Genomic DNA, 56546 nt, shown 5'->3' with positions numbered 1-56546 from the left:
GCCTCCTCCAGCCGCCGCAAGGCGGGCCGCCGTCGCTCCCTGGCCCTGCGCATCAGCGCCGCCCCGTGCTCGCGGGCGGGGTCGCGTCGTCCGGGCCGCCGACCGCCCCGCTGCCCAGCAGAAAGGCGCCCACCGGGATCTCGGTGTGCGCGGCGAGGCCGAAGGCGCGTACCGGGGTCTCGCTGTCCCCGCCGCCCACCGCACAGCCCGACAGGCCCATCGCGGTGGCGACGAGGGAGAGGGTCTGGAGCAGGACGCCGGTGTTCTTGAGGGTCAGCGCGTACGAATGCGCCGCGTACTTCCACGACAGCCGCTTGATACGGGACACCAGCGTGAGGTGCACATCGGGCGGGGGCGCGGCGCCGGTGGCGGCGGAGGACTCGCGCAGCAGGTCGTCGACGGCTCCGGGGGCGCCGGGCAGGGCGGTCAGGGCGTGGCCCAGGGGGTCGTAGTGGTACAGGCCCCGGTCCAGCCCGTGGCAGCGGTGGACGGCCGCGTACAGCTCCAGTTCGTAGGCGGAGCCGGCGCTCGGGTAGGGGCGGCTGGTGACCGCGTACGGTCGGTCGTCCTCGGGGCGGGCGGCCAGCACGGTGCGCACCCGCGCGGCCCGATACAGCAGTTCCCCCAACTGGTCGCGAGTCACGGGCCGTTCGCCGTACGTACGCCGGGAGGTCCGCGATTCGAGTACGGCGGTGAAGGTGCGGTCCTCGCGGGCCGCCTTGTCCAGGTCCGGGCGGCGGAGTGGGATCGTACGTCCCGTGGCGGGCCGGGTGACCGGCGGAGGCGGTGGCTCGGTGTCGCGCAGCGGGAAGACCGGCCCGTACACGCGGTCGCGCGGGCCGGCCCGGGCGCCGTCGTAGGCGAGCAGTTCGTGGAAGCTCCAGCCGGGCGGGAGGTCGGCGGTCTCGGCACGCCTCGCATCCTGGACAGGGTGCAGGAAGCCGGTCGAGTGCAGGAGGGTCAGGAGCGCGGTCAGGGCGCCCTCGGGCAGTTCGTGGCAGTGGCGGCTCAGCTCCGAGCGGGATGCGGGGCGGGCGAGAAGCGCGAGCGGCGTGGCGGCGCGGGGGGCCTCGACCCGGACCCGAAAGCGTGACCGCGGTGACTCCAGGGAGAGTTGGCCGTCGACCGGCCGCAGATGGGCGGCGCGGTCCAGGGTGAGCGGGGTGTCGGGGACGGGTCCGGGGCGCGGTGCGGCTTCGGGGGCGAGTGGCACGGCGGTCGCCAGGGGGCGGGAGCCGTGGGTGGCATGCCGTTGCAGGGTGTGCCCGAGCCGGTCCAGGCAGTGGTGGAACAGGGCGAGTTGGGGTTCCGGTGGCAGCCCGCAGCTCCGCGCCGTGGCATTGATGCGGTCCGCCACCTCGCCGACGGCCGTGGGGCCCGCCGCGAGGGTGTGCAGCGCTTCGGCCAGGGGCGGGGTGTACGGGCCGAGCGGTGTACGGCCCCAGCGGTGGCGGACGGTCAGCAGGCCCTGGTCGTCGTGGAGGGCGGTGCCGGGGTGCAGGGAGAGAAGCAGCGGCGGGCTCATGGCCGGTGGGCCCCGCTCCCGGCGGTGTGCAGATCGGCCGCCGCGCGTGCCGCGAAGTGGCGCAGCAGCGCTTCCTGCGGTCCGTACAGCCCGAGTCGGTTGCACATCAGATGGGCGCAGCGGTTGGCGGTCAGTGCGGCGCGCGGGCTGGGGAGGTCGAGCAGGGACGGATCGTCGCGCAGCGCGCTCAGGTCGGGCGTGAACTCGCCCTCCCTCTCCAGGGCTTCGAGCGAGGCATACAGCCGCGAGACGCTGTGGCGCCAGGCCGCGATGGGCCCCGTGGGACCGTCGGAGCGGGGCCGCGGGTCGGGGGCGAGAAGGTGTCCGGCCCGGCGTACGAGGGCTCCTCGGCCGCTCTCGTAGGCGCGGTCGAATGCCTCGGTGTCATACGCGGGCCCGAGCATACGGCGCCACGCCTCGGCGCCGGTGCGCAGCGCGTCGAGCCGTCGGCGTGGGTCGGGCTCCACCACGGCCCAGGTCAGCAGGGACACCGCGAAGCCTGCCGAAAGCCGCTCGGCGGGTCCGGGACGCCTGGCGAGAACGGCTTCGGCGCAGCGGCTGGCCTCCATGAAGTGCCGTTCCACCGCCGCGAGTGAGGCGCCGCTGCCGTAGCGGTCGTGTTCCGGCAGATAGCCGCGCACCTCCGCGCGGTCGTGCAGGCCACGCCACGGCTCGTAGCCGGGCAGCCCTTCGCGGGTGGCGGCCTCGGTGGCGAAGCGCAAATAGGCCGCCTCGTCGACGGAGCGCGGCGAGGGGTGGTCGCCCAGCCATGCGTTCCACCGGTCGGCAAGCTCGGTGGCGATGTCCTGGGAGCCGTTGTGTACGGGTTGCACGGGTTGCGCTGGTTCGCCGGAGAGGACACGTACCCGCAGATGAGGACCGCCCTCCCAGTAGCGCAGAAAGAAGTGGCCGTGGATACGGCCGGCCTGGGCGAGGCCGGTCAGGGCGGGGGCCACGGCGTCCAGCAGCAGCGTGTCGAGGTCGCCCTGGTGGAAGAGGTGCACGGCCGCCCACTGCCCGGGCGGGCTGGGCGGGTCAGACGGCCGGCTCATGGAAGTCTCCCGGGAGTTCGATGACGAATTCGCTCGTGTACGGGGTCTCGCCGTCGGGCGCGGCCGGGTCCGGCAGTGCCTCCTCGATGTGGACGACGGTGTCCGGGTCGCCGAGGGAGCGGGTGAAGGCGGTGGTCAGGAGGGGCGAGGCGAAGTCGATGTACGCGGGTTTGTAGCCCTTGTCGGTGAAAGCGTCCGCGCCGTGGCTCCCGGGTGCGCGGGTGCGGGCGAAACAGGAGGCGGGAAGGCCCAGTTCACGGCGCCAGGCCAGCAGCCTCAGAAAGTGTTCGTGGTCGCGCTCGCCGGGCGTACGGCGGGGCACCGACCCGGCCCGGGTGAGCCAGGAGCGGCGGCGCAGCACCACGCGCCCGGCCTCGATCCGGGGCAGGCTCACCACACCCCGGTCCGGCACACCGTCGGCGAACGGCCCCGGCAGCAGCGGGTGTCCGGTGCGGAAGAGCGTATGCGGGTCGCCGAAGAGGCGCAGCAGGGTCGCCAGTGGCGGTGGCAGCAGCAGCGGGCTCATCAGGCCGAGGTGGACGGGCACCAGATCGGCGTCGCAGCGAGGTGAGCGGAGGGCGGGCAGCCCGGTGGCCCGGTCGAGGCGCACGGTCACCTCGCCGAGCGGAATGCGCCCGGGGCCGTTCCGGGCGCCGCGGGTGAACGGGTGGTCGAAGGCGTGGGGCAGGGTGGGGTGCCGGAGGTTGGTGTTCGAGGCGTACAGACCGCCGATGTCGACGGGGACGCGGCCCTGGCCCGTAGCGGGGGCCGGGGGCACGGGTGGGGGCACGGGGCCGTCGGTGGCGCGGGCCCGCATCCGGTCCAGGCGGCCCTGCCAGTGTCCATGCCCGACGGTGACGGAGTTGAGCACGGCGCGCGGCCGTCCGTCCGGGCCGGTGAGCGGCTGGATGTAGTGGGCGAGGCTGAGTGGCGGGCGGGGCGCGATGACGTCGGTGGGCGGTTCACCGGCTCGTAGGGCCTGGAGGACGGTGGCGCGATGGTCGGCCAGGCGCCGGAGTGCGGGCAGCGGACTGTCCCGCAGAAGCGTGTCATCGACGCCGAAGCCGGGCCGCAGCAGGGCCCGGACGTGCTCGGCGGCGGGCGACGGGTCCTCACGTAGTTCGTGCAGGACGAGCAGCAGCGGCACCTGGGGGTGCGGGCCGTGCCGTTCGGCGAGCCATGCGGCCGCGGCGTACCGGGCGGGCAGATCGCGGTCGAGGGCGGCCAGGGCCCGCCCGACCGAGGCGAGGTCGGCGAGCAGCGGCCGCCAGGGGCCGTGGCCGAGGGTGACGGCCGTGCCGTCGAGTACGGAGTCCTCGTGGACGGGGCGGCGTTCGTACGGCTCGCCGGGGGCCGGGAGGCGCAGGGCGCGTTCCACGGCGAGCAGCCGGTCGCGGGCCGTGCGGGCCCGGTGGCGGCGCTCGGCGTGGTCGGCAGGGCGGGGGCTGCGTAGCAGCGCGGAGCGCAGGGCAGTCAGTGCACCGAGCGTGTCACCGAGCGCGGCAGGGCCGTTGTCAACGCGGCTGTTATCGGTGAGCCAGGCGATGAGCGCGTCGAGGTGGCAGGGCTCCAGATCGTCAAGGGGAAGGTCCTGCTGGAGAATTCCGGCCGCCACAAAGCGCCGGACTCCCGGCCCCGCGTCGGCCGCCGTGGCTCCGTCGAGGTTGCTCAAGGTGTCCAGGAGTTGCGGAGCCCGGTCCACGGCCGGGAAGGCGGTGACGCGGGCCCCGGGGCCGGGGGCGATCAGGCGGAGGGTGCCGTCGGCGACGTTCAGCGCCGGGTTGAGGCGCAGCCGCAGGATGTCCCGCAGGGCCGGATGGGCGCGCAGCAGCCCGTCGGCGATGCGGCGCAGCCGGGCGAGGTTGAGTTCGGTGGTCGTGGCGCGCCGCTCCAGGTCTCCGGTGTGCAGCCAGGGGCCGTCGGCGGTCCAGCGGCCTTGGCCGGTGGCGGTGAACGTGCCCTGCGGGCTGGTCTTCACGGCCGCCCGGGACAGATAACGGGCCAGGCTCACCAGGGCCTTGGTGCCGGGTGGCGGATGGCCCGGGGCGGCGATCCAGCGGTCCAGGACGTCGTCGAGCTCGGGGGTGGCGTGCAGCAGCCCCTGTCGGAAGCGAGGGTGTGCGAGGGCTTCCCGCAGGGCGGCGAGTGAGCCGTGTGTCTCTTCCTGGAGTACGGCGGCCAGGGACTCGACGTGTTCCCCGCACTGTGCGCGCCGGTCGATCCAGCGCCGGATCCGGACGGCGAGCGGGCCGGGCAGCGCGGCCCGTACGGCCGTGTCCCATTCGGCGGCCCTCGGGGCGCGGCCCTGATGGGCCGCCCGGCGCAACCCGATGACCCGGGGCCTGAGGGCGGGTTCGGGCAGTGCCCCGATGACCGGGTGCAGGGCGTCGGCGATACGGCGGCCTTCCTCGGTGACCTGTTCCCGCGCCTGAAGGATGTGCTCGGCGAGCTCGAAGCTCTTGGGCGTGTTCAGGACGGCCAGCGCGGAACGGGGCACCCCGGCGACGCGCACCACCGGGTCGGGCGGGGTGTTCATGGCAGCGCTCCAGAGGTGGCGAGGCGGACGGGGATACGGAGGCGGGGTTCGGGCTGTCCGTGGCCGATGGTGATGTGGCACGCCACGTCATCCACGCCGGGAATCAGCCCAAGGAGCGCGGTTGCGGCCTGAGTTGGCGCATCGTCGCACCACGCGGTGAGCCCCGCGGCTGACGCGGCGACCCGCACGCGCAGCGCTTCCGCGGCGCGCGGGGCCCCGTGCCCGCCGACGAGGTGCACGATGGCCGCCGCGGCGGCGAGAGCCGCGGCGGCGGGGTGTCCGCCACGGGTGAGGACATGGGCGTACGGCGCGGTGGGCCCGCGCCACACGGGTTCGAGCGGCCCCTGAGCGGTGTCCGCCCGGTACACACCGGGGTCCATACCGCCCACGGAGCGTACGGTCAGGCGGTAGGGCGGCTGGGGCGCAGCCTCGCGCAGCAGGGTCAGCAGATCGGAAGCGGTGAGTCGGCCGGGTGCCGCCGTATAGACGGGAGGCTCGACGGGCAGGGCGTCCAACGCGTCCTCCATGCCCCCAGGGGTGGGGGCGGTGGCGGAGGAGGCGTACAGAAGCAGGGTGTCCGGCCCGGCGGCATGGGCGCACAGGCCGCACGCCGCGGCGACGAGCCGTACGCATGCGGCCGTCTTCCCCGCGCCGTCGCCCAGATGCAGCGCGAGCGCCCCGTCGTACGCCCGGGCCTGGTCGATACGGATGGGGACGAGCCGGTGTGCCACCGGTTCGTACGCGTAACTCCCGGGCGTTACGGGCGTGTTGGCCCCGGCCGACAGCCGCGTCTCGGCCATGTGTCCAAGCAGGCGGGGGCGTTCACCGGGCCGCGCCTCGAAGGGGCCGATGCCGCGGGCGTGGCCGAGCACGGCGGCCCAGCGCGAGAGGGACACCAGGCGCGGGGTCCCGGTGCGGCAAGTGCAGCGGCGGGCGGCCCACAGGGCGTGGTCGACCGTGCCCAGAGCCGGTGGCGGGGGCAGTTGCACGGCGCCGGGGTGGTGGCCGGTCATGGGAAGGGGTGGGGGTCGGCGGACAGGTCACCGGTCAGTCGGGGCAGCCCTTCGGTGCGCCGCATGAGTGGCCCGTAGGTGACCGCGGCGGTGCCGGGGACGACGACCTTGGCCGCAGCCAGGTCCAGCGCGGCCACTTCGGCGGGCGTCTGGTCGACGGCGATCACATCGAGTCCGGTGTCCAGGTATCGGCTGATCAGATCCCGCAGATCGTCCGTGAGGTCCTGGTGGTGTCGCGGCAGGTGCCGGCCGCGGTGCACCTCGGTGAACGTGCGGGGCGGCTTGCCGTCGAGCAGGAAGGCGAGCCGTGCGAACGCCTCGGGCGCGGCGGCTGCCAGGGCGTGGTCGGCGGGGTGCGCGATGAGCGAGGGGTCGAGCGCGAGCCGGCGGGCCCGTTCCCGTTCGGCCCGGTAGCGGGAGGTCAGCAGGGTCAGATGGGGCACGAGCTCCATCAGGGCGCGTACGGCGGCCTGTTCCGGGTCGGGGTGGGCGCCGGCCGCGACGGCCGCGCGGGGCGTGTCCGGCCGCTCGCCCTCGTCCACGGCGAGGGCCACGACGCAGGGGATGTGCTGTTCCTGGGTGGCGTCGAGGAGATGGACACGGTGTCCGGTGAGCTGGGTGAGGTGTTCGACGAGGAGTGGTACGGCGCGGTCGCGGGCGCTGTCCGGGTCGATGGCGTCGAGCGGGGTGCGCCGGTACCAGGTGGTGAAGAAGGCGTCCCGTTCGGCCACTTCGAGCAGCCCGTGCAGCTGGGCCTCCTCAAGGCAGCTGCCCAGCGCGCAGCCGTTGGACACCTCGAAGACGAAGGCGGGGTCCCGCTGGGTGGCGGACAGGAAGTAGACGTAGGACTGCGGCAGCAGCACGGGCCGGGCCCGGCCGTACGACCAGCCCCACACCCACTCGGTCACCGCCGTCTCGTCGAAGCGGCGGAAGGGGAACCCGGGCAGGTCGTAGTGGCCGTCCGGGTGGAGCCCCAGTGTGCGCGGGTCGACGGCGTCCTCGCGCACCTCGGCGTACGCGGCCCGTACCGCGGCCCGCCGCGCCCGCGGCCGTACGCTCGCATACCGCTCGACGCCTTCCAGCAGCGCCGCCGCCTGCGCGGCGCCCCAGTCGTCGCCCGTGCCCAGGCCCGCCTCGAACTCGCCGCCTCCGGGCAGCGTGAGCGGAGCCCGCGCGAGGGGCACCCCGGCGGACACCGCGCTCACCTCGCGCAGCAGCCCGGTCTCGGGGTCGGCGAGCGCGGTGCGCAGCCGGGTGGCGTCGGGGCGGCGCAGCCGGTGGCCCGGGCGGGGTTTGGGGCAAGGGCGGAGGGTCCGGGGCACGGCCTGGGGGCCGTCGTCCGGCAGCCCGCCGCATTCGGGGCAGCAGGGGTCGGGGAGGAAGGTGTGGCTGCTGACGTCGAGGGTGCGCAGGTCGATGACGATCAGCTCTCGAGAAGAGATGCCTGCGGCCATGAGGCGCGCGGCGACGAGTTGGGCCGTGACCTCGGCGGCCACCGTGGTGAGCAGCGGAGACCGCTCCGGCTCCGGCTCGGCGGCGTACCGCTCGCGCACCGCCCGTACCACCGGCCAGTCCTGGCAGGCGTGGGCGCGCCGCATACGCAGACAGCGGTGGCAGCCAGGGGCGTCCGGACGGACCAGCGGGCCGATCAGGGCGCCGGCGCCCTCGGTCCACACGGGAAGCCAGGGAACGCCGGAGGCGAGGGCGCGGCGCCGGTGGCGGTCGTGTGCCGTGTCGCTCTCCCATCCGTCGCTCACGGTCAGCAGGACGGCGTGGGTGCGTAAGTCCCGCCCCGAGGTCAGGCGCTCGGCGATTGCCTGGTGCAGCAAGCCGCCGTCCCCGACCACCGCCGCCCGCACGTCAGCGGGCCTCATCGAGAACCACCCGGGCGACGAAGGGGATGAGGGTATGGAAGTCCGCGTCGTGGTCGAGCGGCACGGCGTATGCGGTGTATCCCGCAGCCGCCAGGCTCGTGGCGAGGTGGGCGATGTGCTCGCGGGGCCCGGAACCGGGCAGCGACGCGGGTACACAGTCGGTGAGCGGCCCCGGTGCGGCGAGGAGCGGCAGGGTCCCCGCGGCCGGCTCCGTTCCGCGTTGCCGGGCGAGCAGCAGCTCACGCGCGGCCTCGGCGAGCGCTCCGGCCGCGGTGGCGGCGCAGCCCACCGAGACGAGCCGGTCCCCGGCCACCAGGCCGATGACCGGTGCCGCCAGCCCACCGGAGAGATCCCGCACCTCGGGCACCGGGCCGAGCGTGCGCAACAGCCGCCAGTGGCGCACCGCTTCGGGCTCGGTCAGCAACCCTTCCGGCATCGGCGTGGCAGGCGACACGTCGGCCGCGCGCCGCCGGGCGAGCGAGCGTACGGCGCCGAAGAGGGCGGCCTCCACCGCGGTGTCCCAGCTCTCGGCGCATGCGGTGCCCGCGCCCGCGGGACGGCGGCCCGGCTGCTCCTCCCCCGCCGGACACGGCAGCACCAACGGCGCGGGCAGGAAGCGCACTCCGCCGTCCGCCAATCGTTCGGCACGGAAGCAGACGGGGTCCGGAGTGGCTTGCCCGGCCGACCGCGGTGGTACGTACGCGGCGGCGGACAGCGCGTACGACGCCCCGGCGCGGCGCAGCGCCACGGCCCTGGCCGCCCGTGGGTCCAGGGAGACACCGACCACCACGCCCGCGCCCGCCACGAGGCATTGGGCGACGGTGAGCGGTATCTGGCTGCCGTACTCCGTGGTGGGCGGTGCGTACGGTCCCGCCATGTCGTCGGCGCAGTCGGCGAGCCGCGCGGTGAGCTCGTCGGGGTCGAACGCGGGGGCTTCGCGCAGCTCTTTCATCCGGCCCTCGGCGGCGCACCCCGAATCGTGGCGCCGAGGGGCGGGGAGCACGCGGTGGCGATGCGTGGCGAGCGTGGCGAGGTCGACGCGGAGGATCCCGGGTACGGGGCCGGGGACGGCGGCATCTACGGCGGCATCTACGGCGGTGTCCACGGCGGTGTCCTCGTCGGGAATCCCGGTGAGGAGGCGGAAGACGGCCAGGGCGAGCCGTCCACCGACGAGGGCGGCGGCTGCCGCCGTCATGGAAGTGGGTCCGGCGCGGTCCGGGGCGGCGGTGTGCCGTATCCGATGTCGTACATCGGCCCAGGTGAGAGGCGCGGTGGGGGGGAGGAGCCAGCAGTCGCCGGACCGGCTCAGCGCGCGGAACAGCGGCACCCCGCCGCAGGCGCGTTCGACGGCCGCGACGCCCGGCCCCGCTTGGGGGGTGGTCGCGTCACCCGCGTACACCACGGCGTCGGCGGTGTGGGCCGCCGCGCGCAGGGTGTCGTACGGAGCGCTCGCGTCCTCGCTGAGTACCTGACGCAGTCCGCAGGCGAGAAGGGCGTGCCGGGTGGCCGCGTACAGCGGACCGTCGCCGAGCAGCAGCACGCGGGCGGTGCGATAGCGCTCGAAGCGGTGTTCCGGGGAGTCGAGCCAGTGCCCGATGTAGGCGATCTCGTGGCGATGGCGGTGCAGTTCGGTGGCGGTGAGGCCGTGCGGCCGTGGCTCGGTGGCCTCCCGCAGGAAATCCCGCCGCTGGAGGGTTTCCAGCAGACGTGTGGCGACCGCCCGGTGTCCGTCCGGGAGTTGGGCGAGTACGGCGTCCACGTCCTGGGCGCCGTCGAGGAGCGGCCACAGCCGCTCCAGCCACGCGTACACACCGGCTCCCCGAAGAGCCAGCGCGCCGGACGGTCCGAGCACGGCGGCGCCGTTCTCGGTCGGCGCGTACCGCACCTGCCGCACGAGCTTCAGCCGACGGCCGCCCATGACGGACCTCCCCTCCGAGGGGGCCGGCCCCGGTGGCACGGAAGGCACGCCACCGGGGCCGGCCGTTGTGTCACGACAGCGCGCAGGAACTGCTGGCGCTCTGACAACAGGCGTACGCCCACGCCGAACCGGCGCCGCCGTTGTCCTCGGTCGTGTCCGACTCGACTACCTCGAACATCTCGTCACCGAGCTGTTCGAGGTCGAGGAGAGAGGTGTTCTCCATTTCCTCATTCCTTTCGATGGACTGCAAAGGACAATCGAATGGTTATCCCGCTCCAAAGGCATCGGACACCCCTCTTACAGATTTCTTGCACGGCGCTTGCGGAATCTTGTTTCACCGCTGTCGCTCCGCTGACCTCCGTCTGCCCAGTCGTTTCCGTACCAACGCCGATGCTGATGCACATGAAGAAGGTCCATTTCGATGGCACACATCGAGTCCGGCATCCGGAAGAGACCTGGACGCTCATCAATGGGCTGCGGGACAGATTCGGTATCACGCGGGTCGCCGATGTCACCGGTCTTGACACGCTGGGCGTGCCGGTAGTGATGGCCGTGCGCCCGGCGGCCAAGACCCTCACCGTCTCGCAGGGCAAGGGGGCATCGCTGCTGCTGGCCCGTGTCTCCGCGGTCATGGAGTCCGTCGAGCTGTGGCACGCCGAGTACGCGTGTCCGGCCCCCGAGCTCAGGCACACCCCCGCATGCGAGCTGGAGTTGCCGTACGACGTATGCGATCTGCAGCAGCACCACGGCAGCCTGCTGAGCGAACGGACACCGCTGGACTGGGTCATCGGCGTCGACGCCGTCAGCGGCACCAAGACCCTGGTGCCGCGCGCCTACATCAGGGTCGACTACCAGGTGTCCCGGGCCTGGCAGCCACCGCTCCTCCACGGCTCCACCAACGGCCTGGCCAGCGGAAACACTTACGACGAGGCGTTGGCGCACGCGCTGTACGAGGTCATCGAGCGGGACTGCACGGCCACCATCGGCTCGCTGCCCGTGGCAGAGCGGCGGCATGTGGATCCGTCGAGCGTGGACGACCCGCTGTGCGCGACGGTGCTCGGGCGGATCGCGGACGCGGGCGCCTGGGTCGAGATCGTGGAGGTGCCCAACCGCTGGGGGCTGCCCTGCTTCGTCAGCTACATCTGGTCGGAGGACTTCCCGGCGCTCGCGGTCGGCTCCGGGGTGCACAGCTCACCGGCCGTGGCACTCAGCCGCGCCGTGACGGAGTCGGCTCAGAGCCGGCTGACCGCGATCGCGGGCAGCCGCGACGACCTGGCCGCGGTGCTGTTCACGGGCGGCCCGTCGGCCGCCGGGCCGCCACCGGTCACCGAGGGCGAGATCGTCCCCTGGCAGGACGTCTCCGGGCGGGGCCGTGAGTTCACGGAGGACACCGAGGAGACGCGCTGGCTCGCGGGCGAGGTGCACCGGGTGACCGGCCGTCCACCCGTGGCCGTCGACCTCAGTACGGAGAGCGGCTTCAGCGTGGTCAAGGTGGTGGCGGCGGGGCTGGAGTTCGATGGCCGCCACGAGATTCCACGGCCCCTGAATGCGGGGTCGCCCATCGCCGGTCCTGTCGCCGGTCCTGTCACCGATCCCAAGGGGGCCTCGTGACCGTCCATGTGTTCATCGGGCCCACCCTCTCGGCCGCCGACGTCCTGGCGGTGGCGGACCGTGCGGTGGTGCACCGCCCGGTGCGCCACGGCGATCTGCTCGCCCTGGACACGGGCGCGGCGGACACCGTGCTGATCATCGACGGGGTGTTCCACCAGACCGCCCCGGTGCGGCACAAGGAGATCATCGATGTCCTGGCCAGGCGCACCCGTGTCATCGGCGCCTCCAGCATGGGAGCGCTACGGGCCGCCGAGCTGTGGCCGTACGGCATGGAGGGCGTGGGGCTGGTCTTCGGCATGTACGCGCAGGGCGAGCTGGATTCCGACGAGGAGGTCGCGGTCGGCCATCTGCCGTCGGGCGAACACCGGCAGTTGACCGTTCCGCTGGTCAATGTGCGGTGGACGATCTCCAACGCGGTCACCGGGGAGGCGCTGGCTCCTGAGGACGGCGCGACGCTGCTGAACGCGGCCCGGACCCTGCACTACACCGAGCGGAGCTGGGCGGCGATCGTGCACACCACCCGGCGGCTGCACCCGGCCGCCGCCGAAGCGGCCGTGGCGCTGCGCGAGTTCGCGGAGCGCCACCCCGGCCTCTCCGACCTCAAGCGGCGCGACGCGCTGCTGGCACTGTCGCACTGCGCGACCCCGCGCACCGCCGCCTCCTTCCCCGGGTTCACGCCTGCCTGGATGGTGCCGCGCACGATGTATCTGGACCGCTGGCGCGGGACGTACCGCCCCGCGGTGCGTGATCGGCGCACGGCCACGGTCTCCGAGCTCGACGTGCTGCGCTTCCAGCAGCTGTACGCGCCCGACTTCCCGCTGCGCTACCGCCGGTTCGCGCTGACCCGGGTCGCCGGCGTACCGCAAGCTTCCACCGACGACGGCGACGACAGCGACAGTTGCCTCGTGCGCGCCGCGCTAGAGGCCGCGGACCAGCGCGGCATCTCCGCGCGGACACTGCCGCACTCCGCCTGGTCGTACTGGCTGACGCCGCGGGAACAGCGCGAGGGCGGCCCCGAGCACCGCCTGTCGACGCTGCTGGTGCGCTCGTTCCGGAGCGCACCCGGAGCGGTGCCCTTCCACGACGCCCCCGCGGAGCTGCGCGGTACGGACGAGGCGTGGGCCGCGAGCGCCGACGCCGTGGCGGCGGCGGACCGCCTCAACGAGCAGATGGCCCGCACCGGCGAGCGCCGCACCCCTCGCCATCTGCCGCCGCCCCTGGTCCGGCGCCACCTGGCGGAAACCTGGCGCGTCGAGGAGCCCGCCGCGTTGACGGCCGTGGCGCGCGACCGGGGGTTCGTCTCCCTCGGGGAGGCCGAGGACGCCGCCCGGCGGTTCATACTGCTGCGCCGGGCGCGCGGGGATCGGCGTCCCGAAGCCCCCGCCTGCTGAACGGACTATTCACCGCCCCCTGGACGAGGACCTTTCATGTTCATCTCCATTGAAAATCCGACGACCCGCTTGATAAACAAGAGCGAGGGGAAAAACGGTTCGGTCAACATAATCGCGGTATCGATATGCGGCTCCGCCGCGTGTCGCGATCGCGCTCCGCCCACGGGGGAGGACCAGATCCATGAACATCCTGATCGTCGAGGACGACGACAGAATAGCCGAGGCTCTAAAGCAGACCTTACGCGTCCACGGTTATGAATCGAATTACGTGGGCACGGGCGCGGCAGCCCTGACCCGGCTCGCGGACGCGGGCCTGGTCCTTCTCGACCTCGGTCTGCCGGATCTCGACGGCCACGAGGTCTGCCGGCGGATCCGCGAGCTGTCGTGCGTACCCGTCATCGTGCTCAGCGGCAGAACCGAGGAGCTGGACCGGGTGATGGCCCTGCACATGGGCGCGGACGACTTCGTCGCCAAACCCTTCAGCCGCTATGAGTTGGTGGCCCGTATCCAGGCCGTTCTGCGCAGGGCGGGGGGCTGTCCCCAGCACGCGGCCGACCCGGCGGCCCCCGCCCCGGTCTCCCTGGAAACGTCCCTTCCGGAACCGGAACTGCACGGTCCGGAGCAGCCCCCGCTGCAGCCTCCGCTCCAGCCCCCACTGCAGGTCGGCCCGATCCGGCTGGACCCGCGCACCCGCAAACTGTTCGTGGACGGCTCGGAAGTGCACATCACCCGCAAGGAGTTCGACCTGCTGGCGATGTTGCTCGAAGAGCCCGGAGCGGTGATGGAGCGCCAGGACATCATGTGCCGGGTGTGGGACGAGAACTGGTTCGGGTCCACCCGGACCCTCGACGTCCATGTGGGCTCGCTGCGCAGCAAGCTCGGCCATACGGAGTGGATCGAGACCGTGCGCGGAGTCGGCTATCGGCTGGCGGTTCCGGCCGCCACGCACGCCTGAGACCGGACATACCACGATGACCAAGAGGCTGCCCGCCCCCACACCGGTCCCGGCACCGTCGCTCCCCGCCGTCGGCTCCCCCTCCATGGCCGCGGTGGCCGCCCATCAGGTGCGCGGCCCGCTGTCCTCCGTACGGCTCCGTCTGGAGCTGCTGCAGGACGCGCTGACCGGTGCGTCCCATACGGCCGCCAGACGCGAGGTCTCCGGTGTGCTCCACGAGGTGGACCGCCTCTCCCATGTGCTGGAACAGGTGCTGGCCTGGGGCACCGTCGACCGCGGCGCCGACACCCCGGTCGAGACGGTCGACGTCCTGAGCGTGGCCGCGTCCCGCGTCGACGCCTGGTCGGCCCTGGCCTCGGACCGTGGCGTACGGCTGCGGATGGACGGGACCGCCGTCACCGGCAGGCACGTCCGCAGCTCCCTGGAGCAGGTCCTCGACGTCCTGCTCGACAACGCCCTGCATGTGACGCCGGGCGGGGGCAGCGTGCTCGTGGCGGTGCACACCGCCGCCTCCGAGGCCCGTGTGGAGGTCCGCGACCAGGGGCCCGGAATGACGAACGAGGAGATCTCACACGCCTGCGAACCGTTCTGGCGCGGAAGCTCCGGACGCGACCGCAAGGGAACGGGCCTCGGGCTGACGATCGCCGCGGGGCTCCTGGCCGCCTCGGGCGGCCGCCTCGAACTGGGCCACTCCCCCGTCGGCGGGCTACGGGCGGTGGCGGTGCTGCCACGGGCGGAGTGAGCACCCGGTTCGCGTCCCGGTCGCCCGCTCTCCCCGGGCCCGCAGGCTCAGCGGGAGGGGCGCTGGTCGGTCAGGACGATGCTGGTGACCTCTCCGCGCATCCGGTCGTGGGCCATCAGGGCGGTGGTGGAGGCGGTGCGCGCGAGGTGCAGTCGGCGCGGCGGGAGGCCGGTCATCGCCGTGCATTCGCGGGTGAAATGCGCCTGGTCGCAGTAGCCGGAGGCCGCCGCGACCTGGGCCGGGACGCGGCCTCGCGCCAGCAGTCGCAAGGCGCGCCGCAGCCGCAGCACGCGCGCGGCGGTCTTGGGCGGCAGGCCGATCTGCTCCCGGAACCGCTTCTCCAGCGTCCGCGACCCCCAGCCCGTCAGCGCGGTCAGCCGGCGGATCGGCACGGTGCCGCCGGTGCGTACGAGCTCCCGCCAGGCGGCCACCACGGGCGGTGCGCACGGCGGCCCGCCGGCGGCCCAGGCCGGCAGTACGGTGTCCAGCAGCTGGAACCGTTCGGGCCAGCCGGGCAGGGCCGCGAGCGCGTCGGTCAGGTCGTGGACGCGGGGGCCGAGGAGTTCGCCCGGGGTGATGACGGTCTCGGCCAGCTCGTGCATGGCCACCCCGAACAGGGTGAAGGCCACCCATGGTTCGAGGACCACCTCCACCCCGTACAGGCTGCCGTTGTGCTCTCCCTGCCCGGCATGGGTGCCGAGCCCCTTGAGCACGGAGGTGAAGTCGGCCGCGGGCGAGGGCCGGGTCGGGTCACTGATCCGCAGCGAGCCCTGGAAGCCGAGCATGAGGGTCACCGCCCCGATGGGCAGCTCCAGTCGGCGCCGGGGCCGCCCGAGGGCCATCCGGAAGCCGCGGTAGCCGTGCACACCCGGCCGCAGCCGCGGATGTGGCCGGGCCGCCACCGTCTCCCACGTTCGCTCGGGACAGACGCTGCGCCGCAGCCCGCCCATGGACGATTCCCCCCGGGACGATCCGAACACCCGTGACGGGTGTGATGGACAGTGCCCAGTCCAGTGGCCGGGGGATTGTTGCGCAAGCCGGATCCACGCCATCGAACAATCGCTTCAACGGGTCAGAAGGGCGGGTCAGGAGTGCTCGGCGCACAGACAGCCCACGCCCTTCTCGATCCACTCCCGCCCCGCCCACTGCGGGTGCCGTTCGATCATCACCGCTCTGACCTCCTCGGTGATCGTCTCCTCGCTCATGGCCGAGTCCCGGCGCAGCCAGGTCTCCTCGCGCAGCGACAGGAGGTAGTCGCGGACATCGGCGAGCAGTTGCGGGCCGCCGATGTCACCGTGGCCGGGGACCACCACCCGCGGGTCCTCGGCGGCCAGATGCCGCACCACCTCGATCCAGCGGGTGCCGGACACATCGGTGTCGGCCGCGAAGCCGACTTCGCCGACCCGACCACGGGCCTGCGGGCCGGTCTCGTCGATGTCGCGCTCACGCGGACACCGTTCGACGACACCGGAATCAGCACCCATGTGCTGCGCTCCGCCTCGGTCGGGGCGGTGCTGCGTACCGAGGGCACCGATCCCCTCTGGGCCGCCTACTGGACAGGCGCCATGTCCACCGGTGAGCTCCGGGACGGTCCCGTGGTGCGCACGGCCCAGGAGTGTCAGCAGGCCGTGCTCTGGAACGGTACGGTCGGGCTGATGCCCCTCGCGCATGCGCCCCCCGACGGGCTCACCGTCGTACCGCTGGCCGACATGCCACCCAGCCGACTCGCCGTCGCCTGGAAAACCGACGACGCCGCCCCGCTCGTCCGCTCGTTCGTCGGCATCGCCGCGGCCCTCTACCGCTCAGAGCCTTGCCACAGCGCTGCTCTGCGGTAGGAAACATGGAACATCAGATGGGACATCAGGTGGGACATCAGGTGGACAGGCCGAGCTTGCGGCGCAGGCCCTCCGTCTTGGACTCGGTGTCACGGGCGGCGCGGGCCCGCAGGGCGCGTAGGTAGTTCTCGCGGGTTCGCATGATGTGCGACTTGAGGATCTCTTCGAGCTCGTCCATCCGGCCGGCGGCGAAGATCTCGGTGATCCGCTGGTGCTCGTCGAAGGAGCGGGTCGGTTCCGTCGCGGCGAGGAAGGTGAGATGGACGCGGAGGGCCGAGACGCGGGCCAAGCTCATCTGGTAGGCGTCGCTCAGATAGCGGTTGCCGCACTGGGCGAAGAACGCCTCGTGGAAAGCCGTATCGGCGGTGTTGTATGCCTTGGTGTCATTGCCCGCCAAGGCCTCGGTCATGGTGGCGACGGCCGCGCGCATGGTGGCGAGGGCGGCGTCCGGGTTGCGCTCGAGGGCCAGCTGCGCGGCGCGGATCTCCAGCGTGGTGCGGTACTCGCACAGCTCGAAGATCTCGTCCTCCGTGGGCTGGAAGACATACGTGCCCGACTTCGGCACGACCTCTACCAGCCCCTGGAGTTGCAGCATGCGCAGCGCCTCGCGGACCGGGGTGCGGCTCACGCCGAGGGCGGAGGCGAGGCCGTCCTCGGAAAGGGCCTCGCCCAGGTCGAAGTCGCCGTCCACGATCGCGGCGCGGAGCCGCCGCGCCACGTCGGAGGCCAGCGACGAGGACCGTCTGCCGCTCGTCGTGTGTGCCATGCCCCTCCCAGCGATCGCTGCCACTCCGTCCGGCTGCCACTCCATCCGGCAGATACCCCAAACGCTACTGTATCGCCGGATCCGGCCCGGCCAGTGGCGTGGCGGGGTGGACACCATGGTTGACCAGGTATGCGGGCAGCCGCCCCTGGGCGACCTCCACCACGTTGCGGGCCGGCTTCGTACGGATCTCGATCTCGGAGTCCTCCGAGTACCAGGCGGTGTGCGGGGAGAGGACCACGTTCTCGCACTGCGCCAGCGGGCTGTCGGGCCCGATGGGTTCGCATGCGAAGACGTCCAGACCGGCGCCCGCGATACGTCCGGTGCGCAGCGCCTCGATCAGCGCGGTCTCGTCCACGACCGGTCCGCGCGCCGTGTTGACCAGGCAGGCGGTGGGCTTCATGGCGGCGAACTGCGCGCGCCCGATCAGGCCCTCGGTCTCCGCGGTGAGCGGGGCGTGTACGGACAGCACATCGGACTCGCGGCAGAGGGTGTCGAGGTCCACGAGCCGTACCCCCAGTGCCGCCGCCCGGGAGGGGTCGGCGAACGGGTCGTGGGCGAGGACCGTCATCCCGAATCCGGCCATCTTCTCGGCGAGCAGCCGCGGGATACGGCCGAACCCGACCAGCCCCAGCGTGCGCCCGCGCAGCCGCCGCAGCGGCGCCGCGGCGGTGTAGTCCCAGGTGCCGAGGCGGATGGCGGCGTCGTAGCGGTGCAGCCCGCGGGCGAGGGTGAGGATCAGCGCGGCGGCGTGGTCGGACACCTCCTCCAGGGAGCCGTCCGGCACATTGGCGACGACGATGCCCGCCTCGGTGGCCGCCGGGACGTCGATGGTGTTGAGCCCGATGCCGTAGCGGGAGATCACCCGGCAGCGGGTGAGGCTCCGGATCACCTTGGCCGTGACGGGGGCGTACTGGTTGATCAGGGCGTCGGCATCGGCGCAGAGCTCGATCAGCTCGTCCTCGGTGCGGGCCTGGGCCGGTACGAGGGTGAGTCCCGCCGCTTCCAGGACCTGGCGTTCGGGCTCCAGGTCGGCGAATTCGTAGTCGGTCACGACCACTTTGAACGTGGCAGCGTCGGACATGGCCGCGCTCAGCTCCCGAAGCGGTGGTCGAGGTCCTGGTGGAAACCGAGGTCGACGAGGTCGCAGAACTCGGCGTAGGTGTGCTGGGCCGGGCCGCCCGCCGGGGTCCCGGCCGCCCGTAGGTGGTCCAGGGCGTCGGCGACCGCGCGGGTGGCGGTGAACAGCGCCGTGACCGCGTAGAACACCATCGAGAACCCCATGTCGGCCAGATCGTCGGCGGTCAGCCGGGTCGTCTCGTTGCCGTCCACGATGGAGACGACCTTGGGCCCTTCGATGGCCTTCGCCACCGCCTCCACCTCCTCGATCCGCTTGATGCCGTCGACGAACACCAGGTCGGCGCCGGTGTCCTGGTAGCGGCGGGCGCGGCGTACCGCCTCCGCGATCCCGGCGGCGGGCAGCGCGTCGGTGCGTCCGATGATGAGCAGGTCGTCCGCGCCCCGGGCCTCGACGGCACAGGCGAGCCGCGCGGCGCTCTCCTCCACCGGCATCAGCCGGATGCCGCTCATCTGGCCGCACCGCTTGGGCGCCACCTGGTCCTCGAGGTGGATCGCCGCCACCCCGGCCTGGATGTACTCCCGTACCGTGCGGTGGATGTTGGACGGGCCGCCGTATCCGGTGTCCGCGTCCGCGATGACCGGAATGGCCACCGCACGGGTCATGTTGCGGGCGTGTTCGGTCATCTCGGTCTGGCTGAGCAGCCCGATGTCGGGTGTGCCCAGTCGGCTGGCCGTGGCCCCGAAGCCGGTCATATAGACGGCCGGGAAACCGGCGGCCTGGACGAGGCGGGCGGTGACGGAGTCGGGCGCGCCCGGGGCCCGGACGATACCGGGGCCCTCCAGGAGGGACGCGAGCGAGGTGGCGGCTGACAAGTCGGCTCCCTATCGGATGGGTTGGGGTGCGTCAGCGGGCGGCGGCGGGCGCGTCGGCCGCCGCCGGGTCGGTGTCGGCACCCGGCTGCCGGGCCGGGCTGCGCCACAGCAGGATCAGCACGGTCGACACGACCAGGGACACGACGGGGATCAGCAGGCCCGCGGTGACGGTGGAGCCGTCGGTCTCCTTGCCGACGATGTACGGGCCGATGAACCCGCCCAGGTTGCCGATGGAGTTGATGGTGGCGATGCCGACCGCGACATGGGTCTTGGAGATGCTGTCGGTGGCCAGCGACCAGAACGGCGGGAGCCAGGCGAAGGCCCCGACCCCGGTCACCGCGAGCGCGAACACCGCGGGCCCGGGGTGGTGGCGCAGCGCGATCACCCCGGCGAGGCCGGACGCCGCGAGGGCGAGCGGCACGGCGACCAGGTACTTGCGCTCGCGGATCCGCTTCGACAGCTGCGCGGTGACCAACAGCCCGATCGCGGCGCAGATATAGGGGATGGCCGCGAGGAAGCCGATGTTCGTGGCCGAGTAGTCGGGGTTGATCTGCTTGATGATCAGCGGCAGGAAGAGATTGAACCCGTAGGTGCCGATGGCGAGCGCGAGATGGGTCACGGCCAGATGCAGCACCCGGCGGTTCTTCAGGGCGGCGAGCTGGGCCCGTACGCCCTCGTCGTGTCCGGTGCCCTGCTCGGCGTCCAGGGAGGAGTGCAGCCAGTCGCGGTGGGCGGGGTCGAGCCAGCGCGCGGTGGCCGGGGAGTTGGGGAGGAAGACGAAGGTCACGACCGCCATCAGGATCGCCGGTACGCCGGTCAGGATGAACAGCCAGCGCCAGCCCGGCAGTCCCAGCCAGCCGGTGTGGTCCAGGATCAGCCCGCCGAGGAGCCCGCCGCAGATGAACGAGATCGGCTGGGCCAGCACCAGCCAGCCGAGCGCGACGGCCCGGTCGCCGGAGCGGAACCACATGGTCAGGTAGACGATGATGCCGGGGAAGAAACCGGCTTCGGCGACGCCGAGCAGAAACCGCATCACGTACAGCATCTGCACGTTGGTGGTGAACCCGGTGATGACCGTGATGATCCCCCAGGTCGCCATGATGCGGGCGAGCCAGGCGCGGGCGCCGAAGCGGCGCAGCAGCAGATTGCTCGGCACCTCGAAGAAGAAGTACGCGATGAAGAAGATCGAGGCGGCGAACCCGTACGCCGCGGCCTTGATGCCCAGGTCCTCGCCCATGCCCAGCTGGGCGAAGCCGACGTTGGTGCGGTCGATGTACGCGATGACGTAGCCGACGGCGATGAGCGGAAGGATGCGCCAGGAGATATGCGAGACGGCTGCCCGCTCCCCGGCCTCGTCCAGAGTCCTGGTGGGGGGCCCGCTTGGTGCGTGTGTCATGTGCTTCCTCGATCTGGCGGGGACGAGCGGTTCGGGCGGGGGTCTGAACAGGGTTGTGACCGGGGGTCCGGCGGGGGTCTGGCCGGGGGCCGGCGGGGGTTCCGGCGCGGGGTCCGGCCGGTTGGGGAGGCCGGCTCAGCTCATGATCAATCCGCCGTCGATATTGAGGGCCTGCCCGGTCATGTAGTCGGAGTCCGGTGAGCAGAGGTAGCGGGCGAGGCCCGCGACATCGTCCGGTGTCTGCGGGCGGCCCATCGGGACGACGGCGGTGCGCCGCTTCCATGCCTCGCCCTCGCTCCAGCCCTCGGCCGCGGCCCACTCCTGGTCGATCTGGCGCCACATATCGGTTTCGACCAGGCCGGGGCAGATGGCGTTGACGGTGATGTCCGGGGCCAGCGCGTAGGCCGCGGTCTGGGTGAGGCTGATGACCGACGCCTTGCTGGCGCGGTAGTGCGGGGTGAGGGGTGCCATCGGGCCGGCGCCGTACCGTCCGGCGATCGACGACATCGTGATGATCTTCCCGCGGGGGCGGGCGGCGGCCAGGGGTTTCTGGGCGCGCATCCGGGCGGCGGCGGCCTGCATGGTCAGGAACGTGCCCTTGACGTTGACCGCGAAGGTGGCGTCCCAGTCCTCCTCGGTGATCTCCAGGAAGGGCTTGACCTGCACGATGCCCGCGTTGCAGACCATGACGTCGAGCCGCCCGAGCCCGTCGGCGGTGCGCCGGACCAGCTCGGCGCAGTCGGCGGCCCGCGTCACATCGCCCCGTACGGCGAGCGCCGGCCGGCCGAGTGCGGCCACCTCGGCGCGTACGGCCTCGGCGAGGTCGGCTTCGCGGTCGATGACGGCCAGGTGTGCGCCCGCCGAGGCGAGCCGCAGGGCGATCGACCGTCCGATGCCGCGCCCGGCACCGGTGACCGCGATACAGAGACCGCCGAGGTCTGCCACTGTCGCCCCTTTCGTCGCTGGGCCCGGCGGCGTCGGCCGGGCCCGTTCGAACTGGGACACTAGGCAACAGAAATCTGGGATACAAGACGCGTTTACTAGCTATTCTCCGAGGGGTCACCCCAGATCACCGGCAGATCGTGCCGATCGGGCGAGCGAGCACGCGAGCGACGAGGGGTGAGCGGGCGCGAAGGGTGGTCAGCTCGTGGTGCCCGGAGCGGCCTGGTGGCTACCCGCGGTCCAGGAGGCGAGGGTGCGCAGGCCGTCGTGCGTGGGCGTGCCCGGTTTCGCGGTCCAGATGACCAGCTGCTGGTCAGGGTCGGTGCTGGCGGTGAGCGTGTCCCATTCGAGGACGAGTGTGCCGGCCACGGGGTGGTTCAGCGTCTTCGTGCCCACGGTGCGCGCGGCCACATGGCGAGCCGCCCACCACCGGCGGAAATCCGGGTCCCGCTCCGACAGTTCGTTCACCAGCGCGGTGAGCCGTGGGGAGCCGGCGCTGTGGGCCGCCTCCATACGCAGCTGGGCCACGGTGATCAGGGCCGTGTCCTCCCAGTCCGCGTACAGGTCTTTCATACGGTCGCTGAAGACCATCTTCGCGTAGTTGCGGTCCTCGGGCGGGATCTGCCCGAAGTCGCCGACCAGGGCGGCGGCCAGCGGATTCCACGCGAGCACGTCCATCTGGCGGCCGAGGACCATGGCCGGGATCGAGACGAGGTCGTCCAGCAGCCGCTGCAACTGCGGATTGACCGTCTGCACCTCATGCCGGCGCGACCGGCCGGTCTCCCGGCCCGCCAGCTCGAACGCGTACGCGCGCTGGTCCTCGTTCAGCCGCAGAACACGCGCGATGGCGGACAGCACCGGCTCGGACACCTGCATACGGCCCTGTTCCAGGCGGGTGTAGTAGTCGGTGCTGATCGCGGCCAACATGGCCACTTCCTCCCGGCGCAGCCCCGGCACCCGCCGGTGCGCACCGCTGTCGGGCAGCCCCACGGAGCGGGGGGTCAGCTCGGCGCGCCGGGTCTTGAGGAACTGTCCCAGCTCGATGGCTGCGCCGCGCGTCATGCCAGCCATTTTCACAGAAATCGACCGCTGCGCGAATGGCTGGGCCGCCGCTCCGGGACAGGGGCAGGAGCTGAAGGGGGGAGAGTCTTCTCCCTGGTTGATTGCCTTCCGCGGTGGAACTCTCCTCTGTACGGGCACACGGGGGTACGGGCTCGAGAACAACGGGAACGACGGGAACGACGAGAAGAAAGCACGCACGATGGAACTGCTGAAGCCACCGCCGACCATGAAACTGCCCGCCGAGTGGTTCACCGGCGACGCCTGGGCCGATGTGATCCACCGGGGCGAGGAGCCCTCCCGAGCCCGGGCCAACATGGTCAGGTTCTCGCCCGGCGCCCGTACCGCCTGGCATTCGCACGGCCTGGGCCAGACCCTCTACATCGTCGAGGGCATCGCGCTGATCCAGTCCCGCGGTGGCGACATCCTCGAGGCCCACCCCGGCGATGTCGTCTACACGCCCCCGGGCGAGCAGCACTGGCACGGCGCCGCTCCCGACCGGTTCATGGCCCATCTCGCGCTGTGGGAGACCGACGAGGTCTCCTGGCTGGAGCATGTCACCGACGCCGAGTACAACGGCCCGCGCGTCAGCACCGGCACCCGCCCCTGACGCGATCGCATACGCGAGGGCCGTATCACCCACATCACTCGCAAGACCGGTATCGCGAAGGAGACGAGCCGATGACGACATGGACGAGCGACGAGCTCAGCAACATCGCGGCGGCCGACGAACTCGAGATGGCTCCGCTCCGCGGGGACGGCACACCGCGCACAGCGGTGCCGATCTGGGTGGTCCGTGACGGCGACGACCTCTACGTCCGCTCCTTCCGGGGCAGCGGCGGCGCCTGGTACCGCGCCGCCCGGGCCAGCCACGCGGGCCACATCACCTCCGGCGGCGTCGACAAGGACGTCACCCTCGTCGAGGCGCCCGACCCCGGTGTCAACGACCGCATCGACGCCGCGTACCGCTCCAAGTACAGCCGCTACAGCGGATCGTACGTCAGGCCCATGGTCACGGACACGGCGCGCGCCACCACGCTCAAGCTCGTACCGCGCTGACCGGCCCGACCACACGCCCCCGCGGAAAACCCGCTCGGCCCGGTCGCTGCGGACGGCTACCGTGGTCTCGGCCGGGAGGGTGCCCGGTGCGCAGGCAGCGGATACTTCTGGATCAACGATCCTCGCGGGTTCGAATCCCGCCACCGGCCCGATGGCCGGTGTGGCCGAGCGGCCGAAGGCAAAGGCACCGCAGCCGACTCTCGATCTCGGGCACCCCCCGGCCCGCCCGGCGCAGCCGGGCCTTCGATATGAGCCAGATGCACCCGCTCGGGGGTAAACGCCCTTGCGAGCGGAAATGCTCTGACGAAGTGCGGTAGTCGAGTCACCGCGAAGGTCCAGGAAGGTTCGAGGGTTCAGGGGGGAGGCGACCGCGGCATGGGCGGCGCCTTGTACCTGGAGCCGCGGTTGGGGCCAAGGCTCGGATCGCTGCTGGAATCGGACCACCTGCTGCACACCCTCGCCGACGCGCTCGGCTCGCCGCTGGGCGTGGTGCTGCCCGACCAGCTCGCCGAGAACGTGGAGCGGTTCCGCTCGGTGTACCGCGGCCACCACCTCGCCGGCCAGATCTTCCTGGCCCACAAGGCAAACCGGTCCAGCGCCCTGCTGCGGCGCCTCGCCGCCACCGGCGCAGGGGTCGACGTCGCCTCGCTCGGCGAGTTGCAGCACGCCCTGGGCTGCGGGTTCGCCCCGTCCCTGATCACGGCCACCGGGCCCAAAGACTCACGGTTCCTGTGGCTGGCCGCCCGGACCGGGGCCACCGTGAGCCTCGACTCCCCCGCCGAGCTCGATCAGCTCGCCACCCTGACGCGCGCCCACGGCCTGCCGCGCGTCCGGGTGCTGCTGCGGCTGTCGGGGTTCGAGTCGTCGGGCGTCAAGGTGCTGACGCGTCGCAGCCGCTTCGGTACGCCCGTACCGGAGCTGGACGCCGTACTGGACACCCTCAAGCGGTACGCCGACGCGGTGGAGCTGACCGGTGTCGCCTATCACCTCGACACCACGTCCGCCGCCGAGAAGGCGGTCGCCCTCGAAGGCTGTCTGCTGGCCCTGGAGGAGTGTCGCGGCCGGGGTCTGACGCCGCAGGCCGTCGACATCGGCGGCGGTTTCGGGGTCAACTACCTCGCCGACCGTACGCAGTGGGAGCGGTACACGACCGAGCTCGCGCAGGCCGTCCTGGGCACCCGCCCACCGCTGACCTGGGGCGGCCACGGCTACGGGCTGCGCGAGGACGGCGGCACGCTGCGCGGCGCGCTCGGGGTGTACCCGGCGTACCGTCCGGTGGCCGGTGAGCGGTATCTGGACGATCTGCTGTCCCGCCCGGCCGCCGCCTTCGGTGGCCGCCCGCTGGCCACGCTGCTTCTGGAACACCTCTACGACCTGCACACCGAGCCCGGCCGCGCCCTGCTCGACCAGTGCGGGGTGACCCTGGCGCGGGTGCTGGAGGCCCGGGACGTGGGGGCGGGCCCGCTGTGGGTGCGGCTCGCGGCCACGGCGGGCGACATCGGTCTTGAGGAACACGGCATCCTCATGGATCCCGTCCTGCTGCCACGCGAACCGCGCGAACCGCGCGAGCCTGGCGAACCGGGCGCGTCCGCCGGGCCCGGCGGACCCGGCGGACCCGGCGAACCCGGCGAACCCGTGGAGACGTATCTGTTCGGAAGTCTGTGCCTGGAGTCCGACCTGATCACCCGGCGGGTGGTGCATCTGCCGCGCCGCCCCGCCCCCGGCGATCTGCTGGCCTTTGTGAACACGGCCGGGTACTGCATGGACTTCCATGCCACGCGGGCGCAACGGCAGCCCGTCGCCCGCAAGGTGGCCGCCTGGCAGGACCGCGCCGGGTGGCGCTGGTGTCTGGACGAGGAGTACTGGCCGATCACACCTCCTGGGGGACAGCAGTGAGGTACGACAGCATCACCGGCGCCATCGGAAACACCCCGCTGGTCCGCATCGACCCGGCCGTGCACGGACTGCGCCATATCGACCTGTACGCCAAGCTCGAACTGCTCAACCCCTTCGGATCGGTCAAGGACCGGGCCGCATGGCATATGGCGCGCCCGCAACTGGCCGCCGCCATGGCGGCCGACAGCCAGGTCGTCGAGCTCTCCAGCGGAAACACGGCCAAGGCGCTCGCCGTGATCGCAGGCATGCATGGGCTGTCCTTCAAGAGCGTCACCAACCGGATGCGGGTGCCGGAGATCAAGGATCTGCTTCTGCTGCTGGGCGCGGAGATCGAGGAGTTGCCGGGGCAGAGCGAGTGTCTGGACCCGACGGCGACGGACGACCCGCTCACCGTCTTCCACCGCACACTCGCCGCGTCCGGCAGCGCCTATCTCCACACCGACCAGTACTTCAACGCCCGTAACACCGAGGCCCATATCACCGGCACCGGGCCGGAGATCGTCAAGGATCTGGACGGCAAGGCCCCGGACTGGTTCATCGCCTGCGTGGGCACCGCCGGATCCTCCACCGGCGTCGCCCGGGTGTTGCGCGAGCACGACCCCGGGGTGCGGGTCGTCGGCCTGGTGGCGGCCAAGTCCGACTTCATCCCGGGCATCCGCACCCTGGACGAGGTGCACGAGGTCGGGCTGTTCGACCCGGACACCTACGACACCATCGAGTCCGTCAGCGCGGATGAGGCCATCGACGGACTGCTGACCCTGAACCGCCGCTGCGGCATCATGGCGGGGCCCACCGGTGGCGCCGCGTACGTCGGCGCCGTACGCCATCTGCGCGCGTACGACGAGAAGATATGCGCCGAGAAGACGTGTGACCAGCAGACGCGTGACGAGCAGGCGTGTGACGAGAACCCGGGCGGTGAGCAGCCGTCGGAGCCGGGGGGCGGCCGCAGGACCGCGGTGTTCATCGTCTGCGACCGGGTGGAGAGCTATCTGAGCTACGTCCGGCAGCGGCGCCCGGAGTTGCTGGGCCGCCCGCGCCGGAAGTACTCCGCCGCCGACGTGTCCGACGCCGAGGTGCTGGCCGCCCCGTCCATCACGGTCCCCGACGCCCGGGCGTGGATCGATCGGGAGGGGCCGCTGGTGGTCGATCTGCGCAGCCCGTACGCGTACGCCGCGCTGCATATCGACGGCTCGGTGAACATCGTGGACGAGCTGTTCGAGGAGCTGGTCCACGGCGGCCTGCCCTTCAGCCGCAGCCGGCCGGTGCTGCTGGCCTGCCCGGTGGGCGAGAAGTCCGCCCGGTACGCGGCGCTGCTGACCCGGATGGGCCACCCCGACATACGCAGCCTCGAAGGCGGCATCATCGCCTGGCGCGACGCCGGAGCACCGCTCGTACGGGACTGAGGTGACCGCCATGCCGGAAGGGCCGGAAGCGCCGGAAGGGCTGGAAGGGCTGGAAGAGCTGGAAGAGCTGCGGGAGTGGCAGCGCCGGCTGCGCGCCCAGTTCCCGATCGTCACCGGCCACCCGGACCTGGTCTACCTGGACAGCGCGGCCACCGCGCAGAAGCCGCAGGCCGTGCTCGACGCCGTCTGGGCCTATCTCACCACCACCAACGCCAACGCCGGGCGCGCCACCTACCCCTGGGCCAACCGGACCACGGCGCTGGTCGAGGAGGCCCGGGACCGGATCAAGGAGTTTCTGCACGACCCCGCCCCCGAGAGGTCGTGCACACACTTCACCAGCGGTACGACGGAGGGTTTGCGGACCGTGGCCCGCGACTGGCTCCCGGAGTATCTGGCCGACGGGGACGAGATCGTCGTCCCCGTGGCGGACCACCAGGCGAACATCTCCCCCTGGCTGGAGGCGCAGCGGCTGCTGGCCCGCCAGGGTGTCCGGGTGTCCGTCGTCGAGATGCCGTACCAGAAGGGTTCCGGCGACTACGACCACCGCGCCCTGGCCGCACTCGCCGGGCCCCGGACCCGCTTTGTCGCCGTCACACATGTCCACCACGTCTACGGGGCGGACATGAACGTCCACCGCATCCGCCGGGCCGTCGGCCCTCAGGCGGTCATCTGCCTGGACGCCGCCCAGAGCGTGGGCCATCTGCCGGTCTCCGTGGCCGACCTCGACGTGGACTTCGTCGTCTTCTCCGGGCACAAGGCCCTGGCCCTGCCGGGCTCGGGCGCGGTCTGGGCCCGGCAGGCGCGCGGGCCGAAATTCCGGGCCGGCGGCTGGAGCGGCACCCCGAACACCGCGGGTGTCGTCTCCCTGGCCGCCGCGCTCGACTGGCTGGACGCGGCGGGCCTCGACCGGATCGAACGCTGGACCATGGCCCTGGCGGCCCGGCTGACCGACGGGCTGCGGCGGTTGGACGCGTACGAGGTGCTGGGCTGCCGGACCAGCCTCGCCGCGGACTCGACCGTGCAGCGGCGCCAGGGCATCGTCGCCTTCCGGCATCGCGAAATCACCTCCGGCGACCTGGGGTTCATCCTCTTCAGCCACGGCTTCATGGTCCGCTCGGACAGCCACTGCCAGGGCAGCGCGGGCGAGCGGACCGGGTCGGTGCGGGTGAGTCTGCACCTCCACAACACCCCTGAGGAGATCGAGCGGCTGCTCGATGTGTTGCGCGGACTTCAGTGAAACCCATGGATCAAACTCAGCGAATCGGGTGAATTCTCCGTCCAGATGTGAATGGGAACCGTTTCCATCTGTAGGCTTCAGGCGCGCCGAGAGCAGCAGAGAACAGCAAGGTGGTACGACCCGATGGGGCTGAGCAGGGCCGCGGCCGAGCGGTGGGTAGGGCGCTGGGAGCGTCAGCAGCAGCGCTACGCAGTCGACCGCGAGGAACGGTTCACCGTGATCGCCGACGTCGTGCAGCACAGCACGGCCGACCGGCCGCATCCGCTGATCGTCGACCTCGGCTGCGGCCCCGGGTCGCTGACCGCGCGGCTGGCCGAGCGGATGCCGGCCGCGGAGATCGTCGCGGTGGACCGTGACCCCCTGCTGCTGGCCCTCGCCCGCACCCGCCACGCCGCCGCGGCCCGCTACGTCGAGGCGGTCATCGGCGAGCCGGGGTGGACCGACGTACTGGGCCTGCACGGCCCCCTGGACGCCGCGGTCTCCACGACGGCGCTGCACTGCCTCACCGAGGAGTCCCTGCGCCGCACCTACCAGCGGCTCGCCGCCCTGCTGCGCCCCGGCGGCGTCCTCGTCAACGCCGACCACTTCCCACCGGAGGACACCCAGCCGGCGCGGATCGCCGCCCATGTCGGGGCGCGGCGCTCCGAGCGGCTGCGCGCGTTCGCCCACGAGGACTGGGAGTCCTGGTGGGCCGCCACGGCCGAGGACCCGGAGCTGGCCGGGCTGCTCGCCGAGCGCCGCGAGAGCCGGCGACCAGCACACCAGCAGGACGCGGGGGTCGGCCACAACGGCCTGTGCCTGTCGCGGCATATCGCGCTGCTACGGCAGGCGGGGTTCGCCCAGGCCGGGCCGGTCTGGCAGTTCGGGGACAGCCATGTCCTCGTCGCCGTCCGCCCATGACCCCGGTGGCGGCAGGGGCGGTGGCAGGTGGCGGTCAGCGGGCGGGCACCGACGGAGGCGCGGCGACGCTCTCGCGTACGACGATGTGGGTGCCGAGCACATGGTGGGCGCCCGCGGCGTGTTCGGGGTCGCGCAGGGCGATGCGTACGGCGGCGCGGCCAAGTTCCTCGGCGGGGGTGCGGACCGTGGTGAGCGGGGGGTTGAAGTCCTCGGCGAGCGGGATGTCGTTGTAGCCGACGACGGAGATGTCGTCAGGGACGCGCAGACCCGCCTCGGCGATGGCGCGCAGGGCCCCGGCGGCCACCATGTCGTCCCCGGCGAACACGGCGGTGAACTCCGGTGTGCCGTGGAGGAGTTCGGTCATGGCGCGGTGTCCGGCGGCACGGCCCAGGCCGCAGTCGACGACCTGCGCGGCCTCGGGCGGCAGACCGTGCTGGGCGAGGGCGGCCCGGTAGCCCGCGACGCGTGCGTCCAGGGCCGTGTTGCCGGGCAGCCCGCCGAGGAAGACGATCCTGCGGTGGCCCGCGGAGAGCAGATGTCCGGTGAGGGCATGGGCCCCGGCCTCGTTGTCGAACTCGACGACCAGCGCCGGGATGTCCGGGTCCGGCGCGGGCCGTCCGCACAGCACGAGCCGGGCGCCGGAGGAGTCGAGGGCCTGCGCGTAGCGGGCAACGCGCTCACGGTAGGCGTCGTCCTCGACCACCCCGCCCACCAGGATCACCAGCCGGGCGCCCTCCTCCCGCATGAGCTGCACAATCTCCAGCTCGCGCTGGGGGTCGCCGCCCGTCGTACCCACCAGACACAGCCAGCCGCGCGCGGCCGCCTCTGCCTCCACGCCCTCGGCCACCTGTGCGTAGAAGGGGCTGGTGACCTGGCGCAACACGACCGCGACCATCTTGCGGCCACCGCCGACCAGGGCGCGGGCATGGGCATTGGCGACGTAGTCCAGGGCCCGCGCCGCGCGCATGACCCGGGTGTGGGTGGCCGGCGGGACCGGGTAGTTCCCGCTCAGTACGCGCGAGACCGTGGCCACGGACACGCCCGCCCGCTCCGCCACCTCACGGATCGTGACCCGCCCCTTTGCCGCCATCTCGCTCCCCGCTCTCCTCGCCGCGTACGTATCCGCGACCATTGTGTCGCCCGGCCTCCTCAGCCCAGGAAGCTGAGCCGCACCTGACGGTCGGGGTCCGGGTTCATACGGCTCCCTTCGCGGAGGCGGACTGCGTCGCCGCTGCCGTCGCCCGTCCTGGACCTGGGTGTCCCTGGTGGATGAACGCCGCCCAGACCGGCAGACGTTCGAGCCCCGGGCGCCGGATCTCGCGCAGCAGCGCGCCGGTCAGCGAGCCCGGATTTTTCCGGTCCGGGTCGAGCATCCACAGCTGCGCGGCCCTGAGCGCGTCCGCCGGTCCCTGCCCCTCGACGGTCAGGTAGTGGTGGAACACCGCCATCATCAGCGCCGAGGCCCCGTCCTGAGCGGTCCACCGCGATCCCACGACGTTGCGTGCCCCACCCGAGACGAAGGCTGTCGTCAGGGTCAGGGCCTCGTCGTGGTCACGGGTGCTGAGGTCGGTCTCGCAGGCACTCAGGACCACCAACGGCCCCTGGGCGCCGGGCTGTTCGTGCCACGGTCGGTCCAGCAGCCGGGTCACGGTCAGCATGCCCCGGTCCGGCTCGGCCCCGGGGCCGCCCTCCTCGGCCGGCAGCACGTCGGTGCCGTCCGGAAAGGCGAGATGCAGCGCCGACACCGTCGGACGCACCCCCGCGGAGCCGTGCGAGGCCACATGCAGCAGCGAGGGAGCCTTGGAAGGATCGGACAGGAGTGCGAGGACCTCGTCGGGGGTGCCGGCCGCCACCGGCTCCACGGGCGGTTCGAAGAACTCGCCGTACAGCCGCGCCTGCGGGTAGAAGGCCTCGTAGAGCGCCGTGGCCTCCAGCTCGGCGTAGGTCAGCTCCTGCCGGGGATCGGCGATCAGGACCGCGGCGCCGGTCGTGTCCCGGCTGGCGCGCTTCACTGTGCGCAGGAACTGGCCGCCGGACGCCGCGTAACTGATGACGGCGATCTGGCAGACGTAGTCGTGGGACGCCGCCGCGGGCAGGCGTGCGGCGTGCCAGGGGACGACACCCAGGCGGCCACACGGCACGAGGACGATCCTGGGCGGGCCCGAACGGTTTTCGCGGCGGCTCTCGCCCGCGGTGAGGTGTTGCGTGACGGCTGTGAGGATGTCGTCGAGCGCCGCCCGGTACGCCCAGTCGCAGAGCGTCGACAGGGCCTCCTCCCAGGCCTGTTCTGCGGCCGGTTCGCCGAGCCGCTTGGACCGTTCGGCGGCCGCGTCGAGGTAGCGCTCAAGGGGACCGCTCTCGGTGCCGGACAGCAGCGGAAGGCCGCCTATGCCGACGCCGAAGTCCGCCCCCACGACGATCCCTACGCCGGGTGCGTCACCTTCGCCGGGCAGCAGATATACCAGCGCGTCCGCTCCGCCCTCGGCGACACCGTCCGCCAGCTCATTGAGCGTGGGCGTGGTGAACAGGCCGTGCTGCCGGTAGCCGAGCGCCTCCAGGGCGCGGCGGCGCAGAGTGCTGCGCAGCTCGCCAGGGGGCCCGTCGGGCTCCCCGGCGTCGGCCGTGCCGGACTTTCGCCATGCCTCGGCAAGCTCCTGCTGCCCGCGCGCGTCGAGGAGTTCGGGCACGGTACGCGACGTGGACGCAGCGTGCAGCACGAGGGCGCGGCCCAGCTCAAGGGCAGCCACCGCCTCCTCTGCCTGGTTTTGCGACGCGGCCCAGATGGCCGCCATGACGCTGCGCGCGGCGCCGGCGCGAGCCGTCAACAGGCCGTGCTCCGACCCCAGTTGCAGGAGTACGTCGGCTGCGAGTGTGTTCAGGGCCTCTTTTGCGGTGGCCGTGGCGGAGGCCTGATCCGCCGGGTCCTGCGTGTGGTGCCAGCGGGCTCGGTATGCCTCTGCCAGCATCCACTGGGCCTTGGCGGCGAACCGGGGCCTTTGGCCCTGCCGTATGTCGTCGCACACCCGCCTCAGTTCGGCGATGAGAGGGTCGAGATCCGAGAGGTCGCGGGTGAGGGTGTACCGGACCATCAGGGACTGCGCGGAGTCCCACCGCTGACTCGTCGAAGCGTCAGGCGGCGCGGCGGTGGCATGCTGCAGCAATGTCGGGTCGCCGGTGACCCGGGCTCGTACGGCATCGGGGCCGGTGGCGTGCTGGGAGAGCGACTCCCTGATGAATGCGGGTGCGTGCGCTGCGGCTGCCAGGCTCTGTTCGTGGTAGTCGGCGCCACGCAACCGCATGTCGTTGTCGTTCGTGAGGTTGCCGAGCGAGAGACAGGCCTGGGCCAGGGCCAGCTGGATCTGGAAGCGGAATCCGTTGTCCGGCGGAGTGTCCGCCTCAAGTGCCTCGAGCTCGCCGAGGAGGGCTCGCACCGTCGCCGCGTCCTCCGCCTTGTAGGCCGCGTCGATCCGGCTCATCAGGGGGTAGACACGGACCGCGACCGCGAACTCAGCGGTTACCGGAGTCGTGGAGGCCGCTGCGAACGACTGCATCTGGTCGGCCAACGCCGTCACGTACTCGTGACCGAGGGACTGGTCCTGGAGGTTGCCGCCGACGCTCTCCCCCGCCTGGAGCAGCATGCCGATGAAATTCTCGATGGAGACGCTCGCCTCATGGCCGGGCGGCAGCTTTCCGTGTGCGGCGCGCAGCCGTCGCAGTGCCCGGTTGAGGGCCTCCGGGTCGCCGCCTCGCAAGGCTGCGAGCGCGTCGAGTACTGAGGGCATCATGGCGTCCATGGCGACGACATCGGGGTCGTCGTCGGCCGCGACCGATGTGCGGGCTCGGCCCTGCTGCGGGCCGGAGGGGCCCGGAGGGGCAGCCGGCTCCGGACCCGCGGGGTCTTCCGCGCTCGCGGCAGGTTTGGGGCCGGCGGCGGTACGCCCGGCTTCCGACAACACGTCCGTCATCAGCCGCATCTGGTCCGCATGAGGAAAGCCTTCGGGCAACGAATCGACGAACTGGCGCAGGGCACCGGGTCCGTCGGGCCCCGGCAGTGCGGCAATCATGGTGCTCATCCGCTGCAGTCGGCCGTGCAGTTCCGGCGCCAGCGGCAACTCCAGAGCCTCGGCCAAGAGCGCCGGCATCTCGGCCGCGATGGCCGCCATCTCCTCGGGCTCCTGGTACGCGCGCCAGTCGAGCATGTTGAAGAAGCCGTCCTGGCCGACCCCACCCCCTGCCAGCGGGATGGGCATCACCAGACTCAGCAGGACCAGCGCAGCCCACCGCCGGTCGTCCGCATCCGTCGCCGCCCCGGTTTCGGTCCGGGGATCGCGGGCCTCCCGCAGCAGCAGCCGCGCCCGCTCCCGGTCCTGCGGCACGCCGCCTCTGGCGAGGTGCCGCATCGTGAGGACGGAGCCGAGCTGGACCGTCACCGTGGCTCGCAGTTCCGCGTCGTGCTCCAACAGCCGTAGCAATTCTTGGAGTTCGGCGATCGAGCTGTCGTACACATCCGGGTCGGCGTTGGGAGTGCCCGGCGGGTACAGTCGCAGCGCCCGCTTCGTGGCGGCCATCACCCAGGCGCGCAGCGCCCGGGCGCCCCCGCTCTCCTCGATCTCCGCGTCGGTCACATCTCCCCCTCGACCTGCGGGTGCCTCTGTCCGCCGCTCCCAGTTCTTCCCACATCTCCCGCCGCAATGTGCGCAGCCGGTCCCGCAGTGCGTCGATGGGCACTGCCGACGTCGACGCTGCCCCGGTCCGGGCGCCCGCAGCCGGCTGCTGCCACTCACCCTGCCAGCGAAGCAGCATGGTCCGCGCGGGGTGAAGCCCTGTCCCGAAGGGCGCCCAGTTCACAACCAGCATGCGCCCGATGCCGCGGCAATCGGTGCGGACGGGGGCGTGTCGTCTTGCGGGGTCGATGCCGGCCGCCCGATCCGTCCGCCACATTCCGCCCTACTTCGGTGCCTGGAAGCCGCCGATCTTCTGCTCGAGCAGTTCGGCCAGCCGCAGCGGGGTGCGGTCCTCGAACATCGGACCGATGAGCTGCACTCCCACCGGCAGACCCTCGGGAGACCGGCCCGCCGGTATGGCGGTGGCGGGCAGGCCGGGCATGGTGGCCACACCGGCCCAGACGAGCTGGTCGAAGTACGGGCACTCGACGCCGTCGATGTCGATCCGGCGTTCCAGCGGATTGGGGTTGTGGTCGTGCGGGAACGCGGGAGTGGGCGTGATGGGACACACCACCGCGTCGAACTCGGCGAAGAGCTGCCGCCAGCCGTGGCGGTGGAGTTCGCGATGGTTGTTGGCCTCGATCCAGTCGCGGTGGCTGAACACCATCCCGCGCAGCCGCGTCGCGTCGAGGCTCTGGTCGTCTGCGCTCAGTCCGGCGGCGCGGGTCCGCAGCTGCTCGTAGGCGTCGACGGGAAAACGTGCGACAGAGCCCGAAAACAGCAACTGCGTGTAGAGCGTCGCGGCTTCGGTCAGATCGGGCAGCAGCGGAGTGTGCCGTTCGACGCGGGCGCCGCCGTCGGCAAGGGCGTCGGCCACCCGGTTCACGCCCGCCTGCACAGCGGACCCGGTCGGAATGAGCGGATGCTCGTCGACGACCAGGACCCGGAAGTCGCCGAGCCGCTCGTGGCGGGCGGGCGGCAGGGTCAAGTCGTGCGCCTTGCCGAGCGTCAGCGGGTCCGGTCCGGCCATGACGTCGAGCAGGAGCGTGAGGTCGCGGGCAGTGCGCGCCATCGGACCGACGACGGCGAGGTCGAGGTCGACCGGCAATGGCGGTGCCGGCGGCGCGGCCATGCCGCGGGTTGCCGCCAGTCCGAGTGTCGGCTTGTGCGCATAGATGCCGCAGAAATGCGCGGGGGTGCGCAGCGAACCGGCGAGGTCGGAGCCGATGGACAGCGCGCCGAATCCGGACGCCAGGGCCGCCGCTGATCCGCCGGAGGATCCGCCCGGCGTGCGATCGTGATCCCACGGATTGTTAGTGGTGCCGTAGATCTCGTTGAAGCTCTGGATATCTTGCAGTCCCAAGGGCACATTGGTCTTACCCAGCACCACCGCGCCCGCGGTCTTGAGCCGCGACACCTGCACCGCGTCCTCGGCCGGCAGGTAGTTCCGGTGCAGCGGCATGCCCCAGGTCGTGGGCAGCCCGGCGATGTTGTAGGACTCTTTGACCGTCACCGGAATGCCGAGCAGCGGCCGGTCCTCACCGCGGGCGCGCGCCTGGTCGGCACCGCGCGCGGCAGCCCGTGCACGGTCGAAGTCCGGCACACAGATCGCGTTGATCGTCTTGTCGTCCCGCTCGATACCGGCGATCGCCTCGTCGGTCAGTTCCGCCGAGGTCACTTCACCGGCGCGCAAGGCAGCCGCGAGTTTTTCGGCCGTCTGAAACTTCCACTCCATGAATCGGACCGTACTGGCCTCTGGAACAGGTCACGAAAAGCCGCTTCGCGCAACGGGATGGATGCCTCAATACTCATCATGTTCCTCTCCGGCCACCGACATGGACGCGCCCCGCTCCGCGGCGTGGGTCAGCCGCGAGTGGCGCATGGAGTGCGGGAAGGCAGTCACGCCAGGAAGCTGAGCCGTACCTGGCGGTCGGGGTTGTCCTTGTTGGTGTCCGCCAACCTCCGTTGCAGCAACCCCCTGAATAGACGCGCACCTGCCGGGCGAGAGAACCACTGACCAACCAGGCGGGCGAGCCACGGGCCACGGCTTCTTCGTTCGAGACGAAGAAGCCGTGCGATCAAATTCCGCCACCCCGACAGTGCAGTACCAGGTCAGGGGCCTGCTTCAGTGAGTGGATCAGGCCCCTGAGTGGTTCCTGGAGATCGTTTGGGGCCGCCTTCGCCTTCCTGATCAGGCTCGGAGGGCTGGGGCATCTGTATCTCCGCCCGGTGGGCCTTCGGGGAGCCGGGTGCGGTCGGCCGGTGCTCATCGCCGGCTCCTCTGCCTTCGGCTCCCCCACGGCCTGGCGACGCGTTCAGTACTGCTCGGTCCCCATGAAACCCGTGCTCCCGTTGTCGTCCGCGTCGAAGGCAGCGGCGGTCGGGTCGAATCCGGGCGGGCTGTCCTTGAGTGCCAGGCCCAGGCCGGCCAGCTTCGCTTTGACCTCGTCGATCGACTTCGCACCGAAGTTACGGATGTCGAGGAGGTCCGCCTCGGAGCGCGCCAGGAGCTCGCCCACCGAGTGGACGCCCTCGCGCTTGAGGCAGTTGTAGGAGCGAACGGTGAGCTCGAGCTCCTCGATCGGCAGCGCCAGATCGGCGGCCAGGGCGGCGTCCGTCGGGGACGGGCCCATGTCGATGCCCTCGGCGTCCACGTTCAGCTCACGGGCGAGACCGAACAGCTCGACCAGGGTCTTACCGGCAGACGCCATGGCGTCACGCGGACGCATCGCCTGCTTGGTCTCGACGTCGACGATCAGCTTGTCGAAGTCGGTGCGCTGCTCGACACGCGTGGCCTCGACCTTGTAGGTGACCTTGAGCACCGGCGAGTAGATGGAGTCGACCGGGATCCGGCCGATCTCCTGGCCGACCTGCTTGTTCTGCACGGCGGAGACGTAACCGCGGCCGCGCTCGACCGTCAGCTCCATCTCCAGCTTGCCCTTGCCGTTCAGCGCGGCCAGGACCAGGTCGGGGTTGTGCACCTCGACACCGGCCGGCGGGGCGATGTCGGCGGCGGTGACGAGACCCGGGCCTTGCTTGCGCAGGTACATCACGACCGGCTCGTCGTGCTCGGAGGAGACGACCAGCTGCTTGATGTTGAGGATCAGATCGGTGACGTCCTCCTTGACGCCCGGCACGGTGGTGAACTCGTGCAGGACACCATCGATGCGGACGCTGGTGACAGCAGCGCCGGGGATCGACGACAGGAGGGTACGGCGGAGGGAGTTGCCGAGGGTGTAGCCGAAGCCCGGCTCCAGCGGCTCGATCACGAACCGGGAGCGGAACTCGTCGACGACCTCTTCGGTCAGGGACGGACGCTGTGCAATCAGCACGAGGTATTGCCTCCAGTGTTTGGCGCCCGCTATGTGACGCCGTAGACACCACGAAGGGTACGGGCGGATCGGTCGTCTATGAGGCCGAACCGCCCGACCCGTCCGTCTGCCGACCGGGCGGCAGGCTCAGCGCATGCTGGAGTGAGTCCAACGTTCAACTACTCCTGACCCTGAGAGCCACCATCGCAGTTCGTAGGCGCATACTGGGGCCACAATGACAGAGCCTGCTGCACCGAAGCGTCGTTTGCCCACCAGCCCTTTCAAGGCCCGGGTCACGCCCGCCACCAAGCACTTCGCCGTGGGCGACCAGGTCACACACGACGTGTACGGCCTCGGCCGGGTGATCGGCATCGAGGATGGAATCGCGGCGCTCGTGGATTTCGGCTCGGCGCAAATGCGGATCTTGAGCCCGTACGCCAAGATGACCAAGCTGTAGAACCGCTGTGCCCGGTCACGGCACCACCAGGTCCCCTCAGGGACCTGTAACGAAAGGGAGACCTCTCATCGATCTGACGTCGCTGTTCTCCGCCCTGGAAGGGCAACCCCGCTGTTCCACTACAGCATCGCCGCCTCCGACGACCAACCCCTTCCAAGCCCCGGACTTCGGGGAAAACGAAACCTTCCTGTTCGAAGAGGTACAGGAGCCCGCGGCTTAGCTCCCACGCTCGACAGCTGGCTGCGGGCCGTCTCCGGTGCTGCGGTGAGGAGCGTAGCCGTCTCGATTCCCGTTGCATTCAGCGACGGTCAACGGCGTTCAGCCGGGACCATGTGCAGGGCCCTTCCCGTGGGCAAGCCGCCCACGAACGCAGGCGAAGGCCCCTGCACACAGCCCGGCACCCACGAGCACACCGGAACCCGCGCACACCAGATCGGTGAACTGCAACTTCACGATGCACACGCCTCACGGCACGGCCTCGCGCTCAGTCAGCCTTTCGCCAGCGGGCGCGCAGGCTGAAGGCGGCGCTCTTCGGGCGGCGCTCACGCGTGAAGACGCCCTTCTTGTTGCCGTCGGCACGGAAGACGCCGGGCGCGGTGGCGAAGTCGGCGAAGTGCCAGACCTGTTCTCCCACCACTGCGTCGACCCGGTCGAATACCCGGTGATACACCTCGAGCAGTTCCGTCTGGTACTCCTCGGTCCACGGGCTCGGCACGGCGCTGTGCAGTCCGGCGTAGGTGTCGGCGCCGTACTCGGTGATGACGATGGGTTTGTCGTGCTGCTCCGCCCACTGCCGCAGTTCGGCCTCCAACTCGATCTCGGCCGCTGCCAGGTCATCGGGGCCGAAGTACCAGCCGTAGTAGCGGTTGAGGAGTACGACATCGAACAGGTCGGTGACCACGCACTGGTCCGGTGATCCCATCAGCGCGTTGACATAGGCGACGGGCCGGGTCGGGTCCAGGCGGCGGGTTTCGGCCGCCAGCGGGGCGAAGTAGTCGCGCGCTTCCGGTTGGACGTTGTCGGGCTCGTTTGCGATGGACCACAGGACGACGCTCGGGTGGTTCTTGTCGCGTGCCACGAGTTCCCGGATCGCCAGCAAGTGGTTGCTCTGGGCACTTTCGCCGATGGTGTCCGGGGAGAAGGTGGTCACCTTGCCGGTTTTGAAGACGCCTCCGCCGATATTGAGGTTGAGGCCGACCGCCGCTGTCTCGTCGATCACCACCACACCGTGGCGGTCGGCATAGTCGAGGACCTCTTCCGCGTAGGGGTAGTGCGAGGTCCGGAACGAGTTCGCGCCGGTCCACTCCAGCAGCGCGAAGTCATGCACCATCAACGCGTCATCGTGGCCTCTGCCGCGCACCGCGGCGTCCTCGTGTTTGCCGAATCCCTTGAAATAGAAGGGGTTTCCGTTGATCAGGAACTGCCTGCCTCGTGCCTCCACGGTGCGCACGCCGACGGACTGGCGGTAGTCGTCGATGACGTCGCCCGAGGTGTCCAACAGCGTGGCCGCGAGTTCGTAGAGGTAGCCGTCGCCGGGTGCCCAGGGGTGCACGTCGGGCACTCGTAGTGCGCCGACCGCACCGGTGGAGGCGGCCACCTCGGTGCCGGAGGCGTCGCGCAACGCCACACGGACCGAGTTCGCCTCCCCGGTGGTGTCCAGCCGGTAGTGGACCACACCGGTCGTGCCCTCGAAGCTCGTGGCCACGGTGATGTCACTGATGTGCGTACGGGGCGTGGTGTACAGCCAGACCGGCCGGTGCAGACCCGCGTAGTTGAAGAAGTCGTGGAAGTACCGCTGCGTCCGGCGGCCGTCGGCGCGTTCCTCGATACGGCCTGGCGGTATCGACTCCCACGTCAATTCGTTGTTGACCACGACGGTGACACGGTTCTCGGCTCCCGGCCGGAGGTGTGCGGTGACGTCGGCCTCGAACGGAGTGTAGCCGCCTTCGTGTGATACGACCTCGGTGTCGTTGACCCAGGCGGTGGCGCGGTGGGTGGCCGCGTCGAACCGCAGGACGATCCGTTCCTTCGCCCAGCGGGCCGGCACCCATATGCTCGTCTGGTACCACGCGTCGCCCACGTGGTCGCGGATTGTCGCATCGGGAAAGATGTCGTTATAGCTGGCCGGTACCGGCATGTCCACGGCCGATGCGAGGGGCGAGCGCCACCAGCCTTCGGTGCGGCCGGCTCCCTCCGGGTCGAGCCGGAGCCTCCACAAACCACCCAATGAGCGGCGTTCGCGTGTGGGACCGTCCTGCGGGCGAAGCATCGTCGTTCTCCTGATTCTTGGCGTGATGGTCACGCGGTGGTCGAGTCGTGGGGGGCGTGCCGGCTATTTGATGCCGGTGTTGGCGATTCCCTGGATGAAGTGTTTCTGGAGGGCCAGGAAGAGCAGGACGATCGGTGTGACGACGGTTACCGCGCCGGCGAGCAGCAGGCCGTAGTTGGTGCCGTTGGCACCCACGGAGAACAACGCGAGCGCGACGGGCAGCGTGTAGTGCTCCTCTGTCTGCGCGATCACGAGTGGCCACAGGAAGTTGTTCCACTGCGCGAGGAACGTCAGGATCGCCAGGGTCGCGAGAGAAGGCCGGCAGAGCGGGATGATCACCCTGAGAAACGTCCGGATCTCACCGGCACCGTCGAGGCGGGCTGCCTCGACAAGGGAGTCCGGGATGTCCTGGATGAACTGCCGCATGAGGAATACGCCGAGCGGTGTCACAAGGAAGGGGAGGATCAACCCGAGGTAGGAGTTGCTCAGGCCCATGTTGCTGACCAGAACGAAGAGCGGCACAAAGGTGGTGACGCCCGGGATGATCAGCATGGTAAGCACGAGGCCGAACAGAACACGTTTCCCGGCGAACTCGATTTTCGCGAACGCGTACCCTGCCATCGAGCAGAACAACAGATTCCCCGCGACGCAGGCCAGGGCGACCAGTACGCTGTTGAGGAAGTACAGTTCGAAGTTCTGCTTCGAAAGCAACTGGTCGAAGTTCACCAGCGTCGGAGCGTCGGGGAGCCAGGCGCTCGGATGGGCGACGATTTCGCCGGTCGGCTTGACCGACCCGAGAAACATCCAGGCGAACGGAGCCAGCGTCGCGACGAGGCCCAGGATCAAGGCGCCGTAGACCAGGATTCGGGAAGTCGGGATGCGTCGGCGTGCGCTGATGTCGCGGCCGGCCGAAACCGTCCATGCGGTCGTGGAGATCATGTCAGGCCTTCGCTCGGAAGATTCGGAATTGAACGAAGCTGAGCAGCGCGATCGCGGCCACCAGCACATAGGAGGCCGCGGAGGCCACACCGTAATTGCCGAAGCCGAATTGCTGGTACGCGTAATAGCTGATCGATGTCGTGCTGTCCAGCGGGCCGCCGCTCGTCATCACGAACGGTTCTTCGAAGAACTGAAGGTAGCTGACGCTCAGAAGTACTGCGACGATCAGGGTGGTCGGCCTGAGAAGCGGCAGGGTGATGCTACGGAAAGCGCGCCAGCGTGTGGCGCCGTCCATGCGCGCCGCCTCGTACAGTTCAGCAGGCACTGCCTGCAGTCCTGCCAGGAAAATCACCATGGGGATGCCGAAGTGGCGCCACACCGCCATCAGGATGAGGGCGGGCATCGACCAGTTCGGGTCGTTCAGCCAGTCGGGGCCGTGGATTCCTATGACGGCGAGGATGGAGTTGAGCATCCCGTCCGGCTTGTAGAGATACCTCCATACCACTGCGATGGCCACGACGCTCGTCACCACGGGGGCGAAGTACGCGACCCGGAAGAATCCCTTCGCGCGCTGAATCCCCGAGTTGAGCGCGACGGCGAGGGCGAGGGCGATCACCATCGTCAGCGGGATCCCCACGGCGACGAAATAGAGGGTGTTGCGGACCGCGCGGACGAAGGTGGGATCCGAGAACAGAGTGCTGTAGTTGTCCAGGCCCACGAAGTTGACGCTGAACGGTGTCCGTATGTCCCGGCTGGTGATGTCGGTAACACTCATCGACAGAGAAGAGAAGATGGGCCAGACGCCGAAGGTGGCGAACAGCGCGATGAACGGCGAGCAGAAACCCCAGGCGATCAGTGTGCGTCGAAGGCGTCCTGATGCGGCGCGGGGCGAAGCCGTTCGCCGGGTGCCGGCGGGGCCGGCGGGGCGCTCCGGCAAGGATTTCATCGAGGCGGTCGGAGTCATCGCTGGTTTCCGGTTCCGATCGTCGAGGCCTTGGCCTGGACTCTCTGCAGCGCTGCTTTCGGCGATGAGACGCCCTTGGCGACCTTTTCGATCTCGGAATCCAGTACCGCGGTGACTTGCTTCCACCTGATGGCAGTCGGACCCGGCTGAGCGGTCTTGAGCTGAGTCCGGAAAACGCCCAGGGCGGGGTCGGTTGCGAGCTTTCCCTCGTTCCAGGCCGACTGTACGGCAGGGAGATCGCCGGACAGCTCGTACCATGCCTTCTGGCTGTCGGGCCGAGCCATCCACCGGATGAACTTCCAGGCCCCTTCACGGTTCTTGGCGTCCTTGAACACCGTCCAGTTCCCGCCGCCGATGTAGCTGGCATTGGAATCGGGCCCTGCCGGGAGCGGCGCGATACCCACCTTGTCCTTGACGAAGGAATCGCCGCCGGCGGACTTCAGCAGACCTTGTTCCCACGGGCCGGAAATGAGCGCGGCAGTGGACCCGGAGACGAACTCCGGCTCGATCTCTCCGAGACTCACCGGGCCATTCCGGCTCACGGTCTTCGAGGTGAAGAACGACTGGTAGAACTCCAGTCCCTTGAGCGCCTCAGGGGTATCGAAGGTGAACTCTGTCTTGTCCTCGTTCATGAGCCGGGCTCCGGCCTGCCACATGAAAGGCAACACGCTCTGCCAGCTCTGCGCCGCGCCGGTGGGCAGCGAGAGGCCCCACTTGGCGCCCTTCTTTTGGAGGGCCTTGAGGAACGGGCGGTACTCGTTCCAGGTCTTCGGCGCGGACACTCCGGCAGCCCGTGCCAGGTCCTTGCGGTAGAAGAGGGCGCGGGTCTCCACGTACCAGGGGACACCGTACGTGGCCCCGTCGAAGGCACTGCTCCGGACGGCACCGCGGTAGAAGGCGGAGTCGTCGACGAGCTTCGGCGGGACTTGCTCCAGCCCGCCCGTGGTCGCGAACGTCGCGATATCGGAGGCACCCACCAAAGTGGCGTCAGGGGTGTCACCGGACGCGATCGCCGTTTCGACCTTCTTGCCGTAGTCCTGCCACGGAACAGCTGTGACCTTCACCTTCGCGTCAGGGTTCGCCTTCTCGAACCGGGCAGCCAGCTTGGGCAGGAGCTCACCCTCCGTGCCCATCGCCCACACGGTGATATCGCCGGTGGCGGGTGAGCTGTCGACCGGGGCACCCGCGGACCCCTGTCCCCGCTTGGCGTCGGTCCGGCCGCAGCCGGTCAGAAGCAGCGCGGCGGTCAATCCGACGACGAGTGTCTTCGCGGCCTGTGATCTGAACATCCTTGTCCATTCCTCTCCACCCGAGGGGCGCGTGAGCGGCTCATCCGCACGTCGTGGGGTAGGTGAGCGCGACGGTACAATGAAAAACGAACGAGTGCCATAGTTTCGGCAGGGGGAACCCGCGACGCTCCGGCCGCTGCCGGCGAGGCGTGGCGCGGCCGCGCGGCGCCATAGGGTTGATGCCATGACCGAAGAGATTCGCCCCGTCGCCCGGCGTGGCCCCTACGCCAAGAGCGCGCGGCGCCGAGCCGAGATCATCAGCTCCGCCACATCCGTCTTCTCAGCGTGCGGCTACCGAGGCGGGTCCCTGCGGGAGATCGCGAAACAACTCGATCTCAGCCTGACCACTGTCGTGCACCACTTCCCCAGCAAGAGCGAGCTCCTCGTGGCGGTCCTTGAGAACGCCGACGGCGCGAACGTCGACTCCTTCCAAGCGGACAGCCGGAGAGAGGGCGTGGCGTACGCCGTGCTGCGTTACGTTCGCCGCAACCTCGAACGGCGGGAGATACTGCGGCTGCTCGCCCTGATGGCCGCGGAATCCTCATCTCCGGACCATCCCGCGCACCAGTGGTTCCGTGACAGATACGAGAAGGTCATCGCCATGCTCGCCCTCTTCATCCAGCGGGACCAGGACAAGGGCCGCATCTCCAACAGCAGGGACCCCCAGGCGATCGCGGGGTCCCTTGTCGCCATGTGGGACGGGCTCCAGCTCCAGTGGCTCATAGACCCGCGACACGACCTCGTCGCCGAGATGACAGCCGCGATGGAGGATCTTCTGGGCACTCAAGTCCTTCGCAGCGCGTAGTCCGTTCCCGGAGCGGCCTGCCGGCTGGCACGGCCGGCAGGCCCGCGGCGTTTCCCGTTGCGATGTACCGGTTGCCGGGCGCGGGGTTGCGCCGGGCCGGTCAGGCGCGGACGTCGACCTCGACGATGAGCCGGCGGTCGGCGAGGCTGCGGCCGGCCTCGGCGGTGTAGATGCCGGGGATCAGCCGCCAGCCGTTCGTCTCCTCGTCCCAGATCTCCGCCGCGCGGCGGGGCAGGGTGATGACCGCCTCGGCGGTCTCACCGGGCGCGGCCTCGACGGAGGCGAAGCCCGCGAGGCGCCGGAGGGGCCGCTCCGCCGTGTCGTCGCCCGGCACGGCGAGATAGACCTGTACCACCTCGCGGCCGTCGCGCGCTCCGGTGTTGCGGACCCGGACGGCGACGGTGCCCAGGCCGTCGTCCCCCGCCTCCGGCGCGGTGTACTCGGCCGTCTCGTACTCCCAGTCTGTGTAGCCCAGACCGTGGCCGAAACAGTACGCGGGCTCGGGTCGGCCTTGCCTGCCCTGCCCCGCGAGGCGCCGCTCCCATGCCCGGTAGCCGATGAACACGCCCTCTTCGTAGGAGAGTTCGCCATCGGCTGGGACCACCCGTGTCACCGGGGCGTCCTCGAGCCGCGCCGGCCAGGTGGTCGGCAGCCGCCCGCCCGGCTCCTCGGCCCCCAACAAAACATCGGCCAGCGCGGTTCCGGCCTCCTGGCCCGGGAACCAGCCCAGCAGCACCGCGGCGACATCCTCGCGCCACGGCATCTCCACCGGGGATCCGGCGTTGACGATCACGACCGTGCGCGGGTTGGCCGCCGCCACCCGGGCGACGAGCTCGTCCTGACGGCCCGGCAGACGGAGATGCTTACGGTCGAAGCCCTCGCTCTCGACCCGCTCGGTGGTGGCGACCACGACCACCGCGGCTTCGGCCGCGGCGGCGGCCGCGGCCGCCTCTTCGATCAGCTCGTCCGGGTCCCTTTCCGGCTCGCCGTGCACCAGTGAGAAGCCGACGGACACGATGGAGGCGTCGAGGAACCCGTCCGGGACGACGTGCGTGAGGCTGACCTCGACCCGTTCACCGGCCTTCAGATCGATGTGGCCGCGCGGTACCGGGGCACCGAAGAACGCTTCGAAGGGGTCGTCATGGTCGGAGGCCTGGATGCCGTCGAAGAGGACCGCCCCGTCCACGACCAGCCTGAAGCCGCCGAGCCCCTTCGTGCCGAAGGAGTGCGAGCCGGACTCCCGGGGGGTGAAGGTGCCGGCCACCTCGACGCTGTGCAACTCCTGAGGGGCGACGCCCTCGGGCAGGTCGCCACCGAGCCACTGGACCTGGCCATTGGGCAGCGAGGTGGAGCCGAGTTCCCGGCCGTCCTCGGCCCGCGCGATCGCGCGCAGCTCGAATCCCTGGTCTGCGATGGCGAGTTCTTCGCTCGGGTCGGCGCCGAGGCAGTACGTCAGCCGGGCGCCCGCCGGAAGAGCGGCCCGCAGGCCGTCCAGCGGTGAGACGACGCGCTCGGGGAACACCTGCGCCGAGCCGCCGCCCAGCACCCGCGCGTCCCGCGCGGCCTTGCCGATGAGGGCCACGGAGCGAAGGGCGGCTGGGTACAGAGGCAGCGCGTCGTTTTCGTTGCGTACGAGCACGAAGGCCCGGCGCGCGATCTCGCGGGCGAGAGCGGCGCCGTCGATCTCGGCGGGGATGTCCTCGGGCGCGACGGCGGCGGGAGCGTCCTTCAGGATCCCGACGCGGGCGGCGAGGCGCAGCACATTGCGCACCGCGTCGTCGACGGCGGACTCCTCCACCTGCCCGGCGCGCACGGCGGCGGCCAGCGCCTGGCCGTAGACGGTCTTGGGGCCTGGCATCGCGATGTCCAGCCCGCCGAGGATGGCGCCGACGGTGTCACGGGCGGCCATCCAGTCGGACACGATGGAGCCGTCGAAGCCCCATTCACCGCGCAGCACCTGGTTCTGCAGATAGCTGTGCTCGGTCATGGTGCGGCCGTTGACCGAGTTGTAGGCGGCCATGATGCCCCAGGGGTGGACGTTCTCCACGATGGCCTCGAAGGGGGCGAGGTAGAGCTCGCGCAGGGCCCGAGCGCCGACCTTGTTGTCGGTGGTGAAGCGTTCGGTCTCGGCGTCGTTGGCCACGAAGTGCTTCACCGTCGTGCCCACCCCGCCGTCTTGGACACCGGCCACGTAGCCGCTACCGATTTCGCCGGTGAGATACGGGTCCTCGCTGTACGCCTCGAAGTGCCGTCCGCCCAGCGGTGAGCGGTGCAGGTTCACGGTGGGCGCCAGCAGCACGTGCACCCCCTTGCGCCGCGCCTCCTGGGCCAGGAGGTTGCCCGCGCGCCGAGCGAGCGTCGGGTCCCAGGTGGCCGCCAGGGCGGTGGGGCTGGGCAGGGCGATCGACGGGTCGTCGGCGGTCCAGCGCACCCCGCGTACCCCGATCGGTCCGTCCGACATCACCAATGACGCAAGCCCGATCTCGGGCAGCGCGGGCAGTGACCACATGTCCTGCCCAGCGAGCAGCCGTGTCTTCGTGTCCAGGTCGAGCGCGGCGAGTGCGTCCTCGACGGCCCGTGTGCGGTCGGTTTCGGCCATGGTGTCTGTGCTCCCTTGTCATGGGTGGCGGAAAGTGTGTGATCCACGGATCCTGAACCCACCTCCCTGGTAAGCGGTAGGTGTTGTAATCATTTCGTAATACCCCCTGAATGGGGGTGTTCCCCCGGGGGCCGCCCACCCAGGCTCGCTGTGAGACAGCTCGGAGGCTGGTTGGCGTTGTCCCGAACGGTGGACATTGATTTCACGTTTCAGGGGCCCGTGACGGTGTCGGTAGACGAGCTCAGGACATGGAGCCCGTCGGCTCCGACAGGAAGCGCCCGCCCCAGGTCCCCGAACTGCCGGGCCATTTGGCCGACGCGGGCGGGGGCGGCTCGGTGGGGCGCGGGAGCAGCGTGTGGGTAGGGCGCAGCCGGGGCCAGGTAACGTGGGATCGATCGCCACCTCGGTTCGCGTCGCTTCGCCTGGGGGTTCTCACTTTTTGTCCGGAACAGTCGTCGAGCGCAACGATGTGACGGAGGTCAGGCCAACGTTCGCGTTCGGTTCCTGAGCCTGACGGGGTTGAGGTGTGCCCCGGTGCGTGCCTCGTAGGGCGCGGCGTCACGCACGGAGACGGATACCTCCAGGCGGCCGAGCCCCGTGATCTCCATGGCCAGAGCGTCCCCGTCGACGACAGGGCCGACGCCGGCCGGTGCCGGCGCCGTGACGTCGCCGGGCTCGAGAGTCATCACCGAACCCCGGACTCATCATCACCGACGGTCTCTCCACCGCGGGAGTGCGCATTCCCGAGGTCTCCGCCGCCACCACCGAGCAGGCACTTCCCGCATCCGTCGTAGGGGCGTTCGATCATGTTCAGGTCCGTACCGCGCAAGACTTCTCCGTTTCGAGCACGCAAGGTACGGAGATTTGGCGGCCACACCCAGGACGATCTTGCTCAGCCCAGGAAGCTCAGTCGAACCTGACGGTTGACATTGTCTTTATTGGTGTCGACGAGGCATACGGACTGCCAGGTGCCGAGCGCCATCCGGCCGCCGATGACTGGAAGCGTGGCGTGCGGGGGCACAAGCGCGGGGAGCACATGGTCGCGGCCGTGGCCGGGGCTGCCGTGGCGGTGGCGCCAGCGGTCGTCGGCGGGCAGCAGCTCGTGCAGCGCGGCGAGCAGGTCGGTGTCGCTTCCCGCGCCCGTCTCCAGGATCGCGATACCGGCGGTGGCGTGGGGGACGAAGACATTGAGCAGCCCGTCCCGGCCCTGGCTCACCTCCCTCAGATACTCCTCGCAGTCGGCCGTGAGATCGGCGACCCGCTCGGTGGAGCCCGTGGTGATCCGAAGGATGTGGGTGCGGAAGGTCTGGGTCATGGCTCCATCCTCGTACGTCCGCCCGTAAAACCGCCGCAACAAAGGTCCGAGTGGCAAGACGCCATTGACCGGATCCGGACGCCCTCGCTACGTTCAAGGGCATGTCTACGTCAGCCTTGCTCACCACGCGCGGTCATATCGACCTGCTGCGGGTGGCCTCCGCCGCGTGTCCCGGCGGCTGCTGATCCTGTCACGACGTCGCGCGTAAGCACGCCTGCGCCGACGCTTCTTACCGCTCACCGCGCTTCTCCTCCCGCGCGTTCCCAGCACGTTCCCCCACCGTTCCCGCGTCGCCCACCCCGTTTGTGGAGCCTTCATGTCCCCGGTTCTCGAACCGGTCGTTCCGCTGTCCGCGCGCCGCCGCACCGTGCCCCGGTGGCTGCGCCGTACGACCGGTCCCCTCGTCCTGCTCATCGCCTGGCAGGTGTGCAGCGCCACCGGTGTGCTGTCCGCCGACACCCTCGCCTCCCCCGGCACCATCGCCCGTACCGCCTCCGACCTGATCGGGGACGGCACCCTGCCGCACGCCATGCTGGTGTCGGTGCAACGGGTGCTGGTCGGGCTGCTGATCGGCGCGGTGGCCGGGGTGTCGCTCGCCCTCGTCTCGGGGCTGTCCCGGCTGGGCGAGGACCTGGTCGACGCGACGGTGCAGATGCTGCGCACCATTCCCTGGGTCGGGATGATCCCCCTGTTCATCATCTGGCTGGGCATCGGCGAGGCGCCGAAGATCGCCCTCATCGCGCTCGGTGTGACCTTCCATCTGTACTTGAACGTCTACGCGGGCATCCGCGGGGTCGACGCCCAGCTGATCGAGGCCGGAACCTCGCTCGGGCTCGGCCGCTGGGGGCTGATCCGCCATGTGGTGCTGCCCGGGGCCCTGCCGGGGGCGATGACCGGGCTGCGGTACTCGCTCGCCACCGCCTGGCTGGCGCTGGTCTTCGGCGAGACGATCAACGCCGACGACGGAATCGGCTTTCTGCTCAACCGGGCCCGGGAGTTCTTCCAGACCGATGTGATCGTGGTCTGCCTGATCGTCTACGCCGCGCTCGGCCTGCTCGCCGATTTCATCGTCCGTACTCTTGAGAGGCTGCTGCTGCAATGGCGACCGAGCTTCACGGGCAAATAGGCCCGGTCGAAAAGGAAACGCCCGCCGAGATCCCCACCGATGGGCCTGCCGATGCCCCCGCCGGACCCGACGCGCCCGCCGCCGTACGGGTCCACGGGCTGACCCGGACCTTCGACGGCCGAACCGTGATCGACCAGCTGGAACTGACCGTACGCCCCGGCGAGTTCGTCGCCCTGCTGGGCCACAGCGGCTGCGGCAAGTCCACCCTGCTACGCATTCTCGCCGGGCTCGACCGGGAGATCGAGGGCGAGGTGCTGGTACCGCGCGCCAAGGCGGTCGCCTTCCAGTCGCCGCGGCTGATGCCGTGGAAGCGGGTCTGGCGCAATGTGCTGCTGGGGCTTCCCGGCCGCCCCGGGCGGGCGGTCGCCGAGCGGGCCCTGGCGGAGGTCGGCCTCGGCCACCGGTCGACCGCCTGGCCCAAGACGCTGTCCGGCGGCGAGGCCCAGCGCGCCTCGCTCGCCCGCGCGCTGGTGCGCGAGCCCGATCTGCTGCTGCTCGACGAGCCGTTCGGCGCGCTGGACGCGCTCACCCGCATCAAGGCGCAGCAGCTGGTCGCCGAGCTGTGGCAGCGGCGCGGCTGCGCGGTGCTGCTGGTGACGCACGACGTCGAGGAGGCGCTGCTGCTCGCCGACCGGGTGCTGGTCATGGACCATGGCGTGATCGCGTACGAGCGGGAGATCGGCCTGGACCGGCCGCGCGACATCTCCGATCCGCGCTTCGCGGAGCTGCGCGCCGAACTCCTCGACCGGCTGGGCGTGGTGGCTCCGACAGCGGCTCCCACCGCCGCTCCCACAACGGCCACCGCGGCATCGACCGCGGCATCGCCCCGTAAGGCCGCATGACGCCCCCCTCGTCTCCGACGCACCACATCGACGCACATCCCCGCGCCATCCGAACCACCCTCACGAACGGATCTGCCGATATGAGACGGCGTATCGCCCCGGCCCTGCTCCTCCCCTTCGCCCTCCTGCTGGCCGCCTGCACCGCCACGTCGTCCGCCGACGACTCGGGCGGTGCGGGCTCGAACACCGATGGCAAGGGCGATCTCACCTTGCGGGTCGGCGACCAGAAGGGCAACGACGAGGCGGTGCTGCGCGCCGCCGGCGAGCTGGACGACCTGCCGTACAAGATCCGGTGGTCGACCTTCACCTCCGGGCCGCCGATCCTGGAGGCGGTGAGCGCCAAGGCGGTGGACATCGGCGGGGTGGGCAACACCCCGCCGGTCTTCGCCGCCGCCGCCAACTCCAACATCAAGGTGGTGGCCGCCAAGCACGGCACCGCCGACGGCGAGACGATCCTGGTGAAGAAGGGCTCGCCGCTGAAGAAGGTCGCCGACCTCAAGGGCAAGTCGGTGGCCGTCGCACAGGGCAGTTCGGCGCACTACCAGCTCGTCGCCTCGCTCGCGAAGGCCGGGCTGTCGATCAAGGACGTCAAGGTCACCTTCCTCCAGCCCGCCGACGCGCTCGCGGCCTTCACCCGCGACAGGGTGGACGCCTGGGCCATCTGGGACCCGTACACCTCCCAGGCGGTTCGGTCGGCGGACGCCCGTATCCTCACCACCGGTCAGGGCGTGGTCAACGGCCTCAACTTCCAGGTCGCCAACCCCTCCTCGCTCGAGGACAAGAAGAAGGCCAAGGCGATCGGCGACTATCTCAAGCGGCTGCGCCGCGCCCAGGACTGGGTCTACAAGCACCCGGAGGCATGGGCCAAGATCTGGGCGAAGGAGACCGGGCTGCCGTACGAGGTGGCGCTGGACTCGGTGAAGCGGACCAACGGCACCCGGGTGTATGTGACCGTCGACAAGGACGCCATTGCCTCGGAACAGAAGATCGCGGACACCTTCGCCAAGCTGAAGCTGACCCCGCGCCGCTTCGACTTCGCCGATTACGTCGACACCCGATTCAACGCCGGTCTGCCGCCCTCCACGACGGCGCCGCGCAGTTACGGGGCGGCCACGGAAAAGACCGAGCCGACAAAATGAGAATTCTGAATTCACCCGCCAAAGAAAGGCCATAGCTTTATCCGGGAAGAATTCTGTTAACGTGCCGTCATGAAGTCGCAGCCCGTGGCGGAGGGGCACGCCGACCCCGCTCGGCGTGCCCGTCGCCGTGTCCGTACCGCCGGCTCCGAGGGGCCCGTATTCGTCGATTCCTCGGGTCGCAGGGCCCGCGTGTTCCGGCGGGTCGGCGTGGTCGCGGGAATCGCCTCCGTCGGATACGCCACGGTGCTCGCGGTGGCCATCATGGGCGGCACTCCCTTCGCCCCCGAAACGCTGATCCCGGGGAGTTCGGCGACTTCCAAGGAAAGCGAGCAGTCCAATAAGGGCCGTTCCCACAAGGGGAATTCGGGATCGGCCACCCCGTCCCCCGGCCCTTCGGCCGCCACGAACGGCGGCGCCGTCACCGGGCCCACCGCCCGGCAGTCGCCCTCCGCCAAGAAGCCCACGTCCACCGCGAGCAGGCGGGGCTCCTCCTCGGCCAAAGCCACCACGACGACATCCCGCCACACCTCCGGGCCGTCCGGCACCTCCTCGGCGTCGGCCTCGCCTTCGGCATCGTCCGGGGAGCCGCCGAAGGCGACCCCCTCCGCATCCGCCTCGCCCAGCCCCGCCACCACGGACACCCCCGAGGACGGCGCGACGAGCGAGCCGGGGGCCGTCGGCTGACGTTCCGGCCCGGGTACGCGCCTGCCGCCACGGCTCAGTCGGTGAACCGGCCTGGGATCACAATCCCGGTCTCGTAGGCGGCGATCACGGCTTGGACGCGGTCGCGGAGTCCGAGCTTGGTGAGGATGTTGCTGACATGCGTTTTCACGGTGTGCTCGCTCACCACCAGCGCCGCCGCGATCTCCGCGTTGGACAGGCCGCAACCGAGCAGCCGCAGTGTCTCTCGCTCGCGGGCAGTGAGCACGTCCAGTCGTTCGGTCCGCGGTGGTGGCACCACCGCGCCGGAGGTGAAGGCGGCGATCAGGGTGCGGGTGACGGAGGGGGCGAGCAGCGAGTCGCCGGCCGCGACCATTCGGACGGCGTGTACGAGGTCGTCCCGCCGCACATCCTTGAGCAGGAAGCCGCTCGCGCCCGCGCGCAGGGCGTCGAAGAGGTAGCCGTCCTGCCCGAAAGTGGTCAGCATGATCACCCGGCAGGCCGTCTCGGCGCAGATGATCCGGGCTGCCTCGATACCGTCCATCCCCGGCATCCGGATGTCGAGCAGGACGACATCGGGGCGGTGCGCGCGGGCGGCGCCGACCGCCTCGAACCCGTCGCCGCTCTCCGCGACCACCTCGATGCCGGGCTGCGCGGCCAGGATCATGGCGAAGCCGGCGCGGACCAACTCCTGATCGTCGGCCACCACGACACGGATCGTCATGACGCCACTCCGATTTCCGGGGCGGCCACGGGCAGCCGCGCTCTCACTTCGAATCCCGGGAGTCGGTCCGCCCGAGGGCCCGCCGTCGCGGTCCCGCCGCAGGCGGCGGCCCGCTCGCGGATGCCGATCAGGCCGTTCCCGCCGGACGGCAGGTTCGTTCCCGCGCCACGGCCGTTGTCGCCGACGAGGATCTCCAGGTCGTTGTCACGCCAGCAAAGCCGTACCTCGGCGCGGTCCGCTCTGGCGTGCTTGACGACGTTGGTCAGGGCCTCCTGCACGATCCGGTAGGCCGCGACACCGCAGTCGGCGGGCAGTGGACGTGGCTCGCCTTCGGTGGTGCAGCGCACCTCCACGCCGGCTCGGGCGACCTTCCGGGTGAGCTCGGGCAGGTCGTGAACCGTCGGCTGCGGAGCTCGTGTGCCCTCCTCGTCCCTGAGCACGGCGAGCATCCGGCGCAACTGGTCCAAGGCCTCGCGACCGGTGCCGGCGATCGCGCCGAACGCGGCCGCGGCGCGGGCGGGGGCCGTCTCCAGCACGACCGGGCCCGCCTCGGCCTGGACGACCATGAGGCTGATCGAGTGAGCCAGCACATCATGCATGTCCCGGGCGATGCGTGCGCGTTCGCGCTCGGCGGCGCGTTCCTCGGCTGCCCGGCGTTCGCTTTCGAGGCGGACAGCGCGTTCCGCGAGAACGGCTGCCTGGGCACGGGACCCGGCCGAGGCCCGGCCGAGCGCATAGGCGGCGACGTACAGCACGACGCCGCGGGTCGCGGTGTCCAGCGAGCCGACTGTGGCGAGGCCGCCCGCACACATTCCCAGGAACACGGGTATCCGGACCCGGGACGGGCAGACGGACGCCACCCCGTACAACGCGATGAGGACTGCGTACCACAGCGGCTGTGGAGCGACCGGGTCGGTCAAGTCGTAGAGGACGGAGAAGGCGGCGCAGACCAGCAGGACCGCTACCGGAGCGCGCCGCCGCGCCGCCAGCGGGAGTGACGCCCCGGCCGCCGCGACATAGCCCCACCAGTGCCAGGGGCGCCCACTGTCGCTGTGCCGGAACAGCAGGGGGGAGAGCTGGGCGGCGGCGACGACGATGGCGAGCCCTGCGTCCGACCATGACGAATCCATCAGACGGCGAAGCGGTGGAAAGACAGGCAGCGCGGACACGAGGGTGGATTCTCCCACGGGAGGCGTTCGGCGGGACCTCAGGCGTGCACCGTTTCGCCGCGGGCGACGCGGCGGGCGAGCGGCACCAGTCCGGCGCACAGCAACACGCCCGCGACCGGCAGCAGATCGGGCCCCGCCGGCAATACCAGCGCTCCAGTCACGACGGACGCCGCCCACCATGCCGGAACGGCCCGGGCCACCGCGAGCTGACAGAACACGACGGCCAGGCCGAGAAAGAACAGCACTGGTCCGACCGTGTAGACGACCATGTCCATCCCGGGGACCTTGATGACGTCGGAGAACATCGCCCGCATGTCGTCGTGGTCGCTGGCCAATGCCCCGATGACGATGTCGACGGCGATCTGGACCACGGTGCAGGCGGTGCCGGCGAGGGCCGCGGCGACCGTCCACGTAGCGAACCTGCCACCGCCTGCCAGCCGTCGCAGGTCCAGGAACACCGGGACGAACAGCAGCAACGCGGCGAGGAAGGCCAGGTGACCGGTCATCCAGGCGAGACCGGGGCCGCGCTCGCCATCCAGACCGTCCAGGATGCGGATGACCGCGTAGACGATGACCAGGAGCGGTGCGGCGATGAAAGCGAGGGGTTTTCTCATGCCGACGATCATCATTGCGACGGGTGTTGCCGCACATCGCCGACGTGACCCATCTCCGTTCTCCCCCGGACGACGGAGCTGGGCGCCGGTCAGCCGAGAACCTTGCGTATGTTGCCCCTCAGCACGTCCAGATCACGGCGCACCATGTCGTACTCGTGCTTGTTCCGCTGGATGTCGGAGCGCTGACGCTTGGCAAGGGCGGCCCACCACACGCCGAGGGTGTTCTGCTCCCGCTTGCACTCGACGTCGGCGACGGCCGTGGCCACCTCCCGCCGGGTGTGGGGGGTGTTGCCGTCCTTGCCTCGCCGCCACCCCTTGTCGCCGTACGCGGCCATCGGATCCGCGAACCGCTTGCCGCCCTTGTCCACGACACATTTCGACCAGGTGGCGAAGGCCCGGCGCACCTGCCGGTCCTTCTTCACCGCCTTCTGCAGATCGGCATCGTGCGTGGCGGGAAGGGTCCACATGCGCCTGGAGTCCGCGACGCCCTTGAGCAGTTGATTGTTCGCCCGCCCCGAGCACCCCCGCTCGGAGGGCTTGCTCCCTTTCGGGGTGGCTCCGGTGCTGGACATGCCGTACAGGGCCGCGAACTCCGCTTGGGTCATCGCCCGTCCGGTCGGCTCCAAGGACTTACGGAGCCTCGGCTCCCAGCCGTAGCCCCACCGCTTGGCCTGATCGAGGTCGAATGCGCCCAGCGATGTCGGCAGGGCGGTGACGACGAGCGTCGTCGCCGGAGTGGAAGGGGCCAGAGGCTTGGGGTCGGCGGGGAAGTCGGTGAACCCGAGGCGGATCATGCACCGCTGGGCCAGAAAGCGCTGCGCCTTGCCGAACCGCCTGCTTTCCTCGGTGTCGAACCGGTAGCGGTCGAGGGGGAGGTCCGGCAGGTCCTTCTCCTCCTTGACCTCCGGCACCCCCTTCGCACCGGGCGACGCGGGCGCCTCCGCGCCGGAGCCGCAGCCCGCCACCGCCACCGCGGTCAGAAGAGCGGCGGCCCACCGCCGTGTATGACTCGACACCCGCGCAACCATCGAACACCCTCCCCGTATGCCCCACCCAAGAGGTCGGACCCTACCGTCCCCGCCACGTCGGCGACGAAAGCGGCTCGTCGGGAAGATCCGGCCGCATGCCGTAGTTAGTGGAAGCGTGAACGACATAGCTGCGGTGCGTACGGTGCGGGAGGTGGACGTCGTGGTGATCGGGGCCGGGCAGGCCGGGCTGTCCAGCGCCTATCACCTGCGTCGGGCCGGGTACGAGCCGGGGACCGGCTTTGTGGCCCTCGACCACTCCCCCGGCCCCGGTGGCGCATGGCAGTTCCGCTGGCCGTCGCTGACGTACGGCAAGGTGCACGGGATGTACGACCTGCCGGGCATGCGGCTGACCGGCGCGGACGACGGCCGGCCGTCGTCCGAGGTCATCACGGAGTACTTCACGCGCTATGAGTCCGCCTTCGATCTGCGGATCGTCCGCCCGGTCGATGTCACGGCGGTGCGCGAGGGGGACGGCGGGCGGCTGCGGGTGGAGAGCTCGGCGGGGGTGTGGTCCACGCGCGCGCTGATCAACGCGACCGGAACCTGGGACCGCCCCTTCTGGCCTCGCTACCCCGGGCAGGCCACGTTCCGAGGGCGGCAGTTGCACACCGCCCAGTACCCGGGGCCTGAGGCTTTCGCGGGGCAGCGGGTGATCGTCGTCGGGGGCGGGGCCTCCGGCGTACAGCATCTGCTGGAGATCGCCGAGGTGGCTGCGGAGACCACCTGGGTGACGCGGCGGCCGCCCGTCTTCCGCTCCGGACCTTTCGGCGAGGAGCAGGGGCGGGCGGCCGTGGCGATGGTGGAGGAGCGGGTGCGGCAGGGGCTGCCGCCGCTCAGTGTGGTGTCCGTGACCGGGCTGCCGATGACCGAGGCGATGCAGCGGGCCCGAGCGAAGGGGGTGCTCGACCGGCAGCCAATGTTCGAGCGGATCACCCCGGACGGGGTGGCCTGGGCGGACGGGCGGTCCGTGGCCGCCGACGTCATCCTGTGGGCCACCGGCTTTCGTGCGGCCATCGACCACCTCGCCCCACTGAAGCTGCGCGAGCCGGGTGGCGGGATCGCCGTCGAGGGGACGCGGTCGCTCCGCGACCCCCGCGTCCATCTGGTCGGCTACGGCCCGTCGGCCAGCACGGTGGGCGCCAACCGGGCCGGGCGGGCCGCCGTACACGAGATCCGGGAACTGCTCGCGGGCCCCGAGCGCGCCATCGCGTCGGCCGTGTCGGTCGCGTCGGCCGCCCCGTTCTAGGCAGACGCTACGCCCCGCGCCCGGGGCGGCCGGCGACCGCGAAGGTCGAGTCGCGGACCACGAGCTCGGGCTGGAGCACGATGCGCCGGTGCCGGTGTGCGTCGGCGTCCTCGCCGGTCTCCTCGATCAGCAGCTCCGCCGCCGTACGCCCCATCCGGAACGCCGGCTGCCGTACGGACGTCAGCGGCACCGCGGCCGCCGCCGCGAACTCGATGTCGTCGTAGCCCACCAGCGCCACCTCCCCCGGCACCGACACCCCGGCCGCGAAGAGCGCCTGCAGCACCCCGAGCGCCAGCAGGTCGTTGGCGCAGAAGACTGCGGTCGGC

50 protein-coding genes (1 of these 50 only partly in view) are annotated in these 56546 nt (G+C 70.9%); 19 read left to right on the top strand and 31 right to left on the bottom strand.

The annotated features are described in order from the left end of the window. Positions 1-52 precede the first annotated feature (52 nt). The 7 genes from ACH4U7_RS09060 to ACH4U7_RS09030 all read right to left on the bottom strand — a co-directional run bounded on the left by ACH4U7_RS09060 (position 53) and on the right by ACH4U7_RS09030 (position 10141). Positions 53-1525: a SagB family peptide dehydrogenase gene (locus ACH4U7_RS09060; protein WP_398527304.1), complete on the bottom strand. Its 1473-nt coding sequence runs from the start codon at positions 1523-1525 to the stop codon at positions 53-55. Further along, on the bottom strand, positions 1522-2577 hold the full coding sequence (locus ACH4U7_RS09055; protein ID WP_398527303.1) for a lantibiotic dehydratase C-terminal domain-containing protein: 1056 nt from the start codon (positions 2575-2577) through the stop codon (positions 1522-1524). The genes ACH4U7_RS09060 and ACH4U7_RS09055 overlap by 4 nt, the downstream gene beginning before the upstream one ends. Then, the gene (locus ACH4U7_RS09050) at positions 2561-5113 is read right to left on the bottom strand and encodes a lantibiotic dehydratase (RefSeq protein WP_398527302.1); all 2553 of its coding nucleotides are present in this window, start codon (positions 5111-5113) and stop codon (positions 2561-2563) included. The genes ACH4U7_RS09055 and ACH4U7_RS09050 overlap by 17 nt, the downstream gene beginning before the upstream one ends. Beyond that, positions 5110-6126, bottom strand: coding sequence for a hypothetical protein (locus ACH4U7_RS09045; protein WP_398527301.1), 1017 nt, complete (start codon positions 6124-6126; stop codon positions 5110-5112). The genes ACH4U7_RS09050 and ACH4U7_RS09045 overlap by 4 nt, the downstream gene beginning before the upstream one ends. Beyond that, on the bottom strand, positions 6123-8000 hold the full coding sequence (locus tag ACH4U7_RS09040) for a TOMM precursor leader peptide-binding protein (protein WP_398527300.1): 1878 nt from the start codon (positions 7998-8000) through the stop codon (positions 6123-6125). Before ACH4U7_RS09040 ends, ACH4U7_RS09045 begins: the two co-directional genes overlap by 4 nt. Further along, positions 7987-9918 carry a group-specific protein gene (locus ACH4U7_RS09035; RefSeq protein WP_398527299.1) on the bottom strand — a complete coding sequence of 644 codons (1932 nt, stop codon included), beginning with the start codon at positions 9916-9918 and terminating at the stop codon, positions 7987-7989. The genes ACH4U7_RS09040 and ACH4U7_RS09035 overlap by 14 nt, the downstream gene beginning before the upstream one ends. A gap of 70 nt (positions 9919-9988) precedes the next feature. Continuing rightward, on the bottom strand, positions 9989-10141 hold the full coding sequence (locus ACH4U7_RS09030; RefSeq protein WP_398527298.1) for a hypothetical protein: 153 nt from the start codon (positions 10139-10141) through the stop codon (positions 9989-9991). A gap of 179 nt (positions 10142-10320) precedes the next feature. Here ACH4U7_RS09030 and ACH4U7_RS09025 point away from each other — a divergent pair, with 179 nt between their 5' ends. The 4 genes from ACH4U7_RS09025 to ACH4U7_RS09010 all read left to right on the top strand — a co-directional run bounded on the left by ACH4U7_RS09025 (position 10321) and on the right by ACH4U7_RS09010 (position 14617). Then, a complete protein-coding gene (locus tag ACH4U7_RS09025; protein WP_398527297.1) occupies positions 10321-11529 on the top strand; it encodes a YcaO-like family protein in 1209 nt (402 codons plus the stop codon). Further along, positions 11526-12920, top strand: coding sequence for a TfuA-like protein (locus tag ACH4U7_RS09020; protein ID WP_398527296.1), 1395 nt, complete (start codon positions 11526-11528; stop codon positions 12918-12920). The genes ACH4U7_RS09025 and ACH4U7_RS09020 overlap by 4 nt, the downstream gene beginning before the upstream one ends. Before the next feature lie 181 nt (positions 12921-13101). Continuing rightward, the gene (locus tag ACH4U7_RS09015; protein ID WP_398527295.1) at positions 13102-13875 is read left to right on the top strand and encodes a response regulator transcription factor; all 774 of its coding nucleotides are present in this window, start codon (positions 13102-13104) and stop codon (positions 13873-13875) included. 16 nt (positions 13876-13891) lie between these two features. Beyond that, complete coding sequence (locus tag ACH4U7_RS09010) at positions 13892-14617, top strand: sensor histidine kinase (RefSeq protein WP_398527294.1); 726 nt, start codon at positions 13892-13894, stop codon at positions 14615-14617. Positions 14618-14664: 47 nt separating this feature from the next. Here ACH4U7_RS09010 and ACH4U7_RS09005 read toward each other — a convergent pair whose 3' ends face one another. Together ACH4U7_RS09005 and ACH4U7_RS09000 are read right to left on the bottom strand one after the other, a co-directional pair. Continuing rightward, entirely contained in the window at positions 14665-15567 is a 903-nt protein-coding gene (locus ACH4U7_RS09005; protein WP_398527293.1) for a helix-turn-helix domain-containing protein, read from the bottom strand. A gap of 135 nt (positions 15568-15702) precedes the next feature. Next, a complete protein-coding gene (locus ACH4U7_RS09000; protein WP_398527292.1) occupies positions 15703-16101 on the bottom strand; it encodes a hypothetical protein in 399 nt (132 codons plus the stop codon). Between ACH4U7_RS09000 and ACH4U7_RS08995 the strand changes: the two genes are divergently transcribed. After that, a complete protein-coding gene (locus tag ACH4U7_RS08995; protein ID WP_398527291.1) occupies positions 16102-16452 on the top strand; it encodes a hypothetical protein in 351 nt (116 codons plus the stop codon). A 37-nt stretch (positions 16453-16489) separates the two neighbouring features. Here the strand turns inward: ACH4U7_RS08995 and ACH4U7_RS08990 are convergent, their stop codons facing one another. From ACH4U7_RS08990 to ACH4U7_RS08965, 6 genes are all read right to left on the bottom strand, one after another. Next, complete coding sequence (locus tag ACH4U7_RS08990) at positions 16490-17218, bottom strand: GntR family transcriptional regulator (protein WP_398527290.1); 729 nt, start codon at positions 17216-17218, stop codon at positions 16490-16492. A 64-nt stretch (positions 17219-17282) separates the two neighbouring features. After that, positions 17283-18299 carry a C-terminal binding protein gene (locus ACH4U7_RS08985; RefSeq protein WP_398527289.1) on the bottom strand — a complete coding sequence of 339 codons (1017 nt, stop codon included), beginning with the start codon at positions 18297-18299 and terminating at the stop codon, positions 17283-17285. 8 nt (positions 18300-18307) lie between these two features. Further along, positions 18308-19168 carry an oxaloacetate decarboxylase gene (locus tag ACH4U7_RS08980; RefSeq protein ID WP_398527288.1) on the bottom strand — a complete coding sequence of 287 codons (861 nt, stop codon included), beginning with the start codon at positions 19166-19168 and terminating at the stop codon, positions 18308-18310. 31 nt (positions 19169-19199) lie between these two features. Then, positions 19200-20564, bottom strand: a complete 1365-nt coding sequence (locus tag ACH4U7_RS08975; RefSeq protein ID WP_398527287.1) for an MFS transporter — start codon at positions 20562-20564, stop codon at positions 19200-19202. A 135-nt stretch (positions 20565-20699) separates the two neighbouring features. Next, on the bottom strand, positions 20700-21509 hold the full coding sequence (locus tag ACH4U7_RS08970; RefSeq protein ID WP_398527286.1) for an SDR family NAD(P)-dependent oxidoreductase: 810 nt from the start codon (positions 21507-21509) through the stop codon (positions 20700-20702). Positions 21510-21704: 195 nt separating this feature from the next. Next, a complete protein-coding gene (locus ACH4U7_RS08965; RefSeq protein WP_398527285.1) occupies positions 21705-22568 on the bottom strand; it encodes a helix-turn-helix domain-containing protein in 864 nt (287 codons plus the stop codon). A gap of 199 nt (positions 22569-22767) precedes the next feature. On the opposite strand from ACH4U7_RS08965, the gene ACH4U7_RS08960 reads away from it, so the two are divergent. The 6 genes from ACH4U7_RS08960 (at position 22768) to ACH4U7_RS08935 (ending at position 29060) form a co-directional block, all read left to right on the top strand. Beyond that, positions 22768-23175: a cupin domain-containing protein gene (locus ACH4U7_RS08960; RefSeq protein WP_398527284.1), complete on the top strand. Its 408-nt coding sequence runs from the start codon at positions 22768-22770 to the stop codon at positions 23173-23175. A 71-nt stretch (positions 23176-23246) separates the two neighbouring features. After that, positions 23247-23624, top strand: a complete 378-nt coding sequence (locus tag ACH4U7_RS08955) for a DUF2255 family protein (protein ID WP_398527283.1) — start codon at positions 23247-23249, stop codon at positions 23622-23624. Between the two features lie 375 nt (positions 23625-23999). Continuing rightward, positions 24000-25520: an alanine racemase gene (locus ACH4U7_RS08950; RefSeq protein ID WP_398527282.1), complete on the top strand. Its 1521-nt coding sequence runs from the start codon at positions 24000-24002 to the stop codon at positions 25518-25520. Then, positions 25517-26923 (top strand): pyridoxal-phosphate dependent enzyme, encoded by a 1407-nt coding sequence (locus ACH4U7_RS08945; protein WP_398527281.1) that lies wholly within the window; start codon positions 25517-25519, stop codon positions 26921-26923. Before ACH4U7_RS08950 ends, ACH4U7_RS08945 begins: the two co-directional genes overlap by 4 nt. Before the next feature lie 10 nt (positions 26924-26933). Then, on the top strand, positions 26934-28160 hold the full coding sequence (locus ACH4U7_RS08940) for an aminotransferase class V-fold PLP-dependent enzyme (protein ID WP_398527280.1): 1227 nt from the start codon (positions 26934-26936) through the stop codon (positions 28158-28160). A 123-nt stretch (positions 28161-28283) separates the two neighbouring features. Then, a complete protein-coding gene (locus tag ACH4U7_RS08935) occupies positions 28284-29060 on the top strand; it encodes a class I SAM-dependent methyltransferase (protein ID WP_398527279.1) in 777 nt (258 codons plus the stop codon). A 34-nt stretch (positions 29061-29094) separates the two neighbouring features. Here ACH4U7_RS08935 and ACH4U7_RS08930 read toward each other — a convergent pair whose 3' ends face one another. The 4 genes from ACH4U7_RS08930 to ACH4U7_RS08915 form a co-directional block, all read right to left on the bottom strand. Beyond that, positions 29095-30150, bottom strand: a complete 1056-nt coding sequence (locus ACH4U7_RS08930; protein WP_398527278.1) for a LacI family DNA-binding transcriptional regulator — start codon at positions 30148-30150, stop codon at positions 29095-29097. A gap of 103 nt (positions 30151-30253) precedes the next feature. Further along, complete coding sequence (locus ACH4U7_RS08925; RefSeq protein WP_398527277.1) at positions 30254-33685, bottom strand: CHAT domain-containing protein; 3432 nt, start codon at positions 33683-33685, stop codon at positions 30254-30256. A gap of 322 nt (positions 33686-34007) precedes the next feature. Then, positions 34008-35459: an amidase gene (locus tag ACH4U7_RS08920; RefSeq protein WP_398527276.1), complete on the bottom strand. Its 1452-nt coding sequence runs from the start codon at positions 35457-35459 to the stop codon at positions 34008-34010. Between the two features lie 580 nt (positions 35460-36039). Continuing rightward, positions 36040-37056: a DNA-directed RNA polymerase subunit alpha gene (locus ACH4U7_RS08915; RefSeq protein WP_398527275.1), complete on the bottom strand. Its 1017-nt coding sequence runs from the start codon at positions 37054-37056 to the stop codon at positions 36040-36042. Positions 37057-37270: 214 nt separating this feature from the next. Here ACH4U7_RS08915 and ACH4U7_RS08910 point away from each other — a divergent pair, with 214 nt between their 5' ends. Then, positions 37271-37492, top strand: coding sequence for a hypothetical protein (locus ACH4U7_RS08910; RefSeq protein ID WP_398527274.1), 222 nt, complete (start codon positions 37271-37273; stop codon positions 37490-37492). Between the two features lie 484 nt (positions 37493-37976). Here ACH4U7_RS08910 and uidA read toward each other — a convergent pair whose 3' ends face one another. From uidA to ACH4U7_RS08890, 4 genes are all read right to left on the bottom strand, one after another. Beyond that, entirely contained in the window at positions 37977-39761 is a 1785-nt protein-coding gene (uidA, locus tag ACH4U7_RS08905) for a beta-glucuronidase (RefSeq protein WP_398527273.1), read from the bottom strand. Between the two features lie 63 nt (positions 39762-39824). After that, a complete protein-coding gene (locus ACH4U7_RS08900) occupies positions 39825-40700 on the bottom strand; it encodes a carbohydrate ABC transporter permease (RefSeq protein ID WP_398527272.1) in 876 nt (291 codons plus the stop codon). Position 40701: 1 nt separating this feature from the next. Further along, positions 40702-41664 (bottom strand): carbohydrate ABC transporter permease, encoded by a 963-nt coding sequence (locus ACH4U7_RS08895; RefSeq protein WP_398527271.1) that lies wholly within the window; start codon positions 41662-41664, stop codon positions 40702-40704. Continuing rightward, positions 41661-42914, bottom strand: coding sequence for a sugar ABC transporter substrate-binding protein (locus ACH4U7_RS08890; RefSeq protein ID WP_398527270.1), 1254 nt, complete (start codon positions 42912-42914; stop codon positions 41661-41663). Before ACH4U7_RS08890 ends, ACH4U7_RS08895 begins: the two co-directional genes overlap by 4 nt. A 223-nt stretch (positions 42915-43137) precedes the next feature. Here ACH4U7_RS08890 and ACH4U7_RS08885 point away from each other — a divergent pair, with 223 nt between their 5' ends. After that, positions 43138-43758, top strand: coding sequence for a TetR/AcrR family transcriptional regulator (locus ACH4U7_RS08885; protein WP_398527269.1), 621 nt, complete (start codon positions 43138-43140; stop codon positions 43756-43758). A 100-nt stretch (positions 43759-43858) separates the two neighbouring features. Here ACH4U7_RS08885 and ACH4U7_RS08880 read toward each other — a convergent pair whose 3' ends face one another. From ACH4U7_RS08880 to ACH4U7_RS08870, 3 genes are all read right to left on the bottom strand, one after another. Further along, positions 43859-46357 carry a beta-glucosidase H gene (locus ACH4U7_RS08880; RefSeq protein WP_398527268.1) on the bottom strand — a complete coding sequence of 833 codons (2499 nt, stop codon included), beginning with the start codon at positions 46355-46357 and terminating at the stop codon, positions 43859-43861. 479 nt (positions 46358-46836) lie between these two features. After that, complete coding sequence (locus ACH4U7_RS08875) at positions 46837-47043, bottom strand: hypothetical protein (RefSeq protein ID WP_398527267.1); 207 nt, start codon at positions 47041-47043, stop codon at positions 46837-46839. A gap of 206 nt (positions 47044-47249) precedes the next feature. Further along, a complete protein-coding gene (locus ACH4U7_RS08870; protein WP_398527266.1) occupies positions 47250-47672 on the bottom strand; it encodes a secondary thiamine-phosphate synthase enzyme YjbQ in 423 nt (140 codons plus the stop codon). Positions 47673-47773: 101 nt separating this feature from the next. Here ACH4U7_RS08870 and ACH4U7_RS08865 point away from each other — a divergent pair, with 101 nt between their 5' ends. From ACH4U7_RS08865 to ACH4U7_RS08845, 5 genes are all read left to right on the top strand, one after another. After that, positions 47774-47857: a putative leader peptide gene (locus ACH4U7_RS08865; protein ID WP_358647469.1), complete on the top strand. Its 84-nt coding sequence runs from the start codon at positions 47774-47776 to the stop codon at positions 47855-47857. Positions 47858-47988: 131 nt separating this feature from the next. Further along, positions 47989-48798: an ABC transporter permease gene (locus tag ACH4U7_RS08860; protein ID WP_398527265.1), complete on the top strand. Its 810-nt coding sequence runs from the start codon at positions 47989-47991 to the stop codon at positions 48796-48798. Further along, entirely contained in the window at positions 48771-49640 is an 870-nt protein-coding gene (locus ACH4U7_RS08855) for an ABC transporter ATP-binding protein (protein WP_398527264.1), read from the top strand. The genes ACH4U7_RS08860 and ACH4U7_RS08855 overlap by 28 nt, the downstream gene beginning before the upstream one ends. 80 nt (positions 49641-49720) lie before the next feature. Then, positions 49721-50779: an ABC transporter substrate-binding protein gene (locus ACH4U7_RS08850; RefSeq protein WP_398527263.1), complete on the top strand. Its 1059-nt coding sequence runs from the start codon at positions 49721-49723 to the stop codon at positions 50777-50779. Between the two features lie 69 nt (positions 50780-50848). Continuing rightward, a complete protein-coding gene (locus ACH4U7_RS08845; RefSeq protein WP_398527262.1) occupies positions 50849-51463 on the top strand; it encodes a hypothetical protein in 615 nt (204 codons plus the stop codon). A 34-nt stretch (positions 51464-51497) separates the two neighbouring features. Here the strand turns inward: ACH4U7_RS08845 and ACH4U7_RS08840 are convergent, their stop codons facing one another. The 4 genes from ACH4U7_RS08840 to ACH4U7_RS08825 form a co-directional block, all read right to left on the bottom strand. Continuing rightward, positions 51498-52163, bottom strand: a complete 666-nt coding sequence (locus ACH4U7_RS08840; RefSeq protein WP_385625887.1) for a response regulator — start codon at positions 52161-52163, stop codon at positions 51498-51500. Then, positions 52160-53293 (bottom strand): sensor histidine kinase, encoded by a 1134-nt coding sequence (locus ACH4U7_RS08835; RefSeq protein ID WP_398527261.1) that lies wholly within the window; start codon positions 53291-53293, stop codon positions 52160-52162. The genes ACH4U7_RS08840 and ACH4U7_RS08835 overlap by 4 nt, the downstream gene beginning before the upstream one ends. 77 nt (positions 53294-53370) lie before the next feature. Further along, the gene (locus ACH4U7_RS08830; RefSeq protein ID WP_398527260.1) at positions 53371-53946 is read right to left on the bottom strand and encodes a hypothetical protein; all 576 of its coding nucleotides are present in this window, start codon (positions 53944-53946) and stop codon (positions 53371-53373) included. Between the two features lie 89 nt (positions 53947-54035). Beyond that, on the bottom strand, positions 54036-54962 hold the full coding sequence (locus ACH4U7_RS08825; protein WP_398527259.1) for a hypothetical protein: 927 nt from the start codon (positions 54960-54962) through the stop codon (positions 54036-54038). 145 nt (positions 54963-55107) lie between these two features. On the opposite strand from ACH4U7_RS08825, the gene ACH4U7_RS08820 reads away from it, so the two are divergent. Further along, the gene (locus ACH4U7_RS08820) at positions 55108-56220 is read left to right on the top strand and encodes an NAD(P)-binding domain-containing protein (RefSeq protein WP_398527509.1); all 1113 of its coding nucleotides are present in this window, start codon (positions 55108-55110) and stop codon (positions 56218-56220) included. A gap of 7 nt (positions 56221-56227) precedes the next feature. Here ACH4U7_RS08820 and ACH4U7_RS08815 read toward each other — a convergent pair whose 3' ends face one another. Beyond that, on the bottom strand, positions 56228-56546 hold the 3' end of the coding sequence (locus tag ACH4U7_RS08815) for a LacI family DNA-binding transcriptional regulator (protein WP_398527508.1). It continues 713 nt past the right edge of the window; only the last 319 of its 1032 coding nucleotides appear in the window; its start codon lies beyond the right edge, outside the window; it ends in the stop codon at positions 56228-56230.

This window comes from Streptomyces sp. NPDC020845, assembly GCF_044334165.1.
Classification (GTDB): Bacteria; Actinomycetota; Actinomycetes; order Streptomycetales; family Streptomycetaceae; genus Streptomyces.
Note: the sequence above shows the minus strand (reverse complement) of the source record. Positions and strands in the feature narration are given on the sequence as shown.

Excerpts from the sequence above, each read along its gene's own strand:
- ACH4U7_RS09000 (WP_398527292.1), bottom strand. The coding sequence starts at position 16,101 with ATGGGTGCTGATTCCGGTGTCGTCGAACGGTGTCCGCGTGAGCGCGAC.
- ACH4U7_RS08965 (WP_398527285.1), bottom strand. The coding sequence starts at position 22,568 with ATGACGCGCGGCGCAGCCATCGAGCTGGGACAGTTCCTCAAGACCCGG.
- ACH4U7_RS09055 (WP_398527303.1), bottom strand. The coding sequence starts at position 2,577 with ATGAGCCGGCCGTCTGACCCGCCCAGCCCGCCCGGGCAGTGGGCGGCC.
- ACH4U7_RS08895 (WP_398527271.1), bottom strand. The coding sequence starts at position 41,664 with ATGACTCCGACCGCCTCGATGAAATCCTTGCCGGAGCGCCCCGCCGGC.
- ACH4U7_RS08940 (WP_398527280.1), top strand. The coding sequence starts at position 26,934 with ATGCCGGAAGGGCCGGAAGCGCCGGAAGGGCTGGAAGGGCTGGAAGAG.
- ACH4U7_RS08880 (WP_398527268.1), bottom strand. The coding sequence starts at position 46,357 with ATGGCCGAAACCGACCGCACACGGGCCGTCGAGGACGCACTCGCCGCG.
- ACH4U7_RS08960 (WP_398527284.1), top strand. The coding sequence starts at position 22,768 with ATGGAACTGCTGAAGCCACCGCCGACCATGAAACTGCCCGCCGAGTGG.
- ACH4U7_RS09025 (WP_398527297.1), top strand. The coding sequence starts at position 10,321 with ATGAAGAAGGTCCATTTCGATGGCACACATCGAGTCCGGCATCCGGAA.
- ACH4U7_RS08850 (WP_398527263.1), top strand. The coding sequence starts at position 49,721 with ATGAGACGGCGTATCGCCCCGGCCCTGCTCCTCCCCTTCGCCCTCCTG.
- ACH4U7_RS08935 (WP_398527279.1), top strand. The coding sequence starts at position 28,284 with ATGGGGCTGAGCAGGGCCGCGGCCGAGCGGTGGGTAGGGCGCTGGGAG.
- ACH4U7_RS08870 (WP_398527266.1), bottom strand. The coding sequence starts at position 47,672 with ATGACCCAGACCTTCCGCACCCACATCCTTCGGATCACCACGGGCTCC.
- ACH4U7_RS09030 (WP_398527298.1), bottom strand. The coding sequence starts at position 10,141 with ATGGAGAACACCTCTCTCCTCGACCTCGAACAGCTCGGTGACGAGATG.
- ACH4U7_RS09050 (WP_398527302.1), bottom strand. The coding sequence starts at position 5,113 with ATGAACACCCCGCCCGACCCGGTGGTGCGCGTCGCCGGGGTGCCCCGT.
- ACH4U7_RS09045 (WP_398527301.1), bottom strand. The coding sequence starts at position 6,126 with ATGACCGGCCACCACCCCGGCGCCGTGCAACTGCCCCCGCCACCGGCT.
- ACH4U7_RS08985 (WP_398527289.1), bottom strand. The coding sequence starts at position 18,299 with ATGTCCGACGCTGCCACGTTCAAAGTGGTCGTGACCGACTACGAATTC.
- ACH4U7_RS08900 (WP_398527272.1), bottom strand. The coding sequence starts at position 40,700 with ATGATCTCCACGACCGCATGGACGGTTTCGGCCGGCCGCGACATCAGC.
- uidA (WP_398527273.1), bottom strand. The coding sequence starts at position 39,761 with ATGCTTCGCCCGCAGGACGGTCCCACACGCGAACGCCGCTCATTGGGT.
- ACH4U7_RS08910 (WP_398527274.1), top strand. The coding sequence starts at position 37,271 with ATGACAGAGCCTGCTGCACCGAAGCGTCGTTTGCCCACCAGCCCTTTC.
- ACH4U7_RS09015 (WP_398527295.1), top strand. The coding sequence starts at position 13,102 with ATGAACATCCTGATCGTCGAGGACGACGACAGAATAGCCGAGGCTCTA.
- ACH4U7_RS09040 (WP_398527300.1), bottom strand. The coding sequence starts at position 8,000 with ATGAGGCCCGCTGACGTGCGGGCGGCGGTGGTCGGGGACGGCGGCTTG.
- ACH4U7_RS08840 (WP_385625887.1), bottom strand. The coding sequence starts at position 52,163 with ATGACGATCCGTGTCGTGGTGGCCGACGATCAGGAGTTGGTCCGCGCC.
- ACH4U7_RS09035 (WP_398527299.1), bottom strand. The coding sequence starts at position 9,918 with ATGGGCGGCCGTCGGCTGAAGCTCGTGCGGCAGGTGCGGTACGCGCCG.
- ACH4U7_RS08885 (WP_398527269.1), top strand. The coding sequence starts at position 43,138 with ATGACCGAAGAGATTCGCCCCGTCGCCCGGCGTGGCCCCTACGCCAAG.
- ACH4U7_RS09005 (WP_398527293.1), bottom strand. The coding sequence starts at position 15,567 with ATGGGCGGGCTGCGGCGCAGCGTCTGTCCCGAGCGAACGTGGGAGACG.
- ACH4U7_RS08930 (WP_398527278.1), bottom strand. The coding sequence starts at position 30,150 with ATGGCGGCAAAGGGGCGGGTCACGATCCGTGAGGTGGCGGAGCGGGCG.
- ACH4U7_RS08955 (WP_398527283.1), top strand. The coding sequence starts at position 23,247 with ATGACGACATGGACGAGCGACGAGCTCAGCAACATCGCGGCGGCCGAC.
- ACH4U7_RS08865 (WP_358647469.1), top strand. The coding sequence starts at position 47,774 with ATGTCTACGTCAGCCTTGCTCACCACGCGCGGTCATATCGACCTGCTG.
- ACH4U7_RS08860 (WP_398527265.1), top strand. The coding sequence starts at position 47,989 with ATGTCCCCGGTTCTCGAACCGGTCGTTCCGCTGTCCGCGCGCCGCCGC.
- ACH4U7_RS08830 (WP_398527260.1), bottom strand. The coding sequence starts at position 53,946 with ATGAGAAAACCCCTCGCTTTCATCGCCGCACCGCTCCTGGTCATCGTC.
- ACH4U7_RS09060 (WP_398527304.1), bottom strand. The coding sequence starts at position 1,525 with ATGAGCCCGCCGCTGCTTCTCTCCCTGCACCCCGGCACCGCCCTCCAC.
- ACH4U7_RS08950 (WP_398527282.1), top strand. The coding sequence starts at position 24,000 with ATGGGCGGCGCCTTGTACCTGGAGCCGCGGTTGGGGCCAAGGCTCGGA.
- ACH4U7_RS09010 (WP_398527294.1), top strand. The coding sequence starts at position 13,892 with ATGACCAAGAGGCTGCCCGCCCCCACACCGGTCCCGGCACCGTCGCTC.
- ACH4U7_RS08990 (WP_398527290.1), bottom strand. The coding sequence starts at position 17,218 with ATGGCACACACGACGAGCGGCAGACGGTCCTCGTCGCTGGCCTCCGAC.
- ACH4U7_RS08835 (WP_398527261.1), bottom strand. The coding sequence starts at position 53,293 with ATGGATTCGTCATGGTCGGACGCAGGGCTCGCCATCGTCGTCGCCGCC.
- ACH4U7_RS08875 (WP_398527267.1), bottom strand. The coding sequence starts at position 47,043 with ATGACTCTCGAGCCCGGCGACGTCACGGCGCCGGCACCGGCCGGCGTC.
- ACH4U7_RS08845 (WP_398527262.1), top strand. The coding sequence starts at position 50,849 with ATGAAGTCGCAGCCCGTGGCGGAGGGGCACGCCGACCCCGCTCGGCGT.
- ACH4U7_RS08855 (WP_398527264.1), top strand. The coding sequence starts at position 48,771 with ATGGCGACCGAGCTTCACGGGCAAATAGGCCCGGTCGAAAAGGAAACG.
- ACH4U7_RS08920 (WP_398527276.1), bottom strand. The coding sequence starts at position 35,459 with ATGGAGTGGAAGTTTCAGACGGCCGAAAAACTCGCGGCTGCCTTGCGC.
- ACH4U7_RS08975 (WP_398527287.1), bottom strand. The coding sequence starts at position 20,564 with ATGACACACGCACCAAGCGGGCCCCCCACCAGGACTCTGGACGAGGCC.